The sequence below is a fragment of the Brevibacterium permense genome, from assembly GCF_013280495.1.
Taxonomy (GTDB): Bacteria; Actinomycetota; Actinomycetes; order Actinomycetales; family Brevibacteriaceae; genus Brevibacterium; species Brevibacterium permense.
This window is the reverse complement of the sequence record NZ_JABSSX010000016.1, coordinates 1-56685: the sequence shown is the minus strand read 5'-3', so window position 1 is coordinate 56685 and position 56685 is coordinate 1. Positions and strand designations below refer to the sequence as shown.

The 56685-nt window shown below is 65.6% G+C and carries 52 protein-coding genes; 9 read left to right on the top strand and 43 right to left on the bottom strand.

The window, feature by feature from the left end; all coding sequences use genetic code 11:
- Window positions 1-26: 26 nt before the first annotated feature.
- The 13 genes from miaA to HK353_RS15325 all read right to left on the bottom strand — a co-directional run bounded on the left by miaA (window position 27) and on the right by HK353_RS15325 (window position 12445).
- Window positions 27-947 (bottom strand): tRNA (adenosine(37)-N6)-dimethylallyltransferase MiaA, encoded by a 921-nt coding sequence (gene miaA, locus HK353_RS15385; protein ID WP_173157559.1) that lies wholly within the window; start codon window positions 945-947, stop codon window positions 27-29.
- A gap of 6 nt (window positions 948-953) precedes the next feature.
- Complete coding sequence (locus HK353_RS15380) at window positions 954-1619, bottom strand: hypothetical protein (RefSeq protein ID WP_173157557.1); 666 nt, start codon at window positions 1617-1619, stop codon at window positions 954-956.
- Window position 1620: 1 nt separating this feature from the next.
- Entirely contained in the window at window positions 1621-3117 is a 1497-nt protein-coding gene (gene miaB / locus HK353_RS15375; protein WP_173157555.1) for a tRNA (N6-isopentenyl adenosine(37)-C2)-methylthiotransferase MiaB, read from the bottom strand.
- Between the two features lie 35 nt (window positions 3118-3152).
- A complete protein-coding gene (locus HK353_RS17215) occupies window positions 3153-4112 on the bottom strand; it encodes a regulatory protein RecX (protein WP_245396073.1) in 960 nt (319 codons plus the stop codon).
- Window positions 4093-5184, bottom strand: a complete 1092-nt coding sequence (gene recA / locus HK353_RS15365) for a recombinase RecA (RefSeq protein WP_173157553.1) — start codon at window positions 5182-5184, stop codon at window positions 4093-4095. Before recA ends, HK353_RS17215 begins: the two co-directional genes overlap by 20 nt.
- Window positions 5185-5375: 191 nt before the next feature.
- The gene (locus HK353_RS15360) at window positions 5376-5783 is read right to left on the bottom strand and encodes a VOC family protein (protein WP_173157551.1); all 408 of its coding nucleotides are present in this window, start codon (window positions 5781-5783) and stop codon (window positions 5376-5378) included.
- 139 nt (window positions 5784-5922) lie between these two features.
- Window positions 5923-6150 carry a DUF3046 domain-containing protein gene (locus HK353_RS15355; RefSeq protein WP_139470110.1) on the bottom strand — a complete coding sequence of 76 codons (228 nt, stop codon included), beginning with the start codon at window positions 6148-6150 and terminating at the stop codon, window positions 5923-5925.
- Window positions 6150-6479: a helix-turn-helix domain-containing protein gene (locus HK353_RS15350; protein ID WP_139470108.1), complete on the bottom strand. Its 330-nt coding sequence runs from the start codon at window positions 6477-6479 to the stop codon at window positions 6150-6152. The genes HK353_RS15355 and HK353_RS15350 overlap by 1 nt, the downstream gene beginning before the upstream one ends.
- Before the next feature lie 177 nt (window positions 6480-6656).
- On the bottom strand, window positions 6657-7199 hold the full coding sequence (locus HK353_RS15345; RefSeq protein WP_342589960.1) for a CinA family protein: 543 nt from the start codon (window positions 7197-7199) through the stop codon (window positions 6657-6659).
- Window positions 7192-7860 (bottom strand): CDP-diacylglycerol--glycerol-3-phosphate 3-phosphatidyltransferase, encoded by a 669-nt coding sequence (gene pgsA, locus HK353_RS15340; protein WP_173157549.1) that lies wholly within the window; start codon window positions 7858-7860, stop codon window positions 7192-7194. The genes HK353_RS15345 and pgsA overlap by 8 nt, the downstream gene beginning before the upstream one ends.
- A 125-nt stretch (window positions 7861-7985) precedes the next feature.
- On the bottom strand, window positions 7986-10766 hold the full coding sequence (locus HK353_RS15335; protein ID WP_173157547.1) for a DNA translocase FtsK 4TM domain-containing protein: 2781 nt from the start codon (window positions 10764-10766) through the stop codon (window positions 7986-7988).
- A gap of 385 nt (window positions 10767-11151) precedes the next feature.
- Window positions 11152-11916 (bottom strand): class I SAM-dependent methyltransferase, encoded by a 765-nt coding sequence (locus HK353_RS15330; RefSeq protein WP_173157545.1) that lies wholly within the window; start codon window positions 11914-11916, stop codon window positions 11152-11154.
- A complete protein-coding gene (locus HK353_RS15325; protein ID WP_173157543.1) occupies window positions 11906-12445 on the bottom strand; it encodes an ArsR/SmtB family transcription factor in 540 nt (179 codons plus the stop codon). The genes HK353_RS15330 and HK353_RS15325 overlap by 11 nt, the downstream gene beginning before the upstream one ends.
- A 150-nt stretch (window positions 12446-12595) precedes the next feature.
- On the opposite strand from HK353_RS15325, the gene HK353_RS15320 reads away from it, so the two are divergent.
- A complete protein-coding gene (locus tag HK353_RS15320) occupies window positions 12596-13963 on the top strand; it encodes an MFS transporter (RefSeq protein WP_173157541.1) in 1368 nt (455 codons plus the stop codon).
- A 265-nt stretch (window positions 13964-14228) separates the two neighbouring features.
- Here the strand turns inward: HK353_RS15320 and HK353_RS15315 are convergent, their stop codons facing one another.
- Genes HK353_RS15315 through HK353_RS17210 form a run of 3 tightly spaced genes read right to left on the bottom strand, consistent with a single transcriptional unit; the run spans window position 14229 to window position 16060 of the window.
- A complete protein-coding gene (locus HK353_RS15315) occupies window positions 14229-14885 on the bottom strand; it encodes a response regulator (protein WP_173157539.1) in 657 nt (218 codons plus the stop codon).
- A 28-nt stretch (window positions 14886-14913) separates the two neighbouring features.
- Complete coding sequence (locus tag HK353_RS15310; RefSeq protein ID WP_245396069.1) at window positions 14914-15684, bottom strand: sensor histidine kinase; 771 nt, start codon at window positions 15682-15684, stop codon at window positions 14914-14916.
- Window positions 15614-16060, bottom strand: a complete 447-nt coding sequence (locus HK353_RS17210; RefSeq protein ID WP_342589959.1) for a sensor histidine kinase — start codon at window positions 16058-16060, stop codon at window positions 15614-15616. Before HK353_RS17210 ends, HK353_RS15310 begins: the two co-directional genes overlap by 71 nt.
- A gap of 143 nt (window positions 16061-16203) precedes the next feature.
- Between HK353_RS17210 and HK353_RS15305 the strand changes: the two genes are divergently transcribed.
- Together HK353_RS15305 and HK353_RS15300 are read left to right on the top strand one after the other, a co-directional pair.
- Entirely contained in the window at window positions 16204-17697 is a 1494-nt protein-coding gene (locus HK353_RS15305) for an SLC13 family permease (protein WP_173157537.1), read from the top strand.
- Between the two features lie 13 nt (window positions 17698-17710).
- Window positions 17711-18172: a universal stress protein gene (locus HK353_RS15300; RefSeq protein ID WP_173157535.1), complete on the top strand. Its 462-nt coding sequence runs from the start codon at window positions 17711-17713 to the stop codon at window positions 18170-18172.
- Between the two features lie 63 nt (window positions 18173-18235).
- Here HK353_RS15300 and HK353_RS15295 read toward each other — a convergent pair whose 3' ends face one another.
- Window positions 18236-19390: an FAD-binding oxidoreductase gene (locus HK353_RS15295; protein ID WP_173157533.1), complete on the bottom strand. Its 1155-nt coding sequence runs from the start codon at window positions 19388-19390 to the stop codon at window positions 18236-18238.
- Between the two features lie 204 nt (window positions 19391-19594).
- The gene (gene aceB / locus HK353_RS15290; RefSeq protein WP_173157531.1) at window positions 19595-21199 is read right to left on the bottom strand and encodes a malate synthase A; all 1605 of its coding nucleotides are present in this window, start codon (window positions 21197-21199) and stop codon (window positions 19595-19597) included.
- 184 nt (window positions 21200-21383) lie between these two features.
- On the opposite strand from aceB, the gene HK353_RS15285 reads away from it, so the two are divergent.
- Window positions 21384-23381 (top strand): L-lactate permease, encoded by a 1998-nt coding sequence (locus HK353_RS15285; RefSeq protein WP_342589958.1) that lies wholly within the window; start codon window positions 21384-21386, stop codon window positions 23379-23381.
- A 276-nt stretch (window positions 23382-23657) separates the two neighbouring features.
- Here the strand turns inward: HK353_RS15285 and HK353_RS15280 are convergent, their stop codons facing one another.
- On the bottom strand, window positions 23658-25304 hold the full coding sequence (locus tag HK353_RS15280; protein WP_173157566.1) for a ribonuclease J: 1647 nt from the start codon (window positions 25302-25304) through the stop codon (window positions 23658-23660).
- A gap of 34 nt (window positions 25305-25338) precedes the next feature.
- Window positions 25339-26262, bottom strand: coding sequence for a 4-hydroxy-tetrahydrodipicolinate synthase (gene dapA, locus HK353_RS15275; RefSeq protein WP_173157529.1), 924 nt, complete (start codon window positions 26260-26262; stop codon window positions 25339-25341).
- 175 nt (window positions 26263-26437) lie between these two features.
- Here dapA and HK353_RS15270 point away from each other — a divergent pair, with 175 nt between their 5' ends.
- Window positions 26438-27751 (top strand): ATP-binding protein, encoded by a 1314-nt coding sequence (locus HK353_RS15270; RefSeq protein WP_173157527.1) that lies wholly within the window; start codon window positions 26438-26440, stop codon window positions 27749-27751.
- Window positions 27752-27788: 37 nt separating this feature from the next.
- On the opposite strand, the gene HK353_RS15265 is transcribed toward HK353_RS15270, so the two are convergent.
- From HK353_RS15265 to ypfJ, 3 genes are all read right to left on the bottom strand, one after another.
- Window positions 27789-28412, bottom strand: a complete 624-nt coding sequence (locus tag HK353_RS15265; RefSeq protein WP_173157525.1) for a TetR/AcrR family transcriptional regulator — start codon at window positions 28410-28412, stop codon at window positions 27789-27791.
- Complete coding sequence (locus tag HK353_RS15260; protein WP_173157523.1) at window positions 28409-30427, bottom strand: oxidoreductase; 2019 nt, start codon at window positions 30425-30427, stop codon at window positions 28409-28411. Before HK353_RS15260 ends, HK353_RS15265 begins: the two co-directional genes overlap by 4 nt.
- 159 nt (window positions 30428-30586) lie before the next feature.
- The gene (gene ypfJ / locus HK353_RS15255) at window positions 30587-31465 is read right to left on the bottom strand and encodes a KPN_02809 family neutral zinc metallopeptidase (protein WP_173157521.1); all 879 of its coding nucleotides are present in this window, start codon (window positions 31463-31465) and stop codon (window positions 30587-30589) included.
- Window positions 31466-31533: 68 nt separating this feature from the next.
- Between ypfJ and HK353_RS15250 the strand changes: the two genes are divergently transcribed.
- Window positions 31534-32814, top strand: coding sequence for a heparan-alpha-glucosaminide N-acetyltransferase domain-containing protein (locus HK353_RS15250; RefSeq protein WP_173157519.1), 1281 nt, complete (start codon window positions 31534-31536; stop codon window positions 32812-32814).
- Here the strand turns inward: HK353_RS15250 and HK353_RS15245 are convergent.
- The 6 genes from HK353_RS15245 to HK353_RS15220 form a co-directional block, all read right to left on the bottom strand.
- Window positions 32777-33235, bottom strand: a complete 459-nt coding sequence (locus HK353_RS15245; RefSeq protein WP_173157517.1) for a tetratricopeptide repeat protein — start codon at window positions 33233-33235, stop codon at window positions 32777-32779. The two genes, HK353_RS15250 and HK353_RS15245, sit on opposite strands and share 38 nt — an antisense overlap.
- Complete coding sequence (gene dapB, locus HK353_RS15240; protein ID WP_173157515.1) at window positions 33235-33981, bottom strand: 4-hydroxy-tetrahydrodipicolinate reductase; 747 nt, start codon at window positions 33979-33981, stop codon at window positions 33235-33237. The genes HK353_RS15245 and dapB overlap by 1 nt, the downstream gene beginning before the upstream one ends.
- Before the next feature lie 220 nt (window positions 33982-34201).
- Window positions 34202-34771: a GNAT family N-acetyltransferase gene (locus HK353_RS15235; RefSeq protein WP_173157513.1), complete on the bottom strand. Its 570-nt coding sequence runs from the start codon at window positions 34769-34771 to the stop codon at window positions 34202-34204.
- Window positions 34772-34904: 133 nt separating this feature from the next.
- Window positions 34905-35531 (bottom strand): superoxide dismutase, encoded by a 627-nt coding sequence (locus HK353_RS15230; RefSeq protein WP_135539373.1) that lies wholly within the window; start codon window positions 35529-35531, stop codon window positions 34905-34907.
- A 202-nt stretch (window positions 35532-35733) separates the two neighbouring features.
- Window positions 35734-37365: a thiamine pyrophosphate-binding protein gene (locus HK353_RS15225; protein ID WP_173157511.1), complete on the bottom strand. Its 1632-nt coding sequence runs from the start codon at window positions 37363-37365 to the stop codon at window positions 35734-35736.
- Between the two features lie 49 nt (window positions 37366-37414).
- Window positions 37415-38575 (bottom strand): Glu/Leu/Phe/Val dehydrogenase dimerization domain-containing protein, encoded by a 1161-nt coding sequence (locus HK353_RS15220; protein ID WP_173157509.1) that lies wholly within the window; start codon window positions 38573-38575, stop codon window positions 37415-37417.
- 113 nt (window positions 38576-38688) lie between these two features.
- Here HK353_RS15220 and HK353_RS15215 point away from each other — a divergent pair, with 113 nt between their 5' ends.
- Window positions 38689-39354 (top strand): SDR family oxidoreductase, encoded by a 666-nt coding sequence (locus HK353_RS15215; protein ID WP_173157507.1) that lies wholly within the window; start codon window positions 38689-38691, stop codon window positions 39352-39354.
- A gap of 105 nt (window positions 39355-39459) precedes the next feature.
- On the opposite strand, the gene HK353_RS15210 is transcribed toward HK353_RS15215, so the two are convergent.
- From HK353_RS15210 to HK353_RS15145, 14 genes are all read right to left on the bottom strand, one after another.
- Window positions 39460-40119: a TetR/AcrR family transcriptional regulator gene (locus tag HK353_RS15210; protein WP_173157506.1), complete on the bottom strand. Its 660-nt coding sequence runs from the start codon at window positions 40117-40119 to the stop codon at window positions 39460-39462.
- A gap of 77 nt (window positions 40120-40196) precedes the next feature.
- Window positions 40197-41546, bottom strand: coding sequence for a M16 family metallopeptidase (locus HK353_RS15205; RefSeq protein ID WP_245396068.1), 1350 nt, complete (start codon window positions 41544-41546; stop codon window positions 40197-40199).
- A 62-nt stretch (window positions 41547-41608) separates the two neighbouring features.
- The gene (locus HK353_RS15200) at window positions 41609-43831 is read right to left on the bottom strand and encodes a polyribonucleotide nucleotidyltransferase (RefSeq protein ID WP_173157504.1); all 2223 of its coding nucleotides are present in this window, start codon (window positions 43829-43831) and stop codon (window positions 41609-41611) included.
- Window positions 43832-44220: 389 nt separating this feature from the next.
- Window positions 44221-44490 (bottom strand): 30S ribosomal protein S15, encoded by a 270-nt coding sequence (gene rpsO / locus HK353_RS15195; protein WP_039210907.1) that lies wholly within the window; start codon window positions 44488-44490, stop codon window positions 44221-44223.
- Between the two features lie 91 nt (window positions 44491-44581).
- Window positions 44582-45520, bottom strand: a complete 939-nt coding sequence (locus HK353_RS15190) for a bifunctional riboflavin kinase/FAD synthetase (protein ID WP_173157502.1) — start codon at window positions 45518-45520, stop codon at window positions 44582-44584.
- Window positions 45521-45610: 90 nt separating this feature from the next.
- Window positions 45611-45982 (bottom strand): hypothetical protein, encoded by a 372-nt coding sequence (locus HK353_RS15185; RefSeq protein WP_173157500.1) that lies wholly within the window; start codon window positions 45980-45982, stop codon window positions 45611-45613.
- The gene (locus tag HK353_RS15180) at window positions 45972-46592 is read right to left on the bottom strand and encodes a hypothetical protein (RefSeq protein WP_173157498.1); all 621 of its coding nucleotides are present in this window, start codon (window positions 46590-46592) and stop codon (window positions 45972-45974) included. Before HK353_RS15180 ends, HK353_RS15185 begins: the two co-directional genes overlap by 11 nt.
- A 98-nt stretch (window positions 46593-46690) precedes the next feature.
- The gene (truB, locus tag HK353_RS15175; RefSeq protein WP_173157496.1) at window positions 46691-47629 is read right to left on the bottom strand and encodes a tRNA pseudouridine(55) synthase TruB; all 939 of its coding nucleotides are present in this window, start codon (window positions 47627-47629) and stop codon (window positions 46691-46693) included.
- An 11-nt stretch (window positions 47630-47640) separates the two neighbouring features.
- Window positions 47641-48546 carry a VldE C-terminal domain-containing protein gene (locus HK353_RS15170; protein ID WP_173157494.1) on the bottom strand — a complete coding sequence of 302 codons (906 nt, stop codon included), beginning with the start codon at window positions 48544-48546 and terminating at the stop codon, window positions 47641-47643.
- A 195-nt stretch (window positions 48547-48741) separates the two neighbouring features.
- Entirely contained in the window at window positions 48742-49176 is a 435-nt protein-coding gene (gene rbfA / locus HK353_RS15165; RefSeq protein ID WP_101547292.1) for a 30S ribosome-binding factor RbfA, read from the bottom strand.
- 190 nt (window positions 49177-49366) lie between these two features.
- The gene (gene infB / locus HK353_RS17350) at window positions 49367-52279 is read right to left on the bottom strand and encodes a translation initiation factor IF-2 (protein ID WP_173157492.1); all 2913 of its coding nucleotides are present in this window, start codon (window positions 52277-52279) and stop codon (window positions 49367-49369) included.
- Window positions 52280-52409: 130 nt separating this feature from the next.
- Window positions 52410-52685: a DUF448 domain-containing protein gene (locus HK353_RS15155; RefSeq protein WP_173157490.1), complete on the bottom strand. Its 276-nt coding sequence runs from the start codon at window positions 52683-52685 to the stop codon at window positions 52410-52412.
- A 72-nt stretch (window positions 52686-52757) separates the two neighbouring features.
- The gene (nusA, locus tag HK353_RS15150) at window positions 52758-53720 is read right to left on the bottom strand and encodes a transcription termination factor NusA (RefSeq protein WP_173157488.1); all 963 of its coding nucleotides are present in this window, start codon (window positions 53718-53720) and stop codon (window positions 52758-52760) included.
- A 137-nt stretch (window positions 53721-53857) separates the two neighbouring features.
- Window positions 53858-54322, bottom strand: coding sequence for a ribosome maturation factor RimP (locus HK353_RS15145; RefSeq protein ID WP_173157486.1), 465 nt, complete (start codon window positions 54320-54322; stop codon window positions 53858-53860).
- A 243-nt stretch (window positions 54323-54565) separates the two neighbouring features.
- On the opposite strand from HK353_RS15145, the gene HK353_RS15140 reads away from it, so the two are divergent.
- Window positions 54566-55561 carry a hypothetical protein gene (locus tag HK353_RS15140; protein WP_173157484.1) on the top strand — a complete coding sequence of 332 codons (996 nt, stop codon included), beginning with the start codon at window positions 54566-54568 and terminating at the stop codon, window positions 55559-55561.
- The gene (locus HK353_RS15135) at window positions 55561-56580 is read left to right on the top strand and encodes an aminoglycoside phosphotransferase family protein (RefSeq protein ID WP_173157482.1); all 1020 of its coding nucleotides are present in this window, start codon (window positions 55561-55563) and stop codon (window positions 56578-56580) included. Before HK353_RS15140 ends, HK353_RS15135 begins: the two co-directional genes overlap by 1 nt.
- The last annotated feature ends 105 nt before the right edge of the window (window positions 56581-56685 follow it).

Sequence of the window (56685 nt, the reverse complement as noted above, 5' to 3'; positions counted from 1 at the left end):
TTATCTGTGAGCGTCCAGTCGGGTCTTCAGTGCCCGTTCAGGACGTCGAGTGCCGCCGCCAGATTCTGTTCGGCGTCGGCGGCGCTGCCGTCGATCCAGCGGATGCGCGGGTCGCGGCGGAACCAGGTGTCCTGTCGGCGTGCGAACTGCCTTGTGCGGATCGTCGTCTCTTCCTTCGCCTCGGCGGCGGTGAGTTCTCCGGCCAGGTGGCGTTGGATCTGTGCGTAGCCGATGGCGCGTGATGCCGTCTTGCCTTCGGCCAATCCGACGTCGAGGAGTCGCAACACTTCGTCGACCCATCCGTGGTCCCACATGAGTTCGACACGGGTGGCGATGCGCTCGTGCAGAATCGCCCGGTCCATGCTCAGACCCAGGTGGATGGTCGGTTCGATCTCCTGGTAGTCCGGCAGTTGGGCGCCGAAGGGTCGTCCTGTGAGTTCGATGACTTCGAGGGCTCGGGCGATGCGTCGTTGGTCGTTGACGGTGATCTTCTCGGCCGCTTTCGGGTCGAGTTCGCGCAGTTTCTGGTGCAGCGTCCACCGGTCTGTTGCGACCTCGGCCTCGAGGCGGGCTCGCACCTCGGGATCCGTGCCCGGGAACTCCATATGGTCGACCGCGGCGCGCACGTAGAGTCCGGACCCGCCGACGAGGATCGGACGCAGTCCGCGCTCCCGGATGTCCGCAATCGCTGCGCGTGCACGCGCTTGGAAGTCCTGAACGTTCGCCTCTTCGGTGACGTCGAGAATATCGATGAGGTGATGCGGAATCCCCCGGCGCTCATCGACCGGCAGCTTCGCCGTGCCGATGTCCATTCCTCGGTAGAACTGCATCGAATCCGTGTTGATGATCTCCCCGCCGAGGCGGCCTGCCAGATCCAGCGCCAGGTCGGATTTCCCGGTGGCGGTGGCTCCGACGACGGTGATGATCGGCGCAGTGTCCTCAGTCATCGACGATCACTCCCAGAGTCCGGTGCCGCAGACAGAACGCACCTCGTGGACACGTTCGTCGACGACCGGCTCCAGAGTCGAGACACGAGCGCCCTGGTCGACGGCGTGGCGGATGCCGGCAGCCAGCACACTGAGGTTGGCGGCCATGGCCCCTGCTTGGTCGCAGAGGTCGAGCAGTCTTTCGTTGTCGATTGACGTCCCGGAGGTGATTGCTTCGACGACGGCACGATCAAATTCCTCGGCACCGTCGATCGGGGCCAAGGGTGCATCCTCTGCTGCGGCTCCGGACAGGTCGATGGGGAGGAGGAGGTTCTCGCTCGATCCGAGCGGGCCGATGTCGATTCCGACGGCGTGAGCGTGAAGGATCACGACGACGATGGCGGGGTCGGCCGCCTCGGCGAGTCTGCGTTCGTCCGTCGTCAGGCCTTCCACGGTGTCGACCCACTCGGTCCCGGACAGATACTGACCGGTGCGAGTATCGACGCCGCGGTCGATTCCCCAGCCGCCGAGCCCAGCCACGGGTGGCAGGGTCTCGATGGGCAGGGCCCAATGGGTCTGCGTCCTCACTGTGTCGCGGATGACGGTCCGCAGTTCGACCATTCGCGCTGTCTCGCTGCGGTCGATGTTCTCGAGCAGCACGGGGGCTGCCGGAATGATGGCGAAGGCGCCCATCTCAGCCGCGGGGGCGGATGGTCGGCATGCCGAGATTCGTCGCGCCGGCTGCACCCTGTCCGGGGCTCGGTGCGCCGCAGCTGTCGGCCTGTGCCCGGTCGTAAGCGTCACCGGCTCGGGACGGGCGTACGGAGAATCCGGAGTCGGCGAGAAGGAAGTAGGGCTTCGCCTCGGTGACGGTGGCGGTGACGAAATCACCGGGCCGCGGCATCTGGCCACCTTCGGGGATTCCGACGTGGACGAGGCGGTTGTCTTCGGCGCGACCGCTCAGTCGTGGGGAATCGGCGTGGGGCAGTTTGGTCACGAGTACCTCGACCTCGCGGCCGATCTGGGCTCTGTTCTCGTCCCAGGCGATCTCGTCCTGGAGTGCGGTGAGGCGTTCGAACCGTTCCTGCACAACGTCCTTCGGCACCTGATTGTCCATCGTGGCCGCCGGTGTTCCGGGGCGGATGGAGTACTGGAAGGTGAAGGCCTGGGAGAAGCGGGCGCGGCGGACGATGTCCATCGTGCCTTGGAAGTCCTCTTCGGTCTCTCCGGGGAAGCCGACGATGATGTCGGTGGTGATGGCAGCGTGCGGGATGCGTTCGCGCACGGAGTCGAGGATGTTCATGAACCGCTTGGTCCGGTAGGAGCGGCGCATTGATTTGAGAATCGTGTCCGAACCGGATTGCAGCGGCATGTGCAGCTGCGGCATGACTGTCGGAGTCTCTGCCATTGCGTCGATGACGTCGTCGGAGAAGGCGGCTGGGTGCGGGCTGGTGAAGCGGACCCGTTCGATCCCGTCGACGTTGCCGACGGCGCGCAGCAGTTTCGCGAATGCGCCCTTGTCGCGGAATTCGGCGCCGTAGGAGTTGACATTCTGGCCGAGCAGGGTGACTTCGACGACTCCGTCGGCGACGAGGGCTTCGACCTCGGCGAGAATGTCGCCGGGACGGCGGTCCTTCTCTTTGCCGCGCAGGCTGGGCACGATGCAGAAGGTGCAGGTGTTGTTGCAGCCGACTGAGATCGACACCCATCCGGAGTGCTGGGATTCGCGGCGGCTGGGCAGAGTGGAGGGGAAGACGTCGAGGCTTTCGAGGATCTCGACCTGGGCTTCCTCGTTGTGGCGGGCGCGCTCGAGCAGCGCCGGCAGGGATCCCATGTTGTGGGTGCCGAAGACCACGTCGACCCAGGGGGCCTTCTTCACGATGGTGTCGCGGTCCTTCTGTGCCATGCATCCGCCGACGGCGATCTGGAGGCCGGGGTGGTTCTCTTTGACCTTCGCGAGCTGGCCGAGGTTGCCGTAGAGGCGGTTGTCCGCGTTTTCGCGGACGGCGCAGGTGTTGAAGACGACGACGTCGGCCTGGTCGTCGGTGTTCGCCTGAACGTAGCCGGCATCGTCGAGCAGTCCGGACAGACGCTCGGAGTCGTGCACGTTCATCTGGCATCCGTAGGTCTTGACCTCGTAGCTGCGAGGGGTGGTTCCGGATGTCGTCGGGGATTCAATCAGTTCAGTCATGGCGCACCCATTCTAGCCGTTCCCCATGTGCCGTTTCAGTCTTCGGCGAGCACGTCTCGTGTGACCTTGATGCAGATCGCCGAGGGGAAGCCGCGGCGGGCGAGCATGCCGAGGATTCGGCGCTCCCGCACCGCATAGTCGAGGCGCCTGGTGGAGGCGGCTTTCTTCTCGGCGACTTCGCGGGCGAGCTCTTCCTCGCCGTCGATGTCGGCCACGGCGTCGGAGGCGAGTTCGGGGCTGATGCCCTTCTTGCTCAGTTCGCGTTTGAGCACGGACCGGGAGAGTTTCCGGTTCTCGCGCTGTGCCCGTGCGAAGCGGTGGGCGAATTCTTCGTCGTTGAGCAGACGCGAATTCTGCAGCTTCTCGATGAGGACATCGATCGCTTCGGGCATGAGGTCGCGTTTGAGGAGTTTCTTGCGCAGTTCGTCGCTGGAGTGGTCGCGCATCGCGAGCATGTTCATCGCCGTCTTCTTCGCCTGCGCGTAATCCGCGTCGAAGTCGGGAGCGTCGTCTTCGTCGTCGTCGAAGCTCAGCCCGGGACCGACAGCGAAGTCAGGCGCGACATCGCCACCGCTCGCCATGAAATCTGGACCATCATTCTCGGCCGCAAGGAAATCAGGGACGTCGAGGAAATCCGGAGTCGAGTCGGTACCGCCTTCGACCCACCCGTTGTCCGGTTCCTGCTGCTGTCGCTTCCAGCCGCTGGAGTTCTTCTTGCGCTTCGACCCCGAGCTCTTTCGTTTGGCAGTTCGACCATTGCCGCCGGTGACATCATCGTCATCGAGTCCGGAGAGACCGGCGAAGAAACCGGCCTCCCCTTCGGCATGACGTTGGTCGATCTCCGAGATCGCACTGCGCAGCTGCGAGAGTGTCTCGGTCTGAGACGAGTCGGTCCGATCCGAGTCCCCCGCACCGACCATGTCGGTCGATGCGGCGGGATCGTGGCCGGGGAATTCGCCGTCGGTCGACGAAGCGTCAGGAGACTTCGACGTCATCCGTCTGTGCTTCTCCGGCCGCCTCGGCGCCTTCCTCGGGTTCGTCGACCTGGATCAGGCCGAGCTTGTGCTTGATCTTCAGCTCGATCTCTTCGGCCAGGCCCGGGTTGTCGCGGAGGAAGTTGCGGACGTTCTCCTTGCCCTGACCCAACTGATCGCCGTCATAGGTGAACCAGGAACCGGACTTGCGCACGATGCCGTTGTCGACGCCCATATCGATGAGGCTGCCTTCGCGGGAGATGCCGTGGCCGTAGAGGATGTCGAACTCGGCCTGCTTGAACGGCGGGGCGACCTTGTTCTTCACGATCTTCGCACGAGTTCGGTTGCCGACCGCGTCCTGACCTTCCTTGAGGGTCTCGATGCGGCGGACGTCGATGCGCACGGAGGCGTAGAACTTCAGCGCCTTACCGCCCGAGGTGGTCTCCGGCGAACCGAAGAAGACGCCGACCTTCTCACGCAGCTGGTTGATGAAGATCGCGGTGGTCTTCGACTGGGCCAGGGCACCGGTGATCTTACGCAGTGCCTGCGACATCAGGCGAGCCTGCAGGCCGACGTGGCTGTCGCCCATCTCGCCTTCGATTTCGGCCTTGGGCACAAGGGCTGCCACGGAGTCGATGACGATGACGTCGAGGGCACCGGAGCGGATGAGCATATCGGCGATCTCGAGTGCCTGCTCACCGGTGTCCGGTTGGGAGACGAGGAGCTGATCGGTGTCGACGCCGAGCTTATTCGCATACTCCGGGTCGAGTGCGTGCTCGGCATCGATGAACCCGGCGATTCCGCCGGCCTTCTGTGCGTTTGCGACGGCGTGGAGAGCCACGGTCGTTTTACCGGAGGATTCCGGACCGTAGATCTCGACGACGCGACCGCGCGGCAGACCGCCGATGCCCAGTGCGATGTCGAGGGCGACCGAACCGGTCGGGATGGAGGCGATGGGCTCACGCACACCGTCGCCGAGGCGCATGATCGCGCCCTTGCCGTAGTTGCGATCGATCTGGCCCAGCGCGGCGTCGAGTGCCTTCGACTTGTCGCCGCCGGTGGGAACCTGGAGGTTCTTGGGTGTACGTGCCATGACGTCTCCTCTTCGTTGCTTTTCCGTTGAGACCAAGGCTAGAAGATGGCACTGACATAACGACAGAGGAAGCGATTCCCCCGTGGATAACCAGCCACTCATGGTCACAGGTCCCGTGATTCCTCACCAGGATAACCCACATGGGAACAGGTGTTCTATATATTGGGGTGTGTCGCGTGTCTCCGCGAGAGTCAGGCCTGGGCCAGACCCAGCTGCCAGGTGAGACCGAAGCGGTCCCCCACCCACCCGAACGGGCCGAATCCGTAGTCGTCGAGCGGCATGAACACAGTCCCCTCCGCACTCAGTGCGGTGAAGAGTCGTTCGAGCTCCTCAGCCGAATCGCAGTCGACCATGAGTGACACGCCAGGAGTGATGTCCCACTCGTGTGCGACGAAGCTGTCGCTGAAGCGCAGCCTCTGGCCGGCGATCTCGATCTCGGACATGATGACCGTGCCCTCGGCGCCCGGACCGTCGGAACCGTACCGATTATCGAGGATCACTCGCCCGTCGGCGAAGAGTTCGAGGTAGGTCTCCAAGGCCTCGGCGGCGCTCTGTCCACGACTGGGCTGGAAGGTGATGAACGGGACGGCCTGATTCATGCGGTCAGTCTACACGCGGGCGGCACGGCGCCGACAGTAAAGACCAGCACTGCTCCGACCAGACAGAGTCACAGACAATGCCAAGCGCCCCCGATCGATCAAAACTGCTCCGATCCAGCAGAACGGCATCGAGCCTCGGTCAGAACGGCGTCGAGCGCGGCTTTTCCTTGCCGAGACGCCGAGATTCGGGAACGCCCATGGAATCACAGACGGCAGTCCAGATGTCGCGGGGTTCGACCCCGGCTTCGAATGCCTGGGCTGCAGTCCGCGAACCCAGGGAGCTCAGAGTGAGGTCGGTGTGCAGAGAGGCCGCGCGGGCCTCACCGAACTCCTCGTTCATGAGGATCCAGTAGAGCGTGTGCCGCATCAGGGCTTAGCAGCCAGCCGCGGAGCAGAGTATCCCTCGGGGTGACCGAGGATCTTGTCCGAGAGCTCCTGCGGAATGGTGTCGGGGATCTGCACGCCTTCTTCGAGAGCGAAGCGATCGGAGACAGACGACAGCAGTGCCGACAGCGGCAGGTCGAGTGCTTCGCAGATCGCCGACAGCAGCTCCGAGGAGGCTTCCTTCTGTCCGCGCTCGATTTCGCTGAGGTAGCCGAGCGAAACGCTGGCCCCGGTCGAGACATCGCGAAGGGTGCGTCCTTGACGACGGCGGGCGGAACGAAGTGCGTCGCCGATTTCGACTCTCAGTAGCATAACGCGGCCCTCCCTTTGTCAGCGCGTCCCGTCAATGCAGTTCCAATAACTTTACAACCTGGCCGTGACACAGCACCAACCTGGTGCCCCGAGCGGATGGTATTGCCAGTCCATTCGAAGACTTTGGAGAATTTTCGTCCGATGGTCATCACCCGGTCAACCGCACAGCAGACGAACTTATTCCGCGGCGTCTCCGCCAGCATTCGACGCCTGCCCTGCCTCGGGCCCGAAGGCGAGTTCGCCGACGAATTCGTCGAGGTTGACGACCATCGCCTGCACCGTCTGGCTGCGGATGGAATCGCGGTCGCCGGTGAACTCGTGTTCGAAGACCTTCGCCTTCCCGCCGAAGGCGATCGCCGTGTAGACGAGTCCGACCGGCTTGTCGTCCTGCGGATCGGGACCGGCCACGCCGGTGCAGGAGATCCCGATGTCGGCAACGCACTGCACGGCCGTGCCGACGGCCATCTGCGCGGCGACGACCGGGTCGATCGGTCCGGTCTCCTCGAGGTGGTCGGCGTTCACTCCGGCCAGGCTCGCTTTGAGGTCGGTGGCGTAGGTGACCAGCCCGCCGCGCACCACGGCGGAGGCCCCCGGCACATCGACGAGCGAAGCGACGAAGCGTCCCCCGGTCAGCGATTCCGCCGATGACAGCGAGATCCCCAGCTGAGCACAGGTGGAGATGATGCGACGCGCGGTCTCCATCAGCTCGGACTCAGCCACGCTGCGCGTCCCCGCCGGTCTCTGTACTCCCACCGCTCTTCGCATCCTTGTACAGCTTCGCTGCCTGCACGCAGTAGTCGACGCCGGTGACGATGGTGACGACGATGGCCGCGGTCATGATGATCCAGGCGAAGACGAGCAGGATGACGTAGACGGCAGAGGGCACTACGTCCGAGAGCGGGAAGACCAACAGGAACAGTCCGATCGCAGCGGTCTGCAGCACGGTCTTGATCTTGCCGCCTCGTGAGGCGGGCATGACTGCGATGCGGATCATGAAGAACCGCAGCAGCGTGATGCCTAATTCGCGGACGAGGATGATCACGGGCACCCACCAGGGCAGTTCGACGATGATCGCCAGACCGATGAGGGCGGCGGCCATGAGCGACTTGTCCGCGATGGGATCGGCGATCTTGCCGAAGTTCGTAATGAGGTTGTTCCGTCTGGCCAGGTAGCCGTCGACGAAGTCGGTGAACATGGCCAGCAGGAACACGATGAGCGCCCACCAGCGCAGGGTCACATCGTTGCCGCCGTCTGCCAGCAGAAGCACGAGGAACAGAGGCACCATGAGGATGCGCAGCACCGTGAGTGCGTTCGGGACATTCCACGGACTCGGTTCTGCAGAGGGCTGCTGAGAGGCTCCGGCCTCGACTCGATCGTTCACGCATCCAGCCTATCGGAGTGAGCTGAGCAGATCATTCCAACCACGGACATCTCAACCACAATCGCCGAGGCGGCGCCCCGTTTCAACGGTGCGCCGCCTCGGCGAGGGGTGTGGTTCGGATCAGATCAGCGGCCGGTGAGCTGCCAGGCGTCCTCTCCGCTGGCCTCGACGACCTCGAGCCCGGTCTCGGGGTCGACGTCGCCGACGGTGAGGTCGCCGGCATGGCCGACGCCGTTCGCGTAGCGGTCGGACGATGCCGTGCTGTACGAAGCCGAAGCTCGGGAGGTCTCGCCGTAGTCGTCGTCGAACTCCTCGTCATAGTCCCCGGCTGCCGAGGCGTGCCCGGTGCCGGCCTGTCGGGACTGGCCGTGGCCTCCGTCGGTCGGCACGTCGGCAGAGGCGCCGCCGGAATCCTCGGGCGGGGTCTCGCCCTTGATGATGGCCAGGGTGCCCGGCAGATCATCGGGGCGCACGAGCACGTCGCGGGCCTTCGATCCCTCGGAGGGTCCGACGATTCCGCGGGACTCCATGAGATCCATGAGGCGACCGGCCTTGGCGAAACCGACGCGGAGCTTGCGCTGCAGCATCGAGGTCGAGCCGAACTGCGTGGTGACGACCTGCTCGATCGCCTGGAGCAGCAGTTCGAGGTCGTCGCCGATGTCCTCGTCGATCTGCTTCTTCGGCGCTTCGACGGCCACGTCTTCGCGGTAGTTCGGGGTGAGCTGACCCTTGACGTGCTCGACGACCTTCTCGATCTCGGATTCGTTGACCCAGGCGCCCTGGACACGCATCGGCTTGGCCGCGCCCATCGGCAGGAACAGGGCGTCACCCTGACCGATGAGCTTCTCCGCGCCGGGCTGGTCGAGCACGACTCGGGAGTCGGCCAGCGACGAGGTCGCGAATGCCAGACGGGAGGGCACGTTGGCCTTGATGAGGCCGGTGACGACGTCGACGCTGGGTCGCTGGGTGGCGAGCACCAGATGGATGCCGGCGGCACGGGCCAGCTGTGTGATGCGCTGGATCGAGGCTTCGACGTCGCGTGGGGCGACCATCATGAGGTCGGCGAGCTCGTCCACGACGACCAGCAGGTACGGGTAGGGCTGGAGGACGCGTTCGGATCCGGCGGGCGCCTGGATGCGACCCTCGCGGACGGCCTTGTTGAACTCCTTGACGTGCTTGAACCCGTAGTTCGCGAGGTCGTCGTAGCGGGCGTCCATTTCGCGCACGACCCATTCGAGCGCCTCGGCGGCCTTCTTCGGGTTCGTGATGATCGGGGTGATCAGGTGCGGGATGCCTTCGTAGATCGTCAGCTCGACGCGCTTGGGGTCGACGAGGATCATGCGGACTTCGTCGGGGGTCGCGCGCATCATGATCGAGGTGATCATGGAGTTCACGAAGCTCGACTTGCCTGCACCGGTGGCACCGGCGACGAGGAGGTGGGGCATCTTCGAAAGGTCGGCGACGACGAATCCGCCTTCGACGTCCTTGCCCACTCCCATGACCATGGGGTGGTCGGTCTTGCGGGCGGCCTTCGAGCGCAGCACATCACCGAGGGCCACGTTCTCACGGTCGGTGTTCGGGATCTCGATGCCGATGGCCTTCTTGCCGGGGATCGGCGAGAGGATGCGCACGTCGGCGCTGGCCACGGCGTAGGCGATGTTCTTCGACAGCGCCGTGACCTTCTCGACCTTCGTACCGGCGCCGAGCTCCACCTCGTAGCGGGTGACCGTCGGTCCGCGGGAGAACCCGGTGACCTCGGCGTCGATCTTGAACTGCTCGAGCACATCGCGCAGGGCTTCGACGACACGGTCGTTGGCCTCGGAGCGTTCCTTCGCTGGAGGTCCGGGCTGGAGGTTGTCGGAGGCGGGCAGGGTGTAGGTGACGTCGCCGGCGAGGGTGAGCTGTTCGACGCGTTCGGGCAGCTGCTCCGTGGGTGGAGGTGCAGGTGCGTTCGTGGTCGGGACCGGCGCCGGGGCGGCAGCGGGCTCGGACTTCTTCGCCTGGTTCGCGGCGTCGTCGTCCATCCCGATGGTCTTCTTCAGCTCGGCCATCTCGCGTTCGGCCTTGGTGGGTCGGCGCTGGCCGGGCTTGAGCTTGGGCTCCGGGCTGGTTTCGATGCGCGTGGTGTCGGCGTCCTCGTCGCTGACGTCATCTTCGTGGATGTAGGCCTTGTCGTAGGCCTTCGTGGCGGTGTCGTCGTCGGCGGATTCAGCGTCGGGATCGGGGATCTCGGTCTTCTTCTTCCGACTGCGGCGCTTGGCGCCCATCACGGGTTTGAGGTCGGAGGTGCGGCCGTTCTCGGCAACGAGGTCGGACTGTTTGGTCTCGGCCGCCTCGACGTCGGTTTCGGGTCGGGCACCGCCGGTGAGGCGGTAGTACAGGTCGGTGAGGCGACGGGGAATCGCGCGCACCGGGGTCGCGGTGACCACGAGCAGGGAGAAGAGCCCGAGGAGGACGAGCAGCGGCACCGCCACGTACGCGGTGGTCGCAATCACCAGCGGTGAGGACACGACGAATCCGAGCGCGCCTCCCCCGTTGGCCATGGCTTCGCGAGAGTTCGTGAAGGTCGGGTTGCCGGCGGCGATATGCGCCAGGCCCGAGGCGGCGAGCAGACCGAAGATCATCCCGATGAGGATGCGGTTGTTGCCGCGGTTGTCGTCGCCGCGCAGGAACAGGCGAATCGCGTAGCAGGTGAAGACCACCGGCAGGGCGAGTGCCACTCGGCCGAAGGTGCCTTCGACGATTCCACGGACGCCGTCGCTGATCGCGCCGGGGATGTTCCACCATTCGAAGGCGGCGATGATGATCGAGAGTCCGATGAGGAAGAAGGCTGTGCCGTCCCGCTTCGTCGGTGATTGATCGGTCGGTTCGTCGCTGAGAGTCTTACGCGCACGGTTTCCGGCCATGTGGGCCACTCCCCTCCATGCACCGGTGACAACGTTTGTCCCGGGTTCTTCGGTCCCCGCTTGACCGGACCGACCAGCGTTTTTGCGCGCTGTGCGTTTCCCGGAACCAGAAGCGGGGGAAGTCGTTCTGGTCGCCATGTCTCTCATCTTAGGACGATATTGCGCTCCTGCCCAGCAAATCCGCAGGTTTCGGCGCGCCACCAGGGGCGATGTTCGGCCCCGCGTGTCACTGCGGCTGCGCTAGCCCGGAACATGCGATTTTGCAGCCGTAAGCGAGATAAATGTGCTCAGATTGCCCGCTTTCGTCGCCTTTTCGGCAATCTGCGCACACTTAACTTGCCGTTCACGGCAGAATCAGAGCGGCTGATCCAGGTCGATGCTCTGTCTATAGGGGAACCCGAGCGATGAAGACGTACTCGCGGCCCGGTCTGTCCGGGGCATCGCGGATCTCATCGACGATGAAACCGGAGTCGTCCAGGGACTTCGTCAGCTCATCGCGGTCACGAAACTGCAGACGGCTCCGCTGTTCGACGCGGCGGCCGTCCCGCTCGAAGACCAGCATTCCGAAGAAATCGACGAACGCGCCGTGCGCGGCTTCGAATTCCACCCACGACTCGACTGTTCCCTCACCGTCGACCTCGGCCGCAGAATAGGTGTTCGCCTTCGTCCATTCCCGCCACGCCTGCCTCTCAGGGTCGCGTGATTCGAAGACGAGAAGTCCGCCCGGCGACAGTCTCCGGCGGATCGCCGTCAGCGTCTCCGCCCAGGCTTCATCTCCGAGAATCGCCTGCGCCACATTTGCCGTCATGAAAGCCATGTCCGACTGCAGCGGCGGCAGGTCGGCGGCGACCCCGTGGACCCAAGCCACCCGGTCAGCGTGGGGTTTCGACTGCGCCACGTCCAAAGCAAGCGCCGAGGGATCGACGCCCACGACCTCCACTCCCCGACCGGCGAGCATCGTGGCGAACGCTCCCGTTCCGCATCCCACATCCACCACCGAGGCGGCTCCGAACTCATCGACCATCGCCGCGTAGACGTCGAGGTCGTCCCGTTCGGGTCCTTCGAAGATGTCATAGACGGCCGCACAGCGCGCGTCGACATAGCTGTCCCCGGCGTCATCAGCGAGATTCCGGGCGCTGTCAGCGGTCATGCGGATCGCTCGGGTGCATGGCGATGAACAGACCCCACTGGGTGGCGCCGTCCTTGTTGCGCCGACTGCGGAACTCTTCGAACAGCTCATCGATGCGAGTACGGAATTCCGCGACCTCATCCTCGGTGAGCATCGCGGCCATCCGACCCATCGTCCGCTCCTCATACGGTGCGGCGGTGAACTCGGCAGTGAAGGCCTCGAGCATCTCGGTCGTCATATCGCCGGTGTTGAGGAACCAGCTCTTGCCCGTGGCGAGGTACGGGATCTCCCTGGACCCGCGTTTGCCGCGCCGCGCCTCCTGAGGTTCGAGGAATCCGGTGTCGGCGAGCATCCGCACATGATGGAGCGAGGTCGCGGGATTGAGGCCGGTCGCCTCGGCGATCTCCCGATTGCTCATTGCCTCATCCAGACACAGCCGCAGGATCCGAATCCGAATGCTCGACGCCAGCGCCTTGGCCTCTGCATCGGTGGCGTCCCTGCGCTCCACGGCTCGGGCGAGGGCGGCCGCAGCAGGTGTGTCATCGTTCATGCCTCAACGCTAGCGAGTGATCGGGAGAAGTCAATCAATCCCCTGAAGTGATTGACTTTCCCCAATCGCTCGTGGAGCATTACTGATTGACAACCCTCAATCACTGACTCTCAATCACCGATCCTCCGCCCGCCGTCTCGAGGAAGAGCCATGGCAGCAGCCGACCAACCGCCGTCGAGCGAACCGCAACCGCAACCGCAGCACGGTCCCGCCTCATCGCAGCGGCCGAAACACGTCTCCCTGTGGAGACACCGCGACTTCATGAAGTTATGGGCAGGCGACACGGTCTCCGTGTTCGGCTCCGAGCTCGTCCTCTTCGCCCTTCCCCTCATCGCCGTGCAGCTCCTCCACGCCGACGCCTTCGAGATGGGAGTGCTCGCCACCCTGGAATCTGCGGCGTTCCTGCTCATCAGCCTGCCCGCCGGGGCCGGGGTCGACCGTCTGCCGAAGAGACTCGTCATCGTCTACGGCGACACTATCCGCGCCGCCATCCTCCTGACCATCCCGCTGACCTGGGCCTTCGACGCCGTGAGCATGATCCAGCTCTACCTGGTCGCAGCCGGGGTCGGAATCGTCAGCGTCTTCTTCGACATAGCCAACCAGTCCTACCTGCCCGAACTCGTCGACGGGGAATCAATCTCCGACGGCAACGGCAAGCTCCAAGCCAGCCAGCAGACTGCCGGAGTCGCCGGCCCCACTCTGGCCTCCGGGTTGGTCACCGCGATCGGTGCCCCGCTGACCGTCGGGCTGACCAGCATCTGCATGGGACTCTCGAGCATCCTCGTCGGACTCATCAAACACCGCGAAACCCCACGAGCGGCCGAGGGACGGGCCGGATTCGTCGCTGAGATCCGCGAGGGACTCGGCTTCGTCCTCGGTCACCCGCTGCTGCGCCGGATCACTGCCTGCACAGGTCTGACGAACTTCGCGTCGTCGGGCATCTTCGCGCTCCTCGTGCTGTACGCCCTCACCACACTCGGTCTTCACCAGGTCGAACTCGGAATCATCATGTCCGTCGCCTCGGCCGGCGGCATCCTCGGCGCACTCACGGCGGCATGGGTGCAGAAGATCCTCGGCGAAGGAACGAGCATCGCCGTATCCGCGCCCATCAGCGGCCTCTGCTTCCTCGGTGTTCCGCTCGCCTCCGTTCTGCCGGCGCTGCCGACCCTGCTGATCAGCTGGTTCTTTGTCACCTGGGCGGTCGTCGTCTACAACATTGCGCAGGTGAGCTTCCGCCAGCGGCTGTGCCCGAAGCCGCTGCTGGGCCGGATGAACGCCTCCATCCGCTTCCTCGTATGGGGACCGATGCCGTTGGGCGCCTTCCTCGCGGGCATCCTCGGCGACCGGCTCGGGGTGACGAGGACGATGTGGATCCTGGCAGCCTGCGCGCTGCTCGGCTCACTGCCAGTGCTCGCCTCCCGCCTGCTGGGGATGCGCGTACTCCCCCGCGAACTTGATCTGCTCGCCGAGGCGACCGACCCGATCTCACCGTCGGCGGAGGCCGAAGGTCGCGGTTGAGGTCTCCTGCCGACGCGACCCCGCGCGACACGCAGTGGAGTGTGGCGATAAGTCAGATTTCTCCGAAGAATCCAGACTTTTCGCCACTAAAAACGAATTAGCGGCCGTCCACGAGATAAGTGTGCTCAGATTGCCCGCTTTCGTCGCCTTTTTGGCAATCTGCGCACACTTAACGTGCCGTTCGTGGCAGAAACAGTGCGGCCAGGCAGCGGCGAAGTCGTCGATCGAAAGAGATCGAGAGTGACCGGGACGAGCCCGCCCCGCCTCAGCGGGTGGCGTAGAGATGCTCCGGCCGTCCGGTCGACCCGTACTGCAGAGACACCGTGATCGTGCGGGCTTCGGCGAGCTTCGCCAGATGCCGCTGCGCGGTCGCACGGGAGGCACCAACCGCCTCGGCGACTTCGAGGGCCGTCATCGGGCCGCTCGCCTCCTCAAGTGCTGTGAGAATCCGGGTCGTCGTCGACGATCCCGCCGGGCTCGCTCCGGTCCCGCCGACGGCCGCGGCATCGTGGAGGTTGCGCAGCTGCCGCTCGAGGTCGGTCTGCCCGACCTTATCCCGCTCCCAATAGCGGAGGAATCGAGCGTAGCGGCGCAGGAAGTTCTGCAGCACCTCGGCGGCGAAGGGCTTGACGATGTACGTCATCGCCCCCGCGCGCAGCGCCGAGCGGACCACCTGCGGATCCGTGACCGCCGAGAGCACAATCGCCTCGATATCGGTCTCGCGGATGAGGTCGACCCCGGTGCCCTCGGGCAGCACGTAGTCGACGAGAAGCAGGTCGACCTCGTTCGCGGCGATGACCTCGCGGGCCGTCTTCAGGTCGCGGACGGGTTCGAGTGCCGTGAAGCCGGGCACCTCGTCGACGTACCGGGCATGAATCTGCCCGACGAAGAAGTCGTCATCGAGCACGAGAACGTTGACCATCATCTCTCCTCAGTTTCGCTGGAAATCATCATCTCCGCAGGCCAGAAGCTGTGCTGCCGCCATCGCTAAAATCGCCGTCTTCGCCCACGTCGCCCACGTCGCCGTATTCGCCCGCGTCGCCCAGGTCGGCAGGGTCGTCGAGGGCATCAGGCAGGCGCATGCCGAAGCTCGCCCCGCCGAGGTCCGGGTCGTGGCCGTCGATGAGCCACACCGCTCCCCCGCCCTTCTCCGCGACCCGACGGCTGAGCGCGAGTCCGATGCCGAGTCCGTGACCGTCCCCGGTGCCGGTTCCCGAGGTGAGTCCGATCCCGAAATCCGGCGCCGAGGCGGCTGTCGAGGTCGAGAATCCCTCGTCGAAGATCTTCCCCGCCACCTCGTCGTCGATCCCGTCGCCGGTGTCCGTGACGACCGCGTGGAGCTCCGTCCCGGAGCTGAGCACCTGCACTTCGACCCGGCCCCCGTCCTCGGCGTACCGCCGGCCTGCGACGGCCGCACGGACGGCATTGTCGATGAGGTTGCCGAGGATGAGCGTGACCGCTTCCGGGTCGCGGACCGCACCCACGGCCAGGGAATCGGGGGTGACGGCCAGGGCCACTCCCGCCTCGGCGGCGGTCGTGCCCTTCGCTTCCAGAACGGCGCGCAGATACGGGTCGGACACGAGGTCGATGTCCTCGACGGGGGTCGTGATCGGACCGGTGCCCAGGAGGGAGGACAGGTAGGTATGGGCCTCATCGGTGGCGCGTCTCGCCCAGGGTCCCGGATTCGTGGGAGACGTTCTCGCGTCCGGCCAGCGCCTCATCCGGCGAGGTCGAGACCTTGTGTCCGATCTTCGACCGGTCGGGGTGGGTGAGTCGGATGCCGCGATCGTCGGTGATGACGGCGAAGCTGATGCCGGAACGGTCGCGCAGATCATTGGTGATCCCCAGCATCGAGGTCACGAGCCGCTCATCGGGCTTTTCGGCATGCTCGGCCGAAGCCTGGGTGGCGGCGGCGCGGACGTTCGGATCGATCGCCAGCGTGCGGGCAGTGGCCAGCGCCTTCGTCTCGGTCACCTCGGTGACGGTGCGCGCCCCCATCCACGCGAACACTCCGGTGACCAGGGCGAGGATCACGATGACGAGCGCGAGCTGAGAGATCAGCACACGCCGGGAGAACGAACGATGGGGCCGGGGCACGCGCTCAGCGTAGCCGCGTTTGAGCGTAATGCGCAAAAGGCGCGCAACGATCTAAACGCCATCAGTGCACACAAGCGCGCGCGGCCCGTGATGTGGGCCCTACGGTGTTTCGAGCCTCACATTCGCCTTCGAAGGAGAAGCCCGTGCTTGTCATTCTCGGTTTTGCCATGATCCTCGTCTTCATGACGCTGATCATGACCAAACGACTCTCGCCGATCCTCGCGCTCATCCTCGTGCCCACGATCTTCGGCCTCTTCGCCGGAGCAGGAATGGGCATCGGGGACATGGTCATGGACGCGATCGCCTCGATGTCGTCGACGGCAGCGCTGCTGCTCTTCGCCATCATCTACTTCGGCATCATGATCGACGTCGGCCTCTTCGACAAGCTCGTCGAGTTCATCCTCAAGGTCGCCGGCAACGACCCCGTCAAGGTCGTCCTCGGCACCGCGCTGCTCACCGGCGCCGTGTCCCTCGACGGTGACGGATCGACAACGTTCATCGTCGTCACCGCGGCCATGCTGCCGATCTACCAGCGCCTCGAGATGTCGCCCGTGGTGCTCACCTGCGTCGCCGGTCTCATCAACGGCACCCTCAACATCGTTCCGTGGGGCGGCCCGACTGCCCGGGCCTCCTCGGCGCTGCAGATCGACGCGAACGAAATCTTCGTCCCCATGGTTCCTTCCCTGGTGGCCGCCCTGCTCGTGTGCCTCATCTTCGCCTATGTGCTCGGCATCTCCGAACGCCGCCGCCTGGCCAAGAACGGCGTCGCCTGGGTCGAGGACCGCGGTTCGAATCGTCGCAGGGACCTCGTCGGCGCCGTTGCCGGAGCCAGCACGACCGCGGGCTCATCCGCGGGCACCACCACGGGTGGGCACGGACGCGGATCCGGGTCGGCCGCCTCGGCGAATGACGGCACCACCGCCGAGGCGACCCCCGCCTCCGCGAACGACACAGACGGATCCGCCGGAACTGGTTCGGGCCTGTCGAACACCGCGCTCGATCCCAACCGCGCAACCCTGCGTCCGAAGCTGTTCTGGTTCAACCTGGCCCTGACCGTGGCCGTGATGGTCCTGCTCATCATCGACATCCTGCCGCTGCCGTACCTGTTCATGATCGGCACCGTCATCGCGCTCATGGTCAACTTCCCGAAGATGAAGGACCAGCAGGAGGAGATCGCCTCCCACGCGACCGCGATCATCTCCGTCGTGGCCATGGTCATGGCCGCGGGTGTGCTCACCGGCATCATGTCCGGCACCGGAATGGTCGATGCGATGGCCGAATGGCTCGTCGCGGTCATCCCGAACTCGATGGGACCCTACATGGCCGTCATCACCGGTCTGCTGTCGATTCCGATGACGTTCTTCATGAGCAACGACGCCTTCTACTTCGGCATCCTGCCCGTCCTCGCCGAGACCGCCTCCCACTTCGGCATCTCCGCGGCAGATATGGCCCGCGCCTCGATCACCGGCCAGCCCGTGCACATGCAGTCGCCGCTCGTGCCCGCTATCCTGCTGCTCGTGTCCCTGTCCGGCGTCGAGCTCGGCGATCACCACAAGAAGGTGCTGTGGCGCGCGCTCATCGTCGCCCTCGTCATGCTCGCCGTTGGTGTCGCCGTCGGCGTCATCGGAATCGGCTGAACGGAGGACTGCGATGACTGATCTCTATTCGACCTCACACCCCCGCTTCCCCGCCCCGTCCCTGCAGGTCACCGCCTCACCGGGCATCGATTCGGCCTCGGCGACCGTGGTCCTGGCGCTGCGTCCTGATGCCTCGGACGAGGTACTCGAGCAGGCGATCGCCGCGGCCCGCCGTGAGCACGCTTCGGTGCAGGCGGTCGTGTTCGGCACGGATACGACGACGGCCCCGTCGACGTCGTCCCTGTCCGAATGCACCAAGTTGGGTGCCGCCCTCGCCGAGGCAGGGGTGGAGTATGCCGTCCACCGCTCCGGTCCCGATCCAGCCGAGCAGATCCTCGGTCTCGCCGAGGAGCACGATGCCGCGTTGATCGTCATGAGCACCAAGCGACGCTCGCCCGTGGTAAAGCTGCTGCTCGGGTCGAGTGCACAGCAGGTCATCCTCGAGGCCGAGTGCCCGGTGCTGTTGGTCAAGTAGAAGTTCGGAGCCAGTCACACGAGCTGGTCGCACGATCCAGCCGCACGAGCCGGTCGTCCGACGCTAGATTCCGGCGATCCCGCGGCCCGGAGCCAGGATTCCTCGCGGATCGACCAGAGCCTTGATCTCGCGCCGACGCGACCGTCCCGGCTGCGGGCCCCACGCGTCGACCTCACCCCAGACCGGAGCGGGCGCACGGATGAGCCGGGCGGCGATGAAGTGCAGTCCGAAGCTGCGCAGATGTTCGAGGACCACGCGCGTGGCCACTCCGGGTTCGGAATCCGGGACGCCGACGCCCAGTTCGAAGGACCCTGTCGCGCTGCCGCGCAGCTGCAGCGGATAGCCGATCGTCGTTTCCAGCCGGTCGACGGCATCGATGAGGGTCGGAATGAAACTCGGTGCCACGGACACCCCGATGGTCGCGGCCAGGCGAGCTCTGCTCCCCCACCATTCCGGCTCCCCGCACGGGGTTGCCCCGGGGATCCGATCCACGAGGTGGCCCACTTCGGCCTCGACCTCGTCGGTGTCCCCCTCGATGAGAACCACTGTCGCCGCCGGTGACCCGGGTGGTCGTTCGATGACGACCGCGTCCGGGACTCGGCGGGCGACGAGGAGGTCGGCGGCAGCCTCGGGGCCGGGGATCCATACGAATCTCTGCGTTTCGGCTCGCTCGGCCAGACGGATCTCGGCCTCGACGATGATCGCTCGGGTTCCCCACGATCCGATGACGAGTCCGGGCAGATCGCGGCCGTCCAGATCCGGGTGGAGTCCGTAAGCGGTGCGGGCGATGGTCCCGTCGGCGGCGACGGTCGTCACGGACTGCACCGTCTCGGCCAGCCGAGGACGGCGCAGACAACGGGGTCCGGTGGCCGCGGTGGAGATCATTCCGCCGAGCGTGGCGCCGGCCTCGACGCGGTCAAGCGGTAGGTCGGCGAGGATCTCCTGCCCGGATTGGGCTGCGAACCTGTTGAGGGCGCTGATCCGGGTTCCGGCTCCGGCACGGATGGTGTCGTCGGCATGGTCGGCCACCTCGGCGATCGAGGTGAGGTCGATGAGGAGTCCCGGAGTGGACGCGGGCGGATGATCGTCGAAGGCGGTGCCGCCGCCGAACACTGCGACGGTGCGGTTCTCGGCATGTGCGCGGGCCATGAGCTCGGAGAGTTCGGCGAAGCTTGAGGGGCTGGCCAGTCGGGGCAGTTCGTCTGTGGTCAGGCTCATCCGCATCTTCCGTTCCTGCTGTCTCGGGCGCTGCGCTGCGTGCGTGTGTATGTCGAGCTTAGCGAAGAACGCCCCCGAAATCGGTGCGCATTGCACAGATTTCGGAGGCGTTCGGCGTCGTCACCGACCGCGCCTGCGTATGCCCCGGTCAGGGCCTGCGGTTCGGCCGGAGTCGCTCACAACTCGCAGATCACGACGGACTGATCACGGCATGCGGGCGTAGGCCGGCAGAGTGAGGAAGTCGACGTACTCGGGGTCGAGAGCGACCGAGGTGAACGTATCGGTGGCGTCCCTCCAACCTGCATCGTCACCGGGCAGCTTGGCGACCTCCTCGGCGACGATGCGCTCGACGAGCTCCTTCGTCACCTTCTCACCGGAGTCCAGGGTGATTCCGGCGTCACACCACTGCCACACCTGGGAGCGCGAGATCTCGGCGGTCGCGGCGTCCTCCATGAGTCCGTTGATGGCGACCGCACCGTTGCCTTCGAGCCAGGCGCGCAGGTACTGGATGCCGACGGACACGTTGGTGCGCAGGCCCGCCTCGGTCATCGAGCCCGGGGTCGACTTCACGTCGAGGAGATCGGCGGCGGTGACGTTGACGTCCTCGCGCTTGTTGTCGATCTGGTTGGGCTTGTCGCCGAGGGTCTCCGTGAAGACCTCCTTGCACAGGGAGACCATTCCGGGGTGAGCGACCCAGGAGCCGTCGAAGCCCTTGCCGGCTTCACGCGACTTGTCCTCGCGGACCTTGTCGAAGGCGGCCTTGTTCGCAGCTTCGTCCTTCGAAGGGACGAAGGCGGACATTCCGCCGATGGCATGAGCGCCGCGCTTGTGGCAGGTGCGTGCGAGCAGTTCGGTGTAGGCGTTCATGAACGGCACCGTCATGGTCACGTCCGAGCGGTCCGGCAGCAGGTACTCGGAGCCGCGGGAGCGGTAGTACTTGATGACGGAGAAGATGTAGTCCCAGCGTCCGGCATTGAGGCCGGCCGAGTGCTCGCGCAGTTCGTAGAGGATCTCTTCCATCTCGAAGGCTGCGGGGTAGGTCTCGATGAGCACGGTGGCCCGAATGGTGCCGCGGGACAGGCCGAAGGCATCTTCGGCGTGCTCGAAGACCTGGTTCCACAGGCGAGCCTCGAGGTGGGACTCCATCTTGGGGAGGTAGAAGTAGGGGCCGCGGCCCTTCTCGATCTGGATCTGGCCAGCGGTGGCGAAGTAGAGCGCGAAGTCGACGAGCGAACCGGAGGTCTCCTCACCGTCGATGAGGATGTGCTTCTCGGGCATGTGCCAGCCGCGGGGGCGCACGACGATGGTCGGCAGCTCCTCGTCGGGGGCGAGCTTGTATTCCTTGCCCTCGGGCGAGGTGAAGTCGATTTCGCGGTTGAGCGAGTCGAGCAGGTTGATCTGGCCTTGGATGACCGAGTCCCACTGCGGGGTGTTCGCGTCTTCCTGGTCGGCCAGCCACACCTTCGCGCCGGAGTTGAGCGCGTTGATCGTCATCTTCTTGTAGGTCGGGCCGGTGACCTCGACGCGGCGGTCTTCGAGGCCGGGTGCCGGGGGTGCGACCTGCCAGGAGGGATCGTTGCGGATCTCAGCGGTCTCGGGGAGGAAGTCGAGGTCCTTGCCTGCGGCGATCTCGGCCTGGCGTTCCTTACGAGCCTCGAGGCGCTCGAGGCGGCCGCCGTTGAACTTCCGGTGCAGATCGACGATGAGCTCAAGCGCCTTGGGCGTGAGGACCTTCTCAGCCCCGTCCGGCAGCTCACCGGTGATCTCCATCCCGGCGGGGATGTCCAGGTTTTCGATATGAGCGGTCATCGATCGTTCTCCTTAGTCAGCACATCGGTGCTGCGTCCTTATCCGCATCTGGTGATGCGATATGTGCGCTGGTCATCGGGGTTTTGACTGCGAAACTTTCACATTGTGAAAATGTTTGTTCACACAACGAAAGAATATGAGGTGATGTACGTCTCGTCAAACCATATCCTGCATTCGAGACGGTGTGTTCATTGACTCCGCCAAAGGCGCCCGGGAGGATAGGGGGAACATCTCTCATGGACTCGCCGAGGCGGCAATGGTGCCGCGGATCGGACTCACGGTGGACAACCTCGCTGTTGCAGCTCTTCTGGCCCTCTCCCCCATCCTCTTGGCCGGAATCCTTCTCATCGGATTCCGCTGGCCCGCCAAATACGCCATGCCCATCGGCCTGGTCGCCGCGGCACTCGTGGCGAACTTCGCATGGAAGATCGAATGGGTGACGATCGGCGCCTCGGTCGTCCAGGGCCTCCTCGTCGCGATCGGCCTGCTGTGGATCGTCTTCGGTGCGCTTCTGCTCTTGGCCACGATCACCCGGTCCGGAGCGATCGAAACGATCCGCGCAGGCTTCATCGCGATCTCCCCGGACCGGCGGGTGCAGGTCATCATCGTCGCCTGGCTCTTCGGCTCCTTCATTGAGGGTGCTGCCGGCTTCGGCACTCCGGCCGCCGTCGTCGCTCCGCTCATGTTGGCCCTCGGCTTCCCCGCGATCGCCGCGGTCCTCGCCGGTCTCATCATCCAGTCGACTCCGGTGAGCTTCGGTGCCGTGGGCACCCCGATGGTCGTGGGCATCGGCACAGGACTGTCTCAGGAGGACGGCTCGATGTCGGCCGATGTCGCCGAACGCGCCGGTCAGCTCGGCCTCGGCCAGGCCGAGTTCGTCGCTCACACCGCCACCCAGGTCGCGCTCATCCACGCCTGCTGCGGCATTCTCATCCCGCTGCTGCTCTCGTGCATGATGACCGGGTTCTTCGGCGCCAATCGGCGATTCGCCGACGGTCTGGCCATCGCCCCGTTCGCGATCTATGCGGCCGTGGCGATGATCGTGCCCTACCTCATCGTGGCCAATGTGCTCGGACCCGAGTTCCCGTCGCTGCTCGGCGGGCTCATCGGTCTGGCCATCGTCGTGACGACCTCGCGGATGGGATTCCTCATGCCCAAGAAGACCTGGGACTTCGCTCCGCGTGAGAAGTGGCCGGCATTCTGGATGGGCACCGTCGACCCGAACAAGGAGAAGGCGCAGCTGACCAAGAAGATGTCACTGACCCGGGCGTGGTCGCCCTACCTCATCGTCGTCGCCCTGCTGCTCATCACCCGCAATGTGCCCGCGATCAAGGAGTTCCTCAACGGTCCGGCCGTGATCAAGATCGACAACATCTTCGGCACCCCGATCAGCCAGAACATGGATCTGCTGTGGTCGCCCGGCGCGATCTTCGTCCTCGCCTGCGGGCTGACGTACTTCATCCACCGGATGGCGAAGAAGCAGATCGCAGGCTCGTGGCAGATCGCCGGTTCGCAGATCGCCGGCGCGGCCGTTGCGCTGCTGTGTTCCCTGCCGCTGGTGCGCGTGTTCATCAACTCCGGCGCCGACTACAACGGCGCCGGCCTGGATTCGATGCCGGTCACCCTCGCCGAGGCGGCCGCCAGTTCCGTGGGTGACTCCTGGCCGTTGTTCGCCCCGTTCGTCGGTGCCCTGGGTGCCTTCGTGGCAGGGTCGAACACCGTCTCGAACGTCATGTTCTCGCAGTTCCAGTTCTCCACCGGCACCGCGATCGGTGCCGCCAGCCCTGAGACCGTGGTCGCGGCTCAGGCGGTCGGCGGCGCCGCTGGAAATATGGTGGCCGTGCACAACGTCGTGGCCGCCTCGGCGACGGTGGGACTCATCGGTCGGGAGGGCGAGCTCATCCGCCGCACGTCGATCCCGATGCTCGTGTATTCGCTGGCCGCCGGTGCCCTGGCGTTCATCGGACTCAACGGGCTGGGCTTCAACGCGGGCACCGTCGTCCTTACCACGATCATCATCGGGCTCGCCGTCGTCGTAGTGATGATCCGCCGCTCGCCGGGCAAACCGCTGCCGGGCCTTGAGGCAGGAGCTGGCGCGGGCGGCGCGGCAGTCGACGCAGCTGCCGACAACATACGCAGCTCGGACCCCGACGACGAGCAGGAGCCCACCGCCCGCGCCTGAGCGCTGCGCTCAGCAGTTGCTTCCTGCGGGTGGATCCTCCGCGATTTCCATCGGGATTTCGAGGCGGATCCGCCCAGGCGACACCGCCCGGAGCGGACTGCCGCAGGAGTCATCGCCTTTTGATCCACGCATCGGGTTCAAACGCGATGTGCCGATCAAAAGGCGATTCGCCCAGAACGCGACGACGCCCGCAGAGCCTCGCGAGGAGGCATCTGCGGGCGTTCGCAGTTTCGTCGGTGCAGCAGACCGACGACGGAGCCGCTCGAAGGCGGAGTCTCAGACGATGACGACCATGGGGACGATCATCGGCTTACGGCGCAGCTTCGACGACACCCAGCGGCCGATGGTGCGGCGCACCACCTGCTGGAGCTGGTACTGATCGGTAGTGCCGTCCCGCAGAGCATCCTCGACGGCCTTCTGCACCTTCGGGACGATCGAGTCGAAGACGTCGTCGGACTCGGCCACGCCGCGGGCGTGGATCTCGGGACCGGCGATGAGCGACTTCGTCTGCGAGTTCACGGCCATGAAGATCGTCACGAAGCCCTCACCGGACAGGACGAGACGATCCTTGAGGTCCGCCTCGGTGATCTCACCGACCGACGAACCGTCGACGAAGACGTAGTTGCAGTCGACAGCGCCGACGACCTCGGCGTGACCGTCCTTGAGGTCGACGACCCAGCCGTCATCGGCCAGGACGATGTTGTTCGGGTCGACTCCGGTCGCCTCGGCGTGGCGGGCGTTGGCCAGCAGGTGGCGCCATTCGCCGTGGACGGGCATGACGCCGCGGGGCTTGACGATGTTGTAGCAGTAGAGCAGCTCGCCGCCGGAGGCGTGACCGGACACGTGGATCTTCGCGTCGGCCTTCGAGATGACACGAGCGCCGAGCTTCATCAGGCCGTTGATGACCTTGAACACGGAGTTCTCGTTGCCGGGGATGAGCGAGGAGGCGAGGATGACGGTGTCGCCGTCGCCGACGTCGACCCGGTGGTTGCGGTTGGCCATCCGGGACAGGGCGGCCATCGGCTCGCCCTGGGAGCCGGTGCACATGAGGACGATCTGATCCTCGGGGTAGTCGTCGACCTTCTTGATGTCGATGAGCGTTCCCTGGGGCACGTTGAGGTAGCCGAGGTCTTCGGCGATCTTCATGTTCCGCACCATGGAGCGGCCGACGAGTGCCACCTTGCGACCGTGAGCAGTGGCGGCGTTGAGCACCTGCTGCACACGGTGGACGTGCGAGGAGAACGAGGCGACGATGATGCGGCGTTCCGCGGTGCCGAAGAGATTCTCGAGCACAGGCCCGATGTCCTTCTCCAACGCGGTGAAGCCGGGAACCTCGGCGTTCGTCGAGTCCGTCATGAACAGGTCCACACCCTCTTCGCCGAGGCGAGCGAAGGCGCGGAGGTCGGTGATTCGGCCGTCAAGCGGCAGCTGGTCCATCTTGAAGTCACCGGTGTGCAGGATGTTTCCGGCACCGGTGCGGATGAACACGGCCAGGGCATCGGGGATCGAGTGGTTGACGGCGACGAACTCGAGGTCGAAGGGACCGAGCTGGTCGACGTCGTCTTCCTTCACCACACGGGTGATGGGCTTGATCCGGTGCTCTTTGAGCTTGGCTTCGATGAGCGCGATCGTCAGCTGCGAGCCGAGAATCGGAATGTCGCCCTTGCGACGCAGCAGGTAGGGAACGGCGCCGATGTGGTCTTCGTGGCCGTGGGTGAGGACGAGGCCGATGATGTCATCGAGGCGGTCATCCAGGTAGGAGAAGTCGGGGAGGATGAGGTCGACGCCGGGCTGGTCCTCTTCCGGGAAGAGCACACCGCAGTCGACGATGAGGAGTTTGCCGTGGTATTCGAAGACGGTCATATTGCGGCCGACTTCGCCGAGTCCGCCGAGCGCGACGATGCGGACGGCTTCTTTGTCCATCTTCGGCGGGAGGGACAGTTCTTGGGTCAATGCATTATTCACTGAGGTAACCACTCCTGGTCAATTGGGCGGCGACGAACGCCATCTGCTCCTCATCAGCTGGGAGCAGCGGCATACGCACGTCGCGGTTGTCGAGTATTCCTTGGGCCTGCAGAGCGGCCTTCGCCGAGATCACTCCCGGCATGTGGTTCATGAGCGCATCCACCACGTCCGCGGTGTCGCGGGAAAGGGTGCGTGCGGTGCTCAGGTCGTTGTTCGCCACTGCGGAGACCATGGCGGCGAACCGGTCTGAGCAGACGTGTCCGGCCACGGACACAAGTCCGAGCGCGCCGAGGGACAGCAGCGGCAGGTTGAGCGCGTCCTCGCCGGAGTAGTACACGAGCGAGGAGTTGTTCATCACGAACGAAGAGGCGAAGAGGTCTCCCTTGGCGTCTTTGACCGCGAGGATGTTCGGGTGGTCCGAGAGTCGCAGCAGGGTGTCCGTGATGATCGGGGCACCGGCGCGGCCGGGAATGTCATAGAGCATGACCGGCAGGTCGGTGGAGTCGGCGGCCGCGCGCATATGGGCTTCGATCGCCGGTTGGGTCGGCTTCGAATAGTACGGGGTGACGAGCAGGATCCCGTCGGCTCCGGCGTCGGCCGAGCGGCGGGAGAGGTCGATGGTGTGTGCGGTGACGTTGTTGCCGGTGCCGGCGACGATCTTCGCCCGCTTGCCGATGACACCGCGGACGACGCGGATGAGTTCGACCTTCTCGTCGTCGGTCGTCGTGGGAGATTCGCCGGTGGTGCCGGAGACGACGAGCATGTCGTTGCCGAGCTCGACGAGGTGGTTCGCCACCTTCTCCACGGACGCATAGTCGATGCTGCCGTCGCGCTTGAATGGAGTCACCATTGCAGTGCCGACGGAACCGAACGCGTCAAGGGCAGTCGCTGCTGCCTGATCACCGAGAATCGCCATAGACCCAAGGATACCGCCCACGTCGTCTCATCAGTGCAGTGGTCCACCCGCGTTGCGGGTGTCGTTCGCCTCGGAGGCGGCGCTCATGCGGTCACAGTGAGAGACGGATCACATCCGTGTCCGTCTGATCGTCTACGCTTGTGCCCTGGCTGCCACCGAAACTCAGGAGTTTTCGATGACCCGCACCCGCATCCGCGATTTCCACGATGATGACCTAGACGGAATCATCCGTCTCTTCGAAGCCGCCGTCCCGGAATCTGCGGCCGCTCCCCCGCTCTATCCGCTCTCCGAGGTGCTGGCCGCCTGCCAGCGCAATCAGGCCGTCGTGGCCGTCCGTGATGAGGAGATCGTCGGTGCCGCCGTCGGCCGCGCCGCCCACGGGCAGGGGGTTCTCGTGTTCTTCCATGTCCTCGAGGCGGTCCGTGCGGATCCGGAGCAGGGCACCCGCGCCGAGGCGGGGCTGCTCGACGCGCTCGAACGCCGTCTCATGCCGCTGGGCTTGGGGAAGCTGTCGATGCTCATTCCCGCGGGGACGTCGGCCTGCGATGGTCTGGTGGCCAACGGTTTCGAGGCCCGGTCCGGGCTGAAGTACGTCGAGCGGCACTTGCCCGTCCAACGTCGTGAGCTCGACCGACTCAAAACGGTCGGGGGACGGATTCTGCCCCGCCACCTCTGGGATGGGGTGAGCGGGATGCAGGAGGAGAAGGACATGCTCGAGGACCGCCTCGTCGTGCCCTTGGCCGAACCAGATCTCGCCGATCATTTCGGGGTCGTGCCGCCTCGGGCGGTGATGCTCTTCGGTCCGCCGGGGACTGGGAAGACGACGTTCGCGAAGGCGGTGGCGTCGCGGTTGGACTGGCCGTTCGTCGAGGTGTTCCCGTCGCGTCTGTCCGGTGAGCCCGGCGGTGTCGCCGCGGGTCTGCGGACGACGTTCGAGCAGATCAACGAGCTCGAGCATGCCGTGGTGTTCATTGATGAGGTCGAGGAGATCGCGTCGAAGCGCGGAGGTGAGCCGCCGTCGCCGACACAGGGGGTGACGAACGAGCTGCTCAAGCAGGTCGCGGAGTTCCGGGATCGGGAGGGCCGGCTGCTCATCTGTGCGACGAACTTCGTCCGCGCCCTCGATGCGGCGTTCCTGCGGCATGGGCGCTTCGACTACGTCATCCCGATTGGGCTGCCCGATGCCACCGCCAGGGAAGCGATCTGGTCGCGCTACATTCCCGAGCACACTATCGCCGGTGTCGATCTCGACGTGCTCGTCAATGCCAGTGACGGTCTGACCCCGGCCGATATCGAGTATGCGGCCCGGCGTGCTTCGCAGGAAGCTCTGGCGTCGTCGCTGCGACAGCAGCACGTCGACATGGCTTCGCGGACCGACGTGCTTTCGACCGATGACTACATCGAGGCGCTGCGGGCGACGCGGGCGACGGTGTCCGAGGAGACGGCTCGCGAGTTCGGCGAGGACGTGGAGACGATCGCGCGGTTGTGAGGCGGGCGCGCTCAACCGCCGCTCGGGCACGGTTCCCCTAGCCTTCGAGCAGGCGGTCGGCTGTTTCGATGAGGATGCGCGTCATTGTGCGTGGATCCGGTCCGTGACTGGCGACGGTGGCCAGGTCGAAACCGTCGATGATGGCGACGAACGTGTCGACCACCTCGGCGGCGGAGAGCTGGAAGAGCTCGAAATCGTGCCTCTTCAGCCCATCGTCGACGATCGTCCGGAACAGTCTTCGCCATCCGGCGAACACGGCATCGACACAGTTCTGCAGGCCTTCATCCGTGCGCGCGGCGGTGACGAGTTCGAGCCAGATCCGCGACCGCTGCTCGTGCATGCCCACCCCATGGACGGCAGCGAACGCATCGTGCAGGCGATAGCGAGCCATCCGACCACGGGGGTCACCGCCCGGCTTCGCCATCTCTTCGAGGTGCAGCAGCACCGTCGCCGTATGGAAGGAGAACGACTGGGCGAGCAGGTCGTCCCGGGACTCGAAGTAGTACTGCACGGTGCCGATGGACATGCCGACTGCCTTCGCCACGTCCCCGAGCCGGACGGCAGCGGGCCCTTTGGCGACGATGGCGTCGAGCGTTGCCTGGATGATCGCGAACTTCTTCGCCTCGGCCTGTTCAGGCGGCTGAGCTGGACGGGGGCTCATGCCGTGACCACCCGCTCGTCTGCGACCGCCCGGTCCCTGGCGGCCAGAGAGGTGGCCGCGGTCAGTCCTTCGTACACGGCCTCTTCGACTGTGCGCGGTGCCAGGGCGTCGCCGATCACCGTCACCGAGGCGGCCCCGAAGTCGAGGTCGACTGTCACCGATCGCGGGGCACCGGAGACGATCGTCGCGGCGACATCGTCGACCTCGTGCACGACCTCGCAGAGGGTGGACTGCAGGTAACCGGTGTCGGCATCGACGCCGACGAGGCGAGCGTCGTTGACGAATTGCACCCGACCGGTCCGCAGCGCTTGGGACACGAGCAGGGTGCGCGTGTACTGCTGGATGGCGGCACCGGCGAAGTTCGCCGCAGTCGCCAAGCTCACGTGTCGCCCGGCCTCGGCCAGACGCAGGGCGATGCCGAGTCCGATCCAATCGCCCTTCCAGTCCGTGACGAGCACGCGACCGGGCGGAAGATCCGGGGACTTACGCAGATAGTCGCGAGCCCCGATGACGAGCGCGTCGTCGGCGATCTCGAGGGCCGGCATGCGCTGTTCGGCTCCCGTGGCGATGATGACGTGGTCGGGGGCCACCTCGGTGATGAGGTTCTGGGTGGCCGGTGCGGAGGTGCGGATGTCGACGCCGGCGCGGGCCGCCTCGGCGGAAAGGTTCGTCGCCGCTCCCCCGAATTCGGATCGATACAGCAGTTCCTGAGCCAGCAGCACCGCCCCGCCGAGGTGGGGCTCCTTCTCGCACAGGACGACGTCATCGCCCTGCTCGGCGGCGACCGCAGCTGCCTTGAGTCCGGCCGGTCCCCCGCCGATGACGAGGATCTTGAGTCGGGTGCGCACCGTCGGTCGGGGAAGGAAGGTGAGTTCCCGGCCGGATTCGGGGTATTGGATGCACGAGATCGGCACGCCCTGTTGGAAGTGGCCGATGCAGGCTTGGTTGCAGCCGATGCAGGCGCGGATCTCGTCGACCTCGTCGGATTCGGACTTGTTCGCGATCTCGGGGTCGCAGATCATCGCGCGGGTCATGATCGCCATATCGGTGCGGCCCTCGGCGATCGCGGCTTCGGCTTCGTGGGGTTGGTTGATGCGGCCGGCGACCATGACGGTCTTGGCGGTGATCTTCTTGATCTGCTCGGACAGGTTCGCGGCGTAGCCGGGGTCGATCTGCATCGAGGGCACGATGTGGACGGCACCTTGCAGGGTGGAGGAATCGCCGGCGGTGATCGAGAAGTAGTCGAGGCAGTCGACGTCGTCGGCGGTCAGGGAGTCGAGGTGTTCTATGAGATCGAGGATCTCGGTGGCGACGAGGCCGTCCTCGGTCTTGTCCTCACCGGAGATCCGCACGCCCACCACGACATCTGGGCCGACTGATTGACGGACGGTGTGGGCCACCTCGGTGAGGAACCGGCGACGGTTCTCCGGGCTGCCGCCGTAGTCGTCGGTGCGGGTGTTGAGGGCGGGGGTGAAGAACTGGATGGGCAGGTAGCCGTGGCTGGCGACGATCTCGACGCCGTCGATTCCGGAGTCGGCGATGCGTTTTGCCGCTTCGCCGTAGCCGGCGATGATGTCCTTGATCTCGGCGGTGGACAGCGTTTCGGGGACGACCTTGAATCTCTCCTGCGGTTCGTCGCTCGGGGCCTTGGCCCGGGGTGCCATTCCGCGCTCGCCGTCCATGACTTCGCGGCCGGGATGGAAGAGCTGGGCGAAGATCGTGGCTCCGTGGCGGTGAACCGCCTCGGCGACGTTCTGGTAACCGGGGACGGAGGATTCATCGGTGGCCATGAGGACGTGGCTGGTGTAGCGGGCGGTTTCGTGGACGCCGGAGACCTGGAGGACGATGAGTCCGGCTCCGCCTTTCGCGCGGGCTTCATGGTAAGCGACGAGGTCGTCGCCGATGTGGGCGTGATCGTCGAGGACGGTGTCATGGCCGGAGGAGACGATGCGGTTTCGGATCGTCGTGGAGCCGATGGTGATGGGTTCGAAGAGGTGCGGGAACAGCTGAGACATGATCGCCCTTGATCAGATCGTCGGGTTCGTCCGACGTGTTCGTTCGGACGGGGTGCCTCAGTTATTCATATCACCGTATGACGAACGGCGGCAAGGGTCGCTCCCGAAGTGCCGACCGCCGGTTGGGGCGGCGCGATTGTTAACGGGCGGAACCGCCAGTCAGAGCTCGCTGCCCGACGCTGCGAAGGTGTCGCAGCTGTTCAGGCCCTCGTTGTATCCGGTGGTGAACCATTTCTGCCGCTGCTTGCTCGAGCCGTGGGTGAAAGATTCCGGGTTGACGAAGCCGGACTGCTCCTGGATGTGGTCGTCGCCGACGACGAAGGCCGCGTTGAGAGCGTCGTCGAGCTGCTCTTTGGAGGGCTCTTCGAGGTACGGAGTGCCGTTGTCGTCGGTGAGCGTGGTGACATTGCCCAACCAGGCGCCTGCGTAGCAGTCGGCTTGGAGTTCGGTGCGCACGCCGTTGCTCTCCGGACCGGTGCCGTTGTTCGGGTGCTCGCTCATCACGCCGGTGATGTTCTGGATGTGGTGGCCCCATTCGTGGCCGACGATGTAGAGCTGGGCGAGCTCATCGGCCGAGGCACCGTACTGCTGGCGCAGAATGTCGAAGAAGCTCGGGTCGATGTAGACGCCCTGATCGGCCGGGCAGTAGAAGGGCCCGACCTGGTTCGATGCGGTTCCGCAGCCGGTCGACGTCTGACCGTCGACCAGTGTCATCGCCGGCGGTTCGTAGCCGTCGACCTGCTGTGCCCAGTAGTCGTCGAGGACGACCTGTGCTCCGGCCATTCGGCAGTCGATGTTCGTGTTCGCGTCCTCGCCCGTATCGCACTGGGACATGCTCGTCCCGCTCGACTGGTTCTGACCGCCGTCGTCAGGGGTGATTCCGCCCATCAGTCCGGTGACGTCAACGCCGAGCAGCGGTCCGATGAGGAAGACGAGCAGGCCGACGATGCCCACGCCGCCACCGCCGACGATCGCGGTGTTGCGACCGCGTTTGCTCGTGCTGTTGCCGCTGATATCGGCGTTCGGGTTGAAGGTCATGGCATAAAGATACCCCGGGAGCGTACGCGGGAGGGCGCGCAGATGTGAAGTCGTGTGAGAATCGTTCCATGAGCTCTCACCCGGCGGAACCCCACCGAGCGCACGACGCGGACTCCACGGCCACCTCGGCGAGGGTTGCCCGTCGGTTCAGCCCCGACGGTCGGCTCATCGGACTCGATGTCGCCCGCGGGATCGCGCTCTTGGCGATGATGGTCACGCACATCTTCGCCCTCGGCGACGAGATGGGGATGCCGACCTGGGCGGCGGTCTTCGCCGGGCGCGCCTCGGCGCTGTTCGCGGTCCTCGCCGGCTGTTCCCTGGTCCTCTCGACCCGATCCCGGATGGCGGTGTCGGGGCGGTTGCGCGATGCGGCGCCGAGCGTGCTCATCCGGGCCGCGGCCATCGTCCTCATCGGGCTCTGCCTCGGGTCGATCTCCGGACTGCTCGCGGTCATCCTCGTCAACTACGGGATCATGTTCGCACTCGCCCTGTTCTTCCTGCGGCTGCGCGCGGGGGCGCTGTTCGCGATCGCCGGGGTCTGGATGGTCGTCTCCCCCGTCGTGTCGATGTGGGTGCGTTCGACGTTCCTCCTCGAACCGAGCTACCTGCCGATGGGCTTCTTCGACTTCGCGACGCCGGGGACGATGCTCACCGACCTCTTCCTCACCGGCTATTACCCGGTGCTGCAGTGGCTGTCGTACATTCTGCTCGGCATGGCCGTGGCGAAGCTCGACATCGGACGCCACCTGCTCGCGCTGTTCACGGCCGGACTCGGACTCTTCGTCGTCGGGCGCGGCGCCTCATGGATTCTGCTCAATGCCTTCGGCGGTGATGCCGCGCTCGTGGAGGTTTCGCAGATGTGGGGCACGGACCTCACGGCGGCCCTGTTCACCGGCAGCTACGGGGTGACTCCGGCGAGGTCCTGGTGGTGGCTGGCGATAGCGGGACCGCATTCGGGGACGCCGTTCGATCTGCTCTCCACGGGCGGAACCGCGGTGATGACGATCGCCGCCTGCCAGGCCGCTGCAGTGCTCTTGGGTCGCCAGTCATGGGTACTTGCGCCGCTGTCGGGGCCGGGGTCGATGCCGTTGAGCGTGTATTCGGCGCACGTCGTGCTGTTGGAGATCACGAGGTCTCAGATCGTGGGCGATCCATTGGAGGAGTCCGCAACGACGGGCGAGCAGACCCTCGAATTCGTCATTCACGCACTCACGTTCGTGCTGCTGCCTCTGCTGTGGAAAGCATTTGTCAGCTCGCGCGGCCCGTTGGAGGGCGGAATGGCGGGCATCATCAGGGTGGCGTCGCCGGGACCTAAGCGCCCTGCTTCTGACCTTCCCGGAAGAGGCTGATCGATTTGCGCATCGTGGCGCGCGCCCTTTTGCGGTCGCCGCTGGCATCGTAGGCGCACGAGAGCCGGAACCAGGACCGCCAGTCCTCGGGTGCGGCCTCGGCTTCGGCCTGGTACTTCATGAATTCCTTGTCGGCGGCCTCGCGGATGATCTTCCCGCCCGGCGTCCGGGGCAGGTCGTCGACGGGCAGTCCGCCCTCCTCCCCGAGAATGCGGGCGAGCTTCTCCGTACGAGCGCCGAAGACGAGTTCGACGATGAGCGTCCACGCGCCGATGACGGGTAGGACGAACAGGGCGATGCCCATGATCTTGGGGATCATCGCGGGTTCGCGGACGAGGATCCATGCCCGCTGTCCCATGAGGACGAAGTAGAAGACGAGGACGACGGAGACGATGATCGCTCCGATCTTGGCCTTCGACATCAGAGGTCGAGCATGTTCTCGAGGCCGTGGAGGAGCCCCGTGTAATCGGCAATCGATCGCACGGCGGTGACGATCCCGGGCATGAACGCCGAGGTGGAGTGCGAGTCAGTGCGGATAGTCAGGGCTTCGCCGTCGGAGCCGAAGAGGATCTCCTCGTGGGCGTTCATGCCCTGCTGACGGATGGCGTGGACGTGGATTCCGTCGATGACGGCACCGCGTGCACCCTGCGGATCGGATTCGGTGGAGTCGGGAACGGCTGGCAGTCCAGCGGCGTTGCGTGCCGCGGCGATGCGCTGAGCCGTGTGGTTCGCTGTGCCGGACGGGGCGTCGAGTTTACGGGTGTGGTGGATTTCGACGACTTCGGCCGAGTCGAAGTAGGGGGCCGCGAGTTCGGCGAAGCGCATGGCCAAGACGGCACCGATCGAGAAGTTCGGTGCGATGAGCACCGCAGTCTCCGGGTGGTTCTTGAGTGTGGCTTCGAGGCGGGCCAGACGGTCGTTGTCCCAGCCGGTGGTGCCGACGACGGTGTCGATGCCGTTCTCGACGAGGTAGGTGACATTGTCCTCGGTGGATTTGGGCACGGTCAGTTCGACGGCGACGTCGATGTTCTTCTCGATCAGGGTCTCCAGCGAATCGCTGCTGCCGAGTGCGGCGACGAGTTCGAGTCCTTCGGCGTCGTTGATCGCATCGACGGCGTGGGATCCCATCCGACCCTTGGCTCCGATGACGGCTACGCGAATGCTCATATGCTGTGACTCCTTGTGCGATGATCCCTGCGAGGTGTGCCGGTCTGGCCGAGGCGAAGCGACCGGAACGATCTCCGCCAGTCAGTCTAGCGACCCTCGGCAGTTCTCTTCACATCCGGTGACCATCCGAACACTCCCAATTGCTACCTGACGGCGGCGCAGCAACCTGGCGCCAGGTATCTGGGCCCCCGTCAGGTAGTTGTGGAGGGCGGGAGCGGGGTCAGCGAGGTGGGGTGAACGGTACGCGCGGTCCGCTGTGCCGCGGGTCTCCACTCAGCCGAGCGCAGACCTCGGCGTCGTAGCGGATGCCGTCGTAAAGGAGTTTCTCTCGTTCGCGGCCTTCGACGATGAAGCCCGCATTCCTGGCGACTGCGGCCGAAGCCGGGTTGCTCACCCGGCAGCCGAGTTCGAGTCGGTGGATCCCGAGTTCGTCGTGGAGGAGATCGACGAGGCTGCGCAGCGCCGCCGACACCACGCCATGGCCGCGGGCCTCGGTCACCGACCAATAGGAGATGCACGCGCTCGAGTGGCGGCGTTCGGTCCCGGAGGCCATGACGTTTCCAAGGATTCGTCGGCCTGAACGGTCAGCCTCGCCAACGATCGCCCGAGCGCACAGGTCACCGGCATCCTCGGCGTCGGTGATGGTCTCCAGCCATGTCCGAGCACCAGCGATCGTACGGTCGTCGGGGATGTTGCTCAGCAGTGCTTCGTCGGCCCGCTTGTACACCTCAGCCAACGCTTCGGCGTCGCCCGAGGCACCTGCCTGCCACGGTCTGAGAATTGCGTTCATCCGGCCGCCTTATTCGCTGTTGGGGGTTCAGCCGCCGGTCCGCCAGCGCTCGTTCTAGACTCTCAAACAACCTGACGGCGGCCCAGCAACCTCGCGCGAGGTTGCTGGGCCGCCGTCAGGTAGCAATTGGGTCTCAGCCGAGGAGGAGGCCCTTGGTCTGAGCGACTGCACGGTCGAAACGTGCGCCAGCGTCGGCCCAGTTGACGATGTTCCACCAAGCCTTGACGTAGTCGGGCTTGACGTTCTGGTAGTCGAGGTAGAAGGCGTGCTCCCACATGTCGAGCTGCAGAACGGGGGTGCCGCCGAGCTGGATGTCGGACTGCTGATCCTTGAGCTGCTCGATGAAGAGGTTTCCGCCGAGCTGGTCGTAGACGAGGACGGCCCAGCCGGAGCCCTGGATCGTGGTGGCTGCAGTGGTGAAGTGCTCGCGGAACTTGTCGAACGAACCGAACTGGTCGTCGATGGCTGCGGCGAGTTCACCGACCGGCTTGTCTCCACCGTCCGGGGACATGTTGTTCCAGAAGATCGAGTGGTTGACGTGACCGCCCAGGTTGAATGCGAGGTCGCGCGTCAGCTTCGGCACATTGGCGAGGTTGCCGGATTCGCGGGCTTCGGCCAGCTGCTCAACGGCGGTGTTGGCGCCCTTGACGTAGGTGGCGTGGTGCTTGTCGTGGTGCAGCTCCATGATGCGAGCCGAGATGTGCGGCTCAAGAGCGGAGTAGTCGTAGGGCAGTTCCGGAAGTGTGTACTGCTCAGCCATGAGATTCCTCCTGATCAGATTTGATGACCACCACATCGGTGGCTTCATTTCGACCCTATCCCAGGGTCTCATCTCGAACAACAAGAGCCCCTCGGGTCCTATTCCAAAACACGTGAAAAGAACCGCAAACCTGGCCTCACGCGCCCGATCCGAGGATTCCACTGTCCCGGTGTCCCGAATCCTGAGACGCCGAACGGAGCTTTCACCGTGGAAGCATGGCCTCCCCTGCCCGCGATCGTTCGGTGATGTGGATGAGTGTCGGTCCCGCATTGTCGTCCGCCTCGTGAAGGGCCGCCAGCAGCGCGTCCTCACCGTCGATGTGGACCCCGCGGGCACCCATCGCCCGTGCCAGGGTCGGGAAATCCGGACCGGCGAGGACGACTCCGGAGGGTTCGTCGCCGCGGTCGGCCATTTCGTTGCGGATCTCCCCGTAGCCGCCGTTGTCGACGATGACGAGGGTGACCTGCACCTGTGCCTGGACGGCTGCCGCGAGTTCGGCGATCGTGAACATCGATCCGCCGTCGCCTTCAATCGCAATCACCCGCGCCGAGGCGGTCGCGAGCTTCGCGCCGATCCCCGCCGGCAGCCCGTAGCCGAGGGTCCCGGCCCCAGCCGGGTAGAGGAACCTGTCCCCCGCCCTGGCCGACCATCCGGTCTGCACTCCGTAGTAACAGGCCATCGTCGAATCCGCCGCGACGATCACGGGCGAGTCCGCCGAGGCGGTGAAGGAGTTGAGTGCCGCGCACAGGTCCGCCCAAGGGCGCCCCGCTGCTTCGGCCGCCGAGGTGGCCGCCGCCTTCTTCTGCTCCGCCCAGTCCGCGGCTGCCCGGGTGGTCGCATCGGACCTGCGCGACCTGAGCGCATTGACCAGCTGGGTCGTCGCCGATGCCGCGTCGGCGAGGATCGGATGGGCGACCTCGGCGTTCGTAAGCATCTGGACTTCGTCGATGTCGATGCGCACGACCGTCTCCGGCAAAGGCAGCGGTTCGGGCCAGAAGTCGCTCGGTGCCAGTTCGGTGCCGATGGCGATGACGGCGTCGGCATCGTCGAGCAGTTCGGGCAGAGAATCGAGGACGCCGACGGCCCCGAGGCACAGCGGTTCGCTGTCGTCGATGATGCCCTTCGCATTCGAGGACAGGATGATCCCTGCACCCAGTGTCTCAGCCAGATCAAGGAGCGCGGGCCCGGCAGATCGGGCTCCGGCACCGGCGATGATGAGCGGCCGCTGGGACTCTGCGACTGCCTCGGCGGCGGTGTCCACGGCGTGCGGATCGGCGGTCGGAAGGGGTCGAGCGATCGAGGGGTGGAGGCTGCCGGGTCCGGTGGCCTCGATGAGGTCGAGGGGGATCTCGATGGCGGCGGGTCGGGTGCGTCCGGCGCGCATGGCCGTCAGGGTCTGTCCGACGGCCAGGGACACTTCGCCGGGGCTGGTGACGCGGTGGACCTCGGTGAGGACGGCCCGCAGTGCGGCCGCCTGGTCGCGGACTTCGTGGAGGAGTCCGTTGCCGCGGCCGGGGTGGGTCAGCGGCATTCCGGGGCAGATGAGGAGCACGGGCACCGAGTCGGTGAAGGCCTGGAGCAGGGCGGTGAGTGCGTTGAGCACGGCGGGGCCCGTGGTCGTGACGACGACGTTGACCTCGCCGGTAGTCCGGGCTGCGCCGTCGGCCATGTAGCCGGCGCCCTGTTCGTGTCGTGGCGAGATGATGTCGATGCCGTGTGCGCTCAGTTGGGCGAAGATCTCGAGATTGTGGGTGCCGGGGATGCCGAAGACGCGCGTGATTCCTTCGGCTTTGAGCGCTCTGGCCAGTTGGGCGCCGCCGGTGAGTTCGACCATGGAAGTTCCTTAGCTTGAGTGGTCTCGGTTGGAGTGGTGGCGCCGGTGCTCAGTGATCGCTGGCGTGGAGCGCTGCGAGATTCGCATCGACCTTCGCCTGCGCGGCCGCACGCGGGCTGATGCCCTGGTCGCGAGCGGCGGCGAGGACCTCGGTGGTGAGCTCGCGCAGGGTCGTCGTGACGATGGTGCGGCTGTCCTCCCAGCTGCCGTCGACGTCGCCGAAGGTCACCCACCACCACCAGGCGTTCGTCGCCGAGTTCGCGAGGAAGTCCGGGATGACGGTGACGCCGTGGGCCAGCAGGGTCTCTTCGGCTGCGGGCAGGACGGGCATGTTCGCGGCCTCGACGATGAGTGAAGCGACGATGCGGTCGCAGTTGTCCGGGGTGATCGAGTAGCTCACTGCCGCGGGGACGAGGACATCGGCGTCGGCAGCGAGCCAGTCGTCGCGATCGCCGACTTGGTCCTCGTGGCGCAGTGCTCCGCGGTCGATACCGCCGAACTGGTCGCGGGTCGCCAGCAGCGCTTCGACGTCGAGCCCGGCAGGGTTGGACACGAATCCGTCGGCGTCGGCGATGCCGACGATGCGCAGTCCCGCCTCGGCGAGGTAGCGGGCGGTGGCACCGCCCATGGAGCCGAATCCTTGGATGACGGCGGTGGATTCTCTCGGGTCGCGGCCGGCGTCGTACAGGGCCGCGATCACCGAGGTGGCCACACCGAGGCCGCCGACGAGTTCGTCTTGGGCGACGCCGTCGACGATGGCGGAGAAGGCCTTGGTCGCGCGGGCCTCGACTGCGGCCGGATCGTCGACGAGCTTGTTGACAGCGGAGAGTCCCGAGCCGAGTTCGCGGCGGGCGAGGATCTCGTCGATGTCGTCCTGGCGGACGCCGAGGTCTTCGCCGAGAGCCCAGTAGGCGTGCATGATCGGGTTGATGTCGACGAGGAAGCGTTCGAGGACGTCCTTGGCTCCGGGTGCGCGGGGGTCGAAGTCGATTCCGCCCTTGGCTCCGCCGACGGGCACATAGTGTCGGCCCTCGCGCAGATGGATCGCTTCCTTGCGGGTCATCCCCTGGGCGAGTCCGCGCACCTCCTCGAGGGTGCAGCCTTTGCGCATGCGCAGACCCCCCGAAGCGGTGCCGCGCACAAGGGTGTCGATGACGACATACCCGAGTGCACCGGTGTCCGGATCCTGCCAAGTGATGTCCATGAACATAGGGCTCCCAAAGGTCAATGAGTCAGAACTCTTACTGAACCGCTATTCAGTAGAACGTGTGACTCCAGTCTGTCGGGACGGGGTCATCGAGTCAAGGCGGTTAGGATCGAAGCATGCCGACAGCACTCATCACCGGAGCCGGACGAGAGAACAGCATCGCCGCCGAAGTGGCCGCACGGCTGGCGTCCGACGGCTGGACCGTGTGCACGACCGATATCGATCGCGGAGACTACCCGTGCGACTTGTCATCCGCTCACGAGGCGCAGGAGCTGGTCGGTCGGGTGAGCAGGGAGCACGGCACCATCGACGGGTTGGTGCTCAGCCATGCGCACGGCGAAGAGTCCGGGATCTTGGACACCACCGCCGACAGCTTCGACCGCCACATGGCTGTCAACGCACGCGCGTCGTTGCTCCTCATCGCGGCGTTCGCGAGGCAGATCGGCGGGTCGGGAGGCGCGATCGTCGCCTTCACCAGTGACCACGCCACGGGCAATCTGCCCTACGGGGCGTCGAAGGGCGCGCTCGATCGAATCGTCATCTCGTCTGCGCGGGAACTCGGGCCGAAGGGGATCTCTGCGAACGTCGTCAATCCTGGGCCGATCGATACGGGCTGGATGGATGACGAGACGAGAACCGGGCTGATTCCCTATCAGCCGCTCGGCCGCATGGGCACTCCTCGCGATATCGCCGGAGTCACGGCCTTTCTGCTCTCTGCTGAGGGCCGGTGGATCAGCGGTCAGCTGCTCTCTGCCGACGGCGGATTCTCCGCTCGCTACTGATGGGAGCACACGGCAGTCGACCACATGACCGCATGGAGGCATTGTTGGGTCGATCCACGGTGTTTCTGACGTCCAGAACACCGCGGATCGACCCAACAATCACCCTCAGCCGAGTTCGCGGGTGAGGAAGTCATCGACCCAGGTGCTCAGCGCCTCAGCGTCAACGGTCTCCGAATTGACCATCACCTGGATAGCCAGGCCGTCGAGGAAGGCGAGGATCCGGGTCGCGCCCGCCGCGGTGCCGCCATCAGGTGCCGTGCACTCCCCTGCCGCGATGGCCTCGTCCATGAGATGCACGAGAATCGACTTCCACTCCCGGTCGAGCGCGGCGAATGCTGCTCTGAGACCAGCATCGAAGAGTCCGGCAGACCACGCGTCGATCCAGATCTTCCAACTGCGCGAGGACCCGCTGGGCATGTACCAGCCGATGACGTCCCGCAGTCGCTGCCTCGCCGATGATCGTCCCCGCGCCGAGGCGGTCGCCGCCGTGGCATCTGCGCCGCCGTCTTCCGGTCGCTCACGCGCCGGGGGCGTCCCGGCGGCGAGCACGCGGGCATGGTCGATGTCCTGGCGTCCGGCGAAGTCGAAGGCCTCAGCCACGAGGGCTTCCTTCGTCTCGAAGTGGTAGATGACGAGACTGGCGCTCAAGCCCAGACGCGCGGCGACGTCGGAGACGCGCAGCGCGCGCAGACCCGTCGCCTCGATCTCCTCGACCGTGGCCGCCAGGATCTCCTCCCGGCGGACCGCTGCGCTCTTCCTCGCCATCTCGCCTGTCTCCCTTCACTTTCCTGCCGGCCGGCAACCCGCGCCCGAGGGCCGAAGCCCCGAACGCGGCGACGCACTCAGGGCAGTTCGACCTCGGCGGCCGGTCCGACCAACGCCAGGGCCTTGGGACGCGACAGCAGCCGCCCGGCCATCTCGCTGACGTCCTCGGCCGTGACCGAGCGGACGCGTTCGATGAGGTCCATCGGCGATTCGAGCGGCAACCCGAAGATCTCCGACCGCGCGAGACGGTTCATCCGCGCCGCAGAGGACTCGAGTCCGAGCACCATCGAGCCTGAGAGCTGGGACACGATCTCGTCGAGCTCGAACTGGCTCGGTGTCTCCTGCGCCAGCCGATCCCATTCGCTCATGGCCAGGTCGACGACGGCCTGAGCGTTCTCGCCCGTGCATCCGGCATAGATGCCGAAGGTGCCGGTATCCGTGAACTGGCTGGCCACGCAGTTCACCGCATAGGCCAGCCCGCGCTCCTCACGCACGCTCTGAAACAGCCGCGACGACATTCCGCCGCCGAGCATCGTCAGCATCACCGAGTAGATGAACCGGTCGTCGTCGCCTTCAGGCAGGCCCTCACAGCCGAGCATGATGCCCAGCTGTTCGATGTCTTTGACGGTGTGCGACTTCCCGGAGTGGAACTCCGGACGCACCCGTGCGGCCCCACCGAGGTGCGAGCCTTTCGCCACCGATGCGGCCCCGCCGTCGGCGCCACCCGTGTCCACCGAGGCGGCCCCACCGTCGGCATCCCCCGTGTCCATCGTGCCCGCACCGTCAACACCGGTCCCCGCGCCCGACCAGACGTCAGCTCGGGACCCGAGCCCCGCCTCGGCGAGGGCATCCTCAACCATCGCGAGGACCTCCTCATGCGTCGCACCGCCTGCGGCAGCGATGACCAGACGAGGCGGAATATACGTCGACTGATAGTGGTCGATGACCGTGTGATGGCCGAGCACGCGGATCTGATCCTTCGTCGCACCCACGGGCCGGGCCAGCGAATGCGAACCGAAGACCAGGGAATCGAAGTCGTCGAAGAGGACGTCTCCGGGATCGTCGGCGGACATGGCGAGCTCTTCGATGATGACTCCGCGCTCGCGTTCGAACTCCTCGATATCGAGCTGGGAGTTCGAGACCATATCGACGAGGAGGCCGGTGATGTTCGGCAGATCCGTCACGAGGCACCGGGAGTAGTAGCAGGTGAGCTCCTTGGCGGTGATCGCATTCGAATCCCCGCCGGTGCGGTCGAAGGCCGCGGCGATGGACTTCGCATCCCTCGACCCGGTGCCCTTGAACAGCATGTGTTCGAGGAAATGCGTCGAGCCGGCGGTCTCTGCGGATTCGTCACGGGATCCGGCTGCAACCCAGATTCCGATCGTCTCCGAGGCCAGACCCGGCATGTGTTCGGTGGTCAGCGTCAAACCACCGGGGAGGACAGACCGATCGATTCGGCTGCCCTCCCCGGTGTGCGAACTGCTCAGTATCAGTTGTCTGATCCCTCTTCGTCCGACTTCTCGTCCTCGTCGGTGACCGGAGCCAGCGAGAGCTTGCCGCGGTCATCGATCTTCGTGATCTCGACCTGGACCTTCTGGCCCACACCGACGACGTCCTCGACGTCCTCGACGCGCTTGCCGTCGTTGAGCTTACGCAGCTCGGAGATGTGCAGCAGGCCGTCCTTGCCCGGGGTCAGGGAGACGAATGCGCCGAAGCTCATCGTCTTGACCACGGTGCCCAGGTAGCGTTCGCCGACCTCGGGAACCTGCGGGTTCGCGATCGCGTTGATCATCGAACGTGCAGCCTCGGCGGCCGGTCCGTCCGTGGCACCGATGAGGACGGTTCCGTCGTCTTCGATGCTGATGTCCGCGCCCGTGTCCTCCTGGATCTGGTTGATCATCTTGCCCTTGGGCCCGATGACCTCACCGATCTTGTCGACGGGGATGTTCACGGAGATGATCCGCGGTGCCGTCGGTGCCATCTCGGCCGGGGCGTCGATGGCCTCAGCGATGACGTCGAGGATGACCATGCGTGCTTCGCGGGCCTGCTTGAGGGCGGCACCGAGCACCGAGGCGGGAAGGCCGTCGAGCTTGGTGTCGAGCTGGATCGCGGTGATGAAGTCACGCGTACCGGCGACCTTGAAATCCATATCGCCGAAGGCATCTTCGGCACCGAGGATGTCGGTCAGAGCCGCGTAGGCGGTCTGCTCACCCTGATCGGTGGAGATGACGTCGGAGACCAGACCCATGGCGATGCCGGCGACGGGCGCCTGCAACGGCACACCGGCCGAGAGCATGGCCAGCGTCGAGGCGCAGACCGAACCCATCGAGGTCGAACCGTTCGAACCGAGGGCCTCGGAGACCTCACGGATCGCGTACGGGAAGTCCTCACGCTTGGGCAGAACGGGCACGAGGGCACGTTCGGCCAGTGCACCGTGACCGATCTCGCGGCGCTTCGGGCTGCCCACGCGGCCGGTCTCACCGACCGAGTAGGGCGGGAAGTTGTAGTGGTGCATGTAGCGCTTCGACGTCTCGGGTGAGAGCGAGTCGATGGTCTGCTCGAGCTTGAGCATGTTGAGCGTGGTGACACCCAAGATCTGGGTCTCACCGCGTTCGAAGATCGCCGAACCGTGCACGCGCGGGATGACGTTCGTCTCGGCGGTGAGCGGACGGATGTCCTTGAGCCCGCGACCGTCGATGCGGACCTGCTCGGTGAGGATGCGCTTGCGCACAACCTGCTTCGTCAGAGCGTTGAGAGCGTTCGCGATCTCCTTCTCACGGCCCTCGAAGCGCTCACCGAGCTTCTCCAAGAGCTCGTCGAGGAGAGCGGCACCGGCGGCTTCGCGCTCCTGCTTGTCGGCGATCTTGAAGTTCTCGGTCTGCTTCGCCTCGGCGAGCTCCTTGACGGCTTCGAAGACGTCATCCTCGTAGTCGCGGAAGACTGGGAATTCGACGGTCGGCTTCGCGGCGCGATAGGCGAGTTCGGACTGCGCACGGCAGAGCTCGGCGATGAACGGCTTCGCGGCTTCGAGACCTTCGGACACGACCTCCTCGGTGGGGGCCTGAGCGCCGGTCTTGATCTTGTCGATGGCGTTGTCGGTGGCTTCGGCCTCGACCATCATGATGGCGACGTCGTCACCGACCACGCGACCGGCGACGACCATGTTGAACACGGCGTCCTTGAGCTGTGAGTAGTTCGGGAAGGCGACCCACTGGCCGTCGATGAGCGCTATGCGCACACCGCCGATGGGGCCGGAGAACGGCAGGCCCGAGAGCTGGGTCGACATCGATGCGGCGTTGATGGCCAGGGCGTCGTAGATGTGGTCGGGGTTGACCGACATCACGGTGACGACGACCTGGACCTCGTTGCGCAGGCCCTTGACGAAGGACGGGCGCAGCGGGCGGTCGATGAGACGGCAGGTGAGGATCGCGTCGGTCGAGGGGCGTCCCTCGCGGCGGAAGAACGAGCCGGGGATGCGTCCGGCGGCGTACATGCGCTCTTCGACGTCGACGGTCAGGGGGAAGAAGTCGAAGCCTTCACGGGGGTTCTTTCCGGCCGAGGTGGCCGAGAACAGCATGGTGTCGTCGTCGAGGTAGGCGACGGCGGAGCCGGCGGCCTGCTGGGCAAGTCGTCCGGTTTCGAAGCGAATGGTGTGTTTGCCGAAGCTGCCGTTGTCGATATGGGCAACGGCGGATTCAGGGTTGAGTCCCACGTAGTCTCCTAGTTTGTGCCGGTGCGCGGCGGTCATCGCAAGACCTGCAACGCTCGAGGGAGGCCCCTCGGCGCGAAGAGGCAGCGCTCTGCATTGCACAGTGCGAGGCCCCGCGCCCTTCCGGCGGGATATTTGCAGTGGACGATGCATGGATCCACGCCGGTCATCGATCGGGGCCCACGGAACCGGTGCCGGCAACCACTTGCATCTGCAAGCCTGTGTCAGCGCGCGTTCCTCCGGAGGCCACTACCGAAGACCGAAACGTCCATGGCATGTGCGTCCACGCATGAGTCTACCGCAGAAGCACGAAAGCGCCCCACCAAGAGGTGGGACGCTTCCGAACAGTTCGAAACGGTGCTGATCAGACGGTGCTGATCAGCAGACTCGAATCAGCGGCGCAGGCCGAGGCGCTTGATGAGCGAACGGTAACGCTCGATGTCGACCTTCGCGAGGTACTTGAGCATGCGGCGACGCTGGCCGACGAGGAGCAGCAGGCCACGACGCGAGTGGTGGTCATGCTTGTGATCCTTGAAGTGCTCGGTCAGGTCGGTGATCCGGCGGGTCAGCAGTGCAACCTGGACCTCGGGAGAACCGGTGTCGCCCTCATGAGTTGCATATTCCTTGATGATCTCTTGCTTCACAGCGGTATCGAGAGCCATGGAGTTCTCCTTCGTGTCGTTGCGCGGCGCAGGGACCTGAAGTCTCTGCCCTATGGGACCGCGGCCGGTGAAAACGGCAGAGATCAGCTTATCAGGTGTGCAGGACCTCGCGCACATCGGCGATGTCCTCATGCATCTGCACGATGAGGTCGTCCATCCCGGTGAACGCGACCTGCCCGCGGATGCGGGAGACGAATTCGAGAGTCATCTCACGGTCGTAGACGTCGAATTCGCCGAATTCCTTGTCGAGCACGTACGCCTCGACCCGTCGGACCTGTCCTTGGAAGGTCGGGTTCGTGCCTACAGAGATCGCGGCCGGGTACGCCTGATCCTCACCGGAGAACGTCGCCCAGCCGGCGTAGACGCCGTCGGCGGGGACGAGTCCGTCGGGATTCTCCGACAGGTTCGCCGTCGGGAATCCCAGGTCTCGTCCGCGAGCATCGCCATGGACGACGGTGCCGTGGAGTGCATGGTAGCGCCCGAGCTGGTCGGCCGCCTCGGCGACATCACCGGCAGTGAGCTGCTCCCGGATCCGGGAGGACGAATACCGACCCCCGCGCCCGACTTCGTCGATCGTTTCGACACGGAACCCGAATTTCTCGCCGAGGCGGCGCAGAGTCTCGATCGTACCCTCGTTGTCCTTGCCGAACCGGACATCATCGCCGACGACGACGATCTTCGCGCGCAGGGCTTCGACGAAGTACCGGCGCACGAATTCCTCGGCCGACTGGGCGGCGAAGTCGAGGTCGTAGGGCTGGACGAGGAGGCCGTCGATACCGGTGGCGGCGATGAGTTCGGCACGCTGCCGGGTCGAGTTGATCATCACGGTCGGCTCTTCGGGTCGGTGGACCGTGCGCGGGTGGGGATCGAAGGTCATTGCGATCGAGCGCAGGCCCTCTTGCCTGGCCAGAGCGGCGACGGTGGTCAGGACCGTTTCGTGTCCGCGGTGCACGCCGTCGAAGTTGCCGAGGGTGACGACGGTGCCGACAGCGTCGACCTCGACCTCACCGAGTCCGTGATACAGCTCCACCAGACATTCGCTCCTTCCGTGCACCGATTCAGATTATCGCAGAGATCTTCCGCCTCCTAACCCGGACCCCACCGAAACGGAAGGACAGGTTCAGGCGATGATCGCCCAGCCGATGACGCCGAGGAGGGAGGCCAGGGCGATGGAGACGAAGGTGCCGATGATGAATCGCTCCCCCGCGGCCGCCGAGGATTTGATCTCCGCGAAGCGTCCGAGCCCTTTGACCGCGATGACCACGGCCATGAGTTCGGGTCGGCCGAGCACGATCGCTCCGGCGATGAGTGCGCGTTCGACGATGCCGATCCACAGTCCGCCGCGCAAGACTTCGACGTCCTCCGTTCCTGTGCGTTCGGGTTTGGAGCCCGGGCCGGCATGGGTGAGGCGGAGGAGGAGCGGGACGAGTGGCCAGCCGATGAGGGCTGCGATGATGGCGGCGGCGATGGCGACGAGCACGTCAGTCCACATGTGCGTCTCCTTCCGACAGGGCTCGCTGGAGCCGGTCGAGGTGATGTCGGGCCAGGTGCTCGGCTCCGGCGATGATCTCGGCGGGGCCGGCCGCCAGCACCCGGGAGACCGCCTGTTGGGAGACGTCGAATTCTGCGGCGATCTCGGCCTGAGTGGCATCAGGGTGGTCGAGTCGGTATCCGACGTAACCGCGGGAGTGACCGCGCAGCTCTGTCAGCGTGCTGATGAGGAGCCGCAGAGCCGCCTCCGCCAGCCCACGATGGTCACTGTCCGCATCGGCGCTGACGACAAGGTGGGCGGGAGCGGATTTGGCCGCTTCGACCGCCTGGCGGGCGGAGTAGAATGCCTCCCCCCTGCCCTCGGTGGTCGTCTCGGGCAGCGGCCGTTCGACCTCGCCGATTCCGAGGCCGATATGCCAACCGGAGTCGATGCCGATACGGCGCACCGCCTCGGCGACGGCGTCGGGATCGTCGAGGACCCCTTGGACCTCGTCACCGATGGTGCGGGCGAAGGGAACGACCGTGTCGATCGGAGAGAGAGCATCGAGGATCCGGGGCACCGCGTCGGCGTTCGACCGCGAATCCTGCTGGTCGATGGTCAAGACGAACATAGGGCAAGTAGACCAGATAAGTGCAGCAGATACAAGAGTTTCGGTAGTATTTAATGGATACAACTTATTTCGTTGTTTCGAGCGTGGGGCTGGCCCCTTCAGGCGAGGTCGATGGCAAAGGCGGTCAGCGACTTCAGACCGCCGTTCCGACGCACTTCGGCCACGGAGACGAGGGCATCATCGCAGACGACGGCGACCTCTCGGTTCCCTGTGTCGTCGGCACCGGGGCCTGCATCCCACTCACCAACGGCGACGGTCTTGCCCTGCATGAGTGCGCGGGCCCGATCGGCATCGACGGTGACGACGGGCAGGAGCGTGCGGGCCGCCTCGGCGAGCGAGATGAGGGTGGGCGCGGCAACACCGAGGTCCTCGGGCAGGGTCACGGCCTGGTCGATGTGGAATTCGCCGACTCGCGTCCTCCGCAGCGCGGTGAGGTGGCCGAAGATGCCGAGGTCGGTGCCGATATCGCGTGCCAGGGCACGCACATAGGTGCCCGAGGAGCAGTCGACTTCGACATCGAAGTCGATATGCCCGTCCGCGGAGGAGAAGCGGATGTCGATGATCTGGAACTCCGAGACTTCGACGCGTCGGGCCTTGAGTTCGACGTCTTCGCCGGCGCGGACGCGAGCGTAGGAGCGCTTGCCGTCGACCTTGATCGCCGAGACGGCACTGGGGACCTGATCGATGGGGCCGCGCAGCTTGGCCACGGCGGCTTCGATGGTCGCAGCGTCGACACGAGCGAGATCGGACGGGTCGGCGAAGCGATCAGGCTCGGAATCGGCGTCGTCGGTCGGGGTCGACGAGCCCAGACGGATCGTCGCGAAGTACGTCTTCGAAACCCCGGTGATATAGGTGAGCAGCTTGGTGCCGCGGCCGAGACCGAGCACAAGGACACCCGTGGCCATGGGATCGAGGGTCCCGGCGTGGCCGACCTTCTTGGTGCCGAACCAGCGGCGGATGCGGGAGACCACGCCGTGGGAGCTCAGGCCCTGCGGCTTATCGCAGACGAGGATGCCCTGCGGGGAAGAATCGCTCACGAAGGCAGGGATCAGTTGAAGGACGCGTGCACGTGGTCGAAGTGGTTGGCGGTTGCGTCACCGCGGTCCTCCATGCCCTTCCAGCCCTGTCCGGGCATCCAGATGCGCTGCTTCCAGATGACGTACTTGACGTTGAGGCTGCCCTGGTTCTGGATGAGGTACTCGGCGATGCGGTCGCCGGTGGCGCCGCTGATCATGATGTCGACGGCTTCACCGGTGTTGTGATCGGAGCCGGTGCCGGGGCGGCGTCCGCCGAAGGTCTTGACCTCGGGGAACTTCGCGCAGACAGCACGGTAGCCGTTGACGGCGTTCGGCAGCAGACCGGATTCGATCGACGAGGACACGCTGCACGGCGGCGCGGAGGTATCCGAAGAAGTGCCTTCGCCGGAGGACTTCTCATCGGAGGACTTCTCATCGGAAGACTTCTCATCGGAAGACTTCTCACCGGAGGACGAATCGTCGCTCTTCTCCTCAGCTGCCGCGGATTCTGCGGTCGGCTTGGGCTTCGGCGGAGCCTTGACCTCGAGATCGGTCTTCGAAGTCTTGTTCTTGTACTTCGGGTCGTCCTTGACCTTCTCCAGGTACTCTTCGCCGGCCTTCTTGCGTTCGGCGTCGAGCTCTTTCTGGCTCGGGGTCGAGGCGGTGGTCGACTCCTCGGGTGTCGTCGATGCGGCTTCGGTGGTGACGTTGCCGGACTCGGGCGGTCCCATGACGACGGTCGAACCGACGACTGCGGCGGTCGCGGCTGCTGGAACGGCGATCGCGGCGACGACGGGACGCTGCTTGACGGTCGCCAGCACGGAAGTCGCCGAGGACGGCGCATTCGCTGCGCGTCGGCCCGCGGGACGCTTGCCGGGAGTCAGGTCCCGGATCAGCTGCTTCGCGAACGACGGCTTCGGTGAGGAGTGCTTACCCAATGCAGAAATCCCTTAACAGAGTCGTAATCATTTCGTTACCGCAAAAAGTCTACGACATCTCGGAAAGATAACAAAACTGTTACGAGAACTTTTTTTCGCGGCGTGACGAAGCTCAAATCGGGCCCGGAACGGCCATTCCGCCGCTCCCCACCCGATGACCAGGCGCGATGCACTCTGTCCGCTGGGAAGCGACGATCACTCCTCGTCGGCGTCGTCGGCCTTCTTGTACGGGTCGGATTCACCTGCATGCTGCGCGTCCTTGGCCAACCCCGCCACTCGAGCATCGTCGGCGGCAGCCTGAGCGAGCAGTCCGTCGAGACGGGCGGCCGCCTCGGGGACGGCGTCGGCGATGAATTCGAGGCTCGGGGTCAGACGGATCGTCAGCCCCTTCCCTACCTCGGAGCGGATGAAGCCCTTGGCCGATTCGAGGGCATGACCGGTGCCGACGAGATCCTGGTCGTCGCCGTAGACGGTATAGAAGATGGTGGCGTGCTGCAGATCGCCGGTCACGCGCACATCGGTGACGGTGACGAAGCCGAGGCGGGGATCCTTGAGCTTGCGCTCGATGGTGCTGGCGACGATGACCTTGATCTGGTCGGCGATCTTGCGGGCCCGTGTCGAGTCTGCCATGGTGCGTGTCCTTCTGTTCGGGGCCGGAACAACTCTTCCGGTCCTATGTTAGCTGTGCAATCGAACCGGCTCCGGCCGGTCCCCCCACACGGGGGCCGACCGGAGCCGTCGACTCACGGTGTGAGTCCCATCCTCCTCGGCTGCGCTGCTGCGCTGTCGGATCAGCGGGTGCAACTCACTGTGCGACCGATCAGTCGCGCGGCTTTTCCTGCATCTCGAAGGTCTCGATGATGTCGCCGACGCGCAGGTCGTTGAACTTGCCGAGTCCGATACCGCACTCGTAGCCCTCGCGGACCTCGGTCGCATCGTCCTTGAACCGACGCAGCGATTCGATGTGGACATTGTCGCCGATGACGATTCCGTCGCGGGTGACGCGAGCGGTCGAGTTCCGCTTGATGATGCCGTCGCGGACGATCGAACCGGCGATGTTGCCGAACTTCGAGGAGCGGAAGACCTCGCGGATCTCCGCGGTACCGGTCTGGACCTCTTCGTACTCGGGCTTGAGCATGCCCTTGAGCGAGGACTCGATGTCGTCGATCGCCTGGTAGATGACCGAGTAGTAGCGGACGTCGACGCCTTCGCGGTCTGCCAGGTCGCGAGCCTTCGCTTCCGGACGGACGTTGAAGCCGAGGACGATCGCGTTGTCGACCGTGGCCAGGTTGATGTCGTTCTCCGTGATCGCACCGACGCCGCGGTGGATGATCCGCAGGTCGACGTCGTCGCCCACATCGATCTTGAGCAGCGAATCCTCGAGCGCTTCGACAGCACCGGAGACGTCACCCTTGAGGATGAGGTTGAGCATGTCGACCTTGCCCTCAGCCAGAGCCTTCGTGAAGTCCTCGAGGCTGATGCGCTTGCGACCGCGGGCCTGAGCGGCGTTGCGCTCGATGGCGTCACGCTTCTCAGCGATCTGACGGGCCGTGCGATCGTCATCGGTGGAGATGAACGAGTCACCGGCACGCGGGACGGACGACAGACCGAGCACCTGCACGGGGCGGGAGGGTCCGGCCTCCTCGACGACGTTTCCGTTCTCGTCGAACATCGCACGCACACGTCCGTAGGCGGTGCCGCAGACGATGGCGTCGCCCTGACGCAGGGTGCCGGACTCGACGAGCACGGTGGCAACCGCACCGCGGCCCTTGTCGAGCTTGGCTTCGATCGCGATGCCGCGAGCGGACTTGTTTGGGTTCGCCCGCAGGTCCAGGGCCGCATCGGTGGTCAGCAGAACGGACTCGAGCAGCTGGTCGATGCCCTCGCGCTTGAGCGCGGAGATCGGCACGAACATGGTCTCGCCGCCGTATTCTTCGGCCACGAGGTTGTATTCGGTCAGCTGCTGCATGACCTTGGCGGGGTTGGCGCCTTCCTTGTCGATCTTGTTCACGGCCACGACGATCGGCACATCGGCCGCCTGAGCGTGGTTGAGAGCTTCGATCGTCTGCGGCATGACGCCGTCGTCGGCGGCGACCACGAGGATCGCGAGGTCCGTCGACTTCGCACCACGGGCACGCATGGCGGTGAACGCCTCGTGACCCGGGGTGTCGAGGAAGGTGATCTTGCGGTCTTCTCCCTCGTGCTCGACCTCGGCCTGGTAGGCACCGATGTGCTGGGTGATTCCGCCGGCTTCGCGGGAAGCGACATTGGCCGAGCGGATCGCGTCGAGCAGCTTGGTCTTACCGTGGTCGACGTGACCCATGACGGTGACGACCGGCGGACGTGCCTGCAGGTCCTCGTCGTCCTCTTCTGCGGCTTCGGCATCGAGGTCGATGTCGAAGGTCTCCAGCAGCTCACGGTCTTCGTCTTCGGGCGAGACGATCTCGATCTTGTAACCGAGCTCTTCGCCGAGGACCTCGAAGGTCGCCTCGTCGAGGGACTGGGTGATCGTGGCCATCTCACCGAGGTGGAAGAGCACGGTCACGAGGTTCGTCGGATCGGTGTTGATCTTCTCGGCGAAGTCGGCCAGCGAGGAGCCGCGACGCAGGCGCAGCGGCGTGTTGCCGTCTCCGCGCGGAACGGTGACGCCACCGACCGAGGGAGCCTGCATCTGCTCGAGCTCTGCGCGCTTCGCCCGCTTCGACTTGCGTCCCTTCTGACGGGGACCGCCGCCGCGACCGAATGCACCCTGCGTGCTGCCGCGACCGCGACCTGAACCGCGGCCGCCGGGACCGCCGCCGGGTCCACGACGAGGACCGCCGGGAGCGCCGCCCGGGGCACCGGGTGCGCCGCCGCCTGGGGCGTTTCCGCGTCCGCCGCCGCGACCGCGGCCGGGGGCGGGCTTGTTCAGTGCCGAGTTCTTCAGCATCGACGGGTTCGGGCGTGGTGCGCCCGGGCGAGGTGCCGGACGGGGACCGCCCGAGGATTCCTCACCGGATCCGCGTTGCTTCTGGCCGGGCTTCGGCATTCCCTGCGAAGGCGCGAACGGGTTGTTGCCGGGGCGTCCGCCCTGGCCACCCTGACCGCCTTGACCGCCGGAACGACCGCCGGGCTTGGGACCGCGACCGGGCTTCGGCATTCCCTGCGAGGACGCGAAGGGGTTGTTTCCGGGACGCGCGGCACCGCGACCGCCGGGCTTTCCGGCAGCACCTGGCTTGGGAGCTCCGGGTTTCGGGGCTCCGGGCTTGGGCGCGGCCGCCGGCTTCGGGGCTCCGGGCTTCGGCGCCGAGGAGGCAGCCGGCTTGGCTGCGGGCGCCTCGGACGATTCGGTTGCCTTCGGAGCAGCCGGGGTCGCCGGCTTGGCGGCAGACTTCGGTGCGGACTGCGCAGCGGGGGCGGCATCCTCGGCGGGGGCCGATTTCGCCGCGCCGGCGGGCTTCGCAGCACCCGGCTTGGCAGCCGACTTCGCAGCGGGCTTGGGTGCGGGCTTCGCACCGGGTTTCGGGGCTCCGGGTTTCGCGGCCGGCTTGGCGGCCTTCTTCGCGCCGGTGGACTTCTCACCATCGGCGGAAGAGGAATCGGCGAATGCCTCCTTCACGCGGCGCACGACGGGCGCTTCGAGCGTCGAAGAGGCGGAGCGAACGAATTCGCCCATGTCCTGGAGCTTTTCGAGGACGTTCTTACTTGTTGTGCCGAGCTCTTTCGCGAGCTCATGGACACGGGGCTTTGCCACAGTTCTCCTGTCCGGGTTCTTTCCCGGTCAGGAAAGAACCTCATCAATGAAGAGCAGTACTCATTTCACTGCTCTCTCGAATTCCGTTTGGGTGTCATCGTGCGACACTCACAACTTGTCATCCATTCGGCTACCCGTTCTCTTTGGGTTCGGTGTCCGGCCTCGGGAGGTCCGAGGCGGTGATCTTCGTTCGAAAGGATCGAGCGAAGGCGGCAGTGGTCAGGGCCTTGTCCAGGCACTTCACATCAGGATGCACCCACGCACCACGTCCCGGCAGTGTCGCTGACACATCGCGGACGACGGCGGGGTGCTGATCGGGGCGGAACACGAAGCGTGTCAGCTCGTCCCGACCGGCCTTCTGCCTACAGGCGATGCACGTCCTTACGGGTCCATCACCAACATTCACAATGAATGATTCTACAGCACCGGCACCCCCGCTCGCGCCAAGGGGGCCAGTGGTGCGAATCACTGCACGAGGCTATTCGCCTGCGACGATGTCGATCTTCCAGCCGGTGAGCTTGGCTGCCAGGCGGGCGTTCTGCCCTTCCTTGCCGATGGCCAGGGACAGCTGGTCAGTGGGGACGACGGCGCGGGATTCCTGAGCGGCGGCGTCGAGGATCTCGACGCTCTTGGCCTTGGCCGGGGACAGCGCGTGGGCGATGAATTTCGCCGGGTCGTCGGAGTAGTCGACGATGTCGATCTTCTCCTGGCCGAGTTCGTTCATCACCGCACGCACACGGGAGCCGAGTTCGCCGATACACGATCCCTTCGCATTGACTCCCGGCTTCGTGGCGCGCACGGCGAGCTTCGTGCGGTGGCCGGCTTCGCGGGCCAGCGACACGATCTCGACGGTGCCGTCGGCGATCTCCGGAGCTTCATGGGCGAAGAGTCGGCGCACGAGGTTCGGGTGGGTGCGGGAGACGGTGACCGAGGTGCCCTTCGTGCCCTTGTGCACGTCGGCGATGTAGACGCGCAGTCGGGTGCCGTGGGCGTAGCTCTCGCCGGGGACCTGTTCGTGCGGGGGCAGCACGGCTTCGACGTCTCCGATGTCGACCTGGACCATCTGCGGGTCGCGGCCCTGCTGGATGATGCCCGAGACGATCTCGCCCTCACGGCCTTTGAACGTGCCGAGCAGCGTCTCGTCTTCGACATCGCGCAGCCGCTGGTGGATGACCTGTCGGGCGGTCTGAGCGGCGATGCGGCCGAAGCCGGTGGGAGTGTCGTCGAATTCGCCGATCGGGTTGTCGTCGTTGTCGAATTCCACGGCGAGGATGCGCACCTCGCCGGTGGACTTGTCGAGTTCGGCGCGGGCGTCGGGCCAGGCCCCTTCGGTCTTCTGGTAGGCGAGGAAGAGCGCCTGTTCGATGAGTTCGATGAGGGTTTCCAGCGGAATCTCACGCTCTCGTTCGATGACGCGCAGAACATTGAGGTCGATGTCCATGTCTAAGTCCTCTCTCGCTCAACCGAGCATTGAATTGTCTGTGTTCACTTATGCAGGCGTAACAGTCTATCCCAGTCCGCGCCCGCACTCTGTCTGCGAAGGGGCCGCCTCACCGCCGGCGGAACGTGAGGTTCGCCTCAGCGGAACTTCAATTCCACCTGGGCCTTGCGGATCTCGCCGAGGTCGATCGTCTTCGTCTCCTTGCGCTGGGGGTCCGTGCCCGTGATCGAACTCTCCCCCACCTCGGCGAGGTCGAGCTTGAAGGTGTCCTTCTTCGTCGTGATCTCCAGCCGACGGCCGATGACGCGTCGGAAGTGGCGTGGGGTCTCGAGTTTTCGGGTGGCACCGGGGCTGGTGACCTCGAGCTGGTACGGCTTGTCCCGGAAGATTTCGACCTCGTCGAGGGCGTCGCCGACGATCTTCGTCGATTCGGCGATCTTCTCCATCGACATCGGATCGGTGCTCGATTCGTCGAGGTCGACGACGACGGTGAGCGTGCGCCGCGGACCGGCCGCCACCGCTTTGACGGTCTCGAGGTGGAATCCCGCATCCTGCAGGGGCGGGGCGAGCAGGCCCTTGATCCGCTCGACGTCTTCGTCCATTTCTCCTCCATATCCTTGTGAGTCCCCTTCGCCGAGGCGGGGCGAGGGGGCCGGCGCACCGTGCACCTGTGCGACCGCCGTGTTCTCACCCACCCTAAGCGACAGCCGCCGTCGAGGTTAAGCCTTCGTCGCGGTTCAGCTGGGTGTCGAGTCTCATTCTGCGGTCGGGCGGGCGACGGTCGGTGCCCCTCGGCGCTGGCGGGTGTCCCTCGGCGATGGCGGGGCATCCGATAGGATTGCCGTATGCATTTTCCCGTCAGTCGCCGCGGCCTGTTAACTGCCGGTGTCGGCGGGTTGAGTCTGGGCCTGCTCACCGCCTGCGGCCTGCGACTCGATCAGGATCCCGAGATCCCCACACTTGATGCGACCCAGCAGCTGCGCAATCGTCTGGCCCGCATCTTAGACTCCGCCTCTCCCGGCGCCGGTGATCCCGAAACCGCTGGTGAGAATCTTGCTGACTTCGTTGCGGCGATCGGCCCCGAATGGAATCCACCGACCGAATTCGCCACCGAGGCGCCTCCGACCGAGGAGGACCGCACGTTCGTCCAGGCCGCCGAGGTGGCTTCCCGTGCCGTGTTCGAGGCCGCGGCGTCCCTGGGTTCGGGCCTCATCCCCGTCCTGGCCGATGTGGCCACCGGCTTGGCTCTGGTGGCTGGGACGAAGAAGCCGGAGATCATCACCACCGCCGACGAACTCATCCGCGCCGGCCGCGAGGAACTCGACCAGAGCAGGGACGGCGGCGATGACGCGACGGCGTCACCCAGTGCCACCGGTGGGGCCGACGCGGATGCCGGCACGAACGACTCCGGAAGTCAGGTTCCGAAGGGCCGGGCGGAGATGTTCAACGCGATCCTCAACCAGTCGCGGGCGGCCGCCTACGGCTATGAACGGCTGGCCGTGAACTTCGATTCGAAGTCGCGCGAACGCAAGGCCGCCCTGGCCAGGCTCGAATCCTTGGGTGCTTTGTCCGGGGAGATGTTGGAACGCCTCGGTGAGGACGCAGCCGATCCGGCCGCCTCGGCGTGGAAGCTCGATCCCACCCCGACTGATGCGGACTCCGCGAAGGAGTTGGCGTTGTCGTTGGAAGACGGCGTCGCTTCCGCGCTTCTGCCCTGGTTGGAGGCGGACGCCTCGGCGATTCTCCGGCTCTGGGAATCGGCCCGGAACCGGATGGTCTTCGCCGCTCCGCAGCCGCTGCGTTTCACCTATGACGAACCCGGGCAGGCGGAGGTGCAGTAGTGAAGGTCCCAACGGTTCTCTACCGGGCGACGCGCGAGATCATCGGCGAGTATCGCACCGATTCGTGGGTTGCCGCGCTCGACTATATGGCCAATGAGCTCCTCGACCGGTGGAAGCTGCGCTTCGACGATGTGCCGGGGGCACCGTGGGCCGGGTGCGAGTCCTTGGTGATTCCGGTGCTCACTCAGGAGAACTATCAGGGGGTGCTGCGGTTCGCGGCTCCCACCTCGGCACATACGGCCGCGCATGCGCAGGTGCTGCGGGCACTGAAGATGTGGAACGGGCACGGGGCGGTGCGGGTCATCCGGGATGATCGCAGCTTCCGGGTCACTCTGCAGGAGCGACTGCGTACGAAGGACAATCTGTCCGTGCTGCCCCTGGCCGATGTGCCTCCGGTGTGGGGTGCGCTGCAGCGGTCCTTGGAGATTCCGGCGACCTCCGAGTTCCTGCGGGTCCAGGATGTCGTGGCCGGGTGGCTGAACTCGTTCGATGCCGATGCCGCGCTGTTGACCGGATGGTCGGAGGCGGGCCCGCACGATTCCCTGCTGTTGTCGTTCGCCCGCAATTGGATGCAGACTCTGGCGTCGTCAGAGGAGAACTGGCTCATCCACGCCGACCTGCACTACTACAACATCCTCGCCGGCAATCCCGACCCGACGGGGATCTCGACGTGGAAGGCCATCGACCCGCAGCCCTTGGCCGGTCCGACCGCGTACACCTTGGCCCCGATCCTATGGAACCGGTTGGCCGAGATCCCCTCGGATCATCCGCAGGCGCAGGCCGCGTGGCTGCGTGGTTTCGCCACGGACCTGGCGCTGTGCGCCGGGGTCGATCCGCAGTACGGGATGGGGGCGACCGTGGCCAGGGAGATCACGAACATGTTCTGGTATCTGCGCGCGGCCTCCGGCGGGTCGAATTCGAGCCTGGCCGATGCTGCCCGCTCCCTGTGGGTGGCCCGCGCGCTGTCCGGCGCCGATGTCGCCGGAGTCAACGCCCACGCCCTCAAACCCATCGGCTAACCCCTATTGCTACCTGACGGCGGCCCCGCAACCACGCGCCCGGGGGGGGGGGGGCCGGGCGGGAGGGCGGTTGGGGGGGAGGGGGGGGTGGAGTGCGAAGGGGCG

What these genes read in the sequence shown, in the direction of transcription:
- miaA (WP_173157559.1), bottom strand. Translation starts at nt 947, where the DNA reads ATGACTGAGGACACTGCGCCGATCATCACCGTCGTCGGAGCCACCGCC.
- HK353_RS15380 (WP_173157557.1), bottom strand. Translation starts at nt 1,619, where the DNA reads ATGGGCGCCTTCGCCATCATTCCGGCAGCCCCCGTGCTGCTCGAGAAC.
- miaB (WP_173157555.1), bottom strand. Translation starts at nt 3,117, where the DNA reads ATGACTGAACTGATTGAATCCCCGACGACATCCGGAACCACCCCTCGC.
- HK353_RS17215 (WP_245396073.1), bottom strand. Translation starts at nt 4,112, where the DNA reads ATGACGTCGAAGTCTCCTGACGCTTCGTCGACCGACGGCGAATTCCCC.
- recA (WP_173157553.1), bottom strand. Translation starts at nt 5,184, where the DNA reads ATGGCACGTACACCCAAGAACCTCCAGGTTCCCACCGGCGGCGACAAG.
- HK353_RS15360 (WP_173157551.1), bottom strand. Translation starts at nt 5,783, where the DNA reads ATGAATCAGGCCGTCCCGTTCATCACCTTCCAGCCCAGTCGTGGACAG.
- HK353_RS15355 (WP_139470110.1), bottom strand. Translation starts at nt 6,150, where the DNA reads ATGCGGCACACGCTCTACTGGATCCTCATGAACGAGGAGTTCGGTGAG.
- HK353_RS15350 (WP_139470108.1), bottom strand. Translation starts at nt 6,479, where the DNA reads ATGCTACTGAGAGTCGAAATCGGCGACGCACTTCGTTCCGCCCGCCGT.
- HK353_RS15335 (WP_173157547.1), bottom strand. Translation starts at nt 10,766, where the DNA reads ATGGCCGGAAACCGTGCGCGTAAGACTCTCAGCGACGAACCGACCGAT.
- HK353_RS15330 (WP_173157545.1), bottom strand. Translation starts at nt 11,916, where the DNA reads ATGACCGCTGACAGCGCCCGGAATCTCGCTGATGACGCCGGGGACAGC.
- HK353_RS15325 (WP_173157543.1), bottom strand. Translation starts at nt 12,445, where the DNA reads ATGAACGATGACACACCTGCTGCGGCCGCCCTCGCCCGAGCCGTGGAG.
- HK353_RS15320 (WP_173157541.1), top strand. Translation starts at nt 12,596, where the DNA reads ATGGCAGCAGCCGACCAACCGCCGTCGAGCGAACCGCAACCGCAACCG.
- HK353_RS15315 (WP_173157539.1), bottom strand. Translation starts at nt 14,885, where the DNA reads ATGGTCAACGTTCTCGTGCTCGATGACGACTTCTTCGTCGGGCAGATT.
- HK353_RS15310 (WP_245396069.1), bottom strand. Translation starts at nt 15,684, where the DNA reads ATGAGGCGCTGGCCGGACGCGAGAACGTCTCCCACGAATCCGGGACCC.
- HK353_RS15300 (WP_173157535.1), top strand. Translation starts at nt 17,711, where the DNA reads ATGACTGATCTCTATTCGACCTCACACCCCCGCTTCCCCGCCCCGTCC.
- HK353_RS15295 (WP_173157533.1), bottom strand. Translation starts at nt 19,390, where the DNA reads ATGAGCCTGACCACAGACGAACTGCCCCGACTGGCCAGCCCCTCAAGC.
- aceB (WP_173157531.1), bottom strand. Translation starts at nt 21,199, where the DNA reads ATGACCGCTCATATCGAAAACCTGGACATCCCCGCCGGGATGGAGATC.
- HK353_RS15280 (WP_173157566.1), bottom strand. Translation starts at nt 25,304, where the DNA reads ATGGACAAAGAAGCCGTCCGCATCGTCGCGCTCGGCGGACTCGGCGAA.
- dapA (WP_173157529.1), bottom strand. Translation starts at nt 26,262, where the DNA reads ATGGCGATTCTCGGTGATCAGGCAGCAGCGACTGCCCTTGACGCGTTC.
- HK353_RS15270 (WP_173157527.1), top strand. Translation starts at nt 26,438, where the DNA reads ATGACCCGCACCCGCATCCGCGATTTCCACGATGATGACCTAGACGGA.
- HK353_RS15265 (WP_173157525.1), bottom strand. Translation starts at nt 28,412, where the DNA reads ATGAGCCCCCGTCCAGCTCAGCCGCCTGAACAGGCCGAGGCGAAGAAG.
- HK353_RS15260 (WP_173157523.1), bottom strand. Translation starts at nt 30,427, where the DNA reads ATGTCTCAGCTGTTCCCGCACCTCTTCGAACCCATCACCATCGGCTCC.
- ypfJ (WP_173157521.1), bottom strand. Translation starts at nt 31,465, where the DNA reads ATGACCTTCAACCCGAACGCCGATATCAGCGGCAACAGCACGAGCAAA.
- HK353_RS15250 (WP_173157519.1), top strand. Translation starts at nt 31,534, where the DNA reads ATGAGCTCTCACCCGGCGGAACCCCACCGAGCGCACGACGCGGACTCC.
- HK353_RS15245 (WP_173157517.1), bottom strand. Translation starts at nt 33,235, where the DNA reads ATGTCGAAGGCCAAGATCGGAGCGATCATCGTCTCCGTCGTCCTCGTC.
- dapB (WP_173157515.1), bottom strand. Translation starts at nt 33,981, where the DNA reads ATGAGCATTCGCGTAGCCGTCATCGGAGCCAAGGGTCGGATGGGATCC.
- HK353_RS15235 (WP_173157513.1), bottom strand. Translation starts at nt 34,771, where the DNA reads ATGAACGCAATTCTCAGACCGTGGCAGGCAGGTGCCTCGGGCGACGCC.
- HK353_RS15230 (WP_135539373.1), bottom strand. Translation starts at nt 35,531, where the DNA reads ATGGCTGAGCAGTACACACTTCCGGAACTGCCCTACGACTACTCCGCT.
- HK353_RS15225 (WP_173157511.1), bottom strand. Translation starts at nt 37,365, where the DNA reads ATGGTCGAACTCACCGGCGGCGCCCAACTGGCCAGAGCGCTCAAAGCC.
- HK353_RS15220 (WP_173157509.1), bottom strand. Translation starts at nt 38,575, where the DNA reads ATGTTCATGGACATCACTTGGCAGGATCCGGACACCGGTGCACTCGGG.
- HK353_RS15215 (WP_173157507.1), top strand. Translation starts at nt 38,689, where the DNA reads ATGCCGACAGCACTCATCACCGGAGCCGGACGAGAGAACAGCATCGCC.
- HK353_RS15210 (WP_173157506.1), bottom strand. Translation starts at nt 40,119, where the DNA reads ATGGCGAGGAAGAGCGCAGCGGTCCGCCGGGAGGAGATCCTGGCGGCC.
- rpsO (WP_039210907.1), bottom strand. Translation starts at nt 44,490, where the DNA reads ATGGCTCTCGATACCGCTGTGAAGCAAGAGATCATCAAGGAATATGCA.
- HK353_RS15185 (WP_173157500.1), bottom strand. Translation starts at nt 45,982, where the DNA reads ATGTGGACTGACGTGCTCGTCGCCATCGCCGCCGCCATCATCGCAGCC.
- HK353_RS15180 (WP_173157498.1), bottom strand. Translation starts at nt 46,592, where the DNA reads ATGTTCGTCTTGACCATCGACCAGCAGGATTCGCGGTCGAACGCCGAC.
- rbfA (WP_101547292.1), bottom strand. Translation starts at nt 49,176, where the DNA reads ATGGCAGACTCGACACGGGCCCGCAAGATCGCCGACCAGATCAAGGTC.
- nusA (WP_173157488.1), bottom strand. Translation starts at nt 53,720, where the DNA reads ATGGACATCGACCTCAATGTTCTGCGCGTCATCGAACGAGAGCGTGAG.
- HK353_RS15145 (WP_173157486.1), bottom strand. Translation starts at nt 54,322, where the DNA reads ATGGACGAAGACGTCGAGCGGATCAAGGGCCTGCTCGCCCCGCCCCTG.
- HK353_RS15140 (WP_173157484.1), top strand. Translation starts at nt 54,566, where the DNA reads ATGCATTTTCCCGTCAGTCGCCGCGGCCTGTTAACTGCCGGTGTCGGC.